Annotated in this window: 53 protein-coding genes (2 of these 53 cut by a window edge); 30 read left to right on the top strand and 23 right to left on the bottom strand. The window is 72.2% G+C overall.

Annotated elements, in window-relative coordinates:
* The 3 genes from AB0C66_RS29545 to AB0C66_RS29535 all read right to left on the bottom strand — a co-directional run.
* Window positions 1–653: the 5' portion of an acyltransferase family protein gene (locus tag AB0C66_RS29545; protein ID WP_362445221.1), read on the bottom strand. Its footprint begins 427 nt before the window's first position; the window shows 653 of its 1,080 coding nt (coding positions 1–653); its start codon is at window positions 651–653; the stop codon falls past the left edge of the window.
* Between the two features lie 76 nt (window positions 654–729).
* Window positions 730–1,425, bottom strand: a complete 696-nt coding sequence (locus AB0C66_RS29540; protein WP_362445218.1) for a DAK2 domain-containing protein — start codon at window positions 1,423–1,425, stop codon at window positions 730–732.
* A 99-nt stretch (window positions 1,426–1,524) separates the two neighbouring features.
* Window positions 1,525–2,523 (bottom strand): dihydroxyacetone kinase subunit DhaK, encoded by a 999-nt coding sequence (locus AB0C66_RS29535; protein ID WP_362445215.1) that lies wholly within the window; start codon window positions 2,521–2,523, stop codon window positions 1,525–1,527.
* Window positions 2,524–2,857: 334 nt separating this feature from the next.
* Here AB0C66_RS29535 and AB0C66_RS29530 point away from each other — a divergent pair, with 334 nt between their 5' ends.
* Entirely contained in the window at window positions 2,858–3,655 is a 798-nt protein-coding gene (locus AB0C66_RS29530; protein ID WP_362445212.1) for an SDR family NAD(P)-dependent oxidoreductase, read from the top strand.
* On the opposite strand, the gene AB0C66_RS29525 is transcribed toward AB0C66_RS29530, so the two are convergent.
* Entirely contained in the window at window positions 3,615–4,973 is a 1,359-nt protein-coding gene (locus AB0C66_RS29525; protein ID WP_362445209.1) for an MFS transporter, read from the bottom strand. The genes AB0C66_RS29530 and AB0C66_RS29525 overlap by 41 nt on opposite strands.
* A gap of 660 nt (window positions 4,974–5,633) precedes the next feature.
* On the opposite strand from AB0C66_RS29525, the gene AB0C66_RS29520 reads away from it, so the two are divergent.
* Window positions 5,634–7,652, top strand: coding sequence for a spermidine synthase (locus AB0C66_RS29520; RefSeq protein ID WP_362445206.1), 2,019 nt, complete (start codon window positions 5,634–5,636; stop codon window positions 7,650–7,652).
* Between the two features lie 99 nt (window positions 7,653–7,751).
* Here the strand turns inward: AB0C66_RS29520 and AB0C66_RS29515 are convergent, their stop codons facing one another.
* Window positions 7,752–8,864, bottom strand: a complete 1,113-nt coding sequence (locus AB0C66_RS29515) for a hypothetical protein (RefSeq protein ID WP_362445203.1) — start codon at window positions 8,862–8,864, stop codon at window positions 7,752–7,754.
* 286 nt (window positions 8,865–9,150) lie between these two features.
* On the opposite strand from AB0C66_RS29515, the gene AB0C66_RS29510 reads away from it, so the two are divergent.
* On the top strand, window positions 9,151–10,656 hold the full coding sequence (locus tag AB0C66_RS29510; protein ID WP_362445200.1) for an FGGY-family carbohydrate kinase: 1,506 nt from the start codon (window positions 9,151–9,153) through the stop codon (window positions 10,654–10,656).
* 50 nt (window positions 10,657–10,706) lie between these two features.
* On the opposite strand, the gene AB0C66_RS29505 is transcribed toward AB0C66_RS29510, so the two are convergent.
* The 3 genes from AB0C66_RS29505 to AB0C66_RS29495 form a co-directional block, all read right to left on the bottom strand.
* Complete coding sequence (locus AB0C66_RS29505; RefSeq protein ID WP_362445197.1) at window positions 10,707–11,705, bottom strand: D-2-hydroxyacid dehydrogenase family protein; 999 nt, start codon at window positions 11,703–11,705, stop codon at window positions 10,707–10,709.
* A gap of 120 nt (window positions 11,706–11,825) precedes the next feature.
* Window positions 11,826–12,704 (bottom strand): alpha/beta hydrolase, encoded by an 879-nt coding sequence (locus tag AB0C66_RS29500; RefSeq protein WP_362445194.1) that lies wholly within the window; start codon window positions 12,702–12,704, stop codon window positions 11,826–11,828.
* A complete protein-coding gene (locus AB0C66_RS29495; protein ID WP_362445192.1) occupies window positions 12,701–13,303 on the bottom strand; it encodes a WHG domain-containing protein in 603 nt (200 codons plus the stop codon). Before AB0C66_RS29495 ends, AB0C66_RS29500 begins: the two co-directional genes overlap by 4 nt.
* Window positions 13,304–13,686: 383 nt before the next feature.
* Here AB0C66_RS29495 and AB0C66_RS29490 point away from each other — a divergent pair, with 383 nt between their 5' ends.
* Entirely contained in the window at window positions 13,687–14,469 is a 783-nt protein-coding gene (locus AB0C66_RS29490; protein WP_362445189.1) for a prephenate dehydrogenase, read from the top strand.
* 269 nt (window positions 14,470–14,738) lie between these two features.
* Here the strand turns inward: AB0C66_RS29490 and AB0C66_RS29485 are convergent, their stop codons facing one another.
* Window positions 14,739–15,875, bottom strand: coding sequence for a galactosyldiacylglycerol synthase (locus AB0C66_RS29485; protein ID WP_362445326.1), 1,137 nt, complete (start codon window positions 15,873–15,875; stop codon window positions 14,739–14,741).
* Between the two features lie 132 nt (window positions 15,876–16,007).
* Between AB0C66_RS29485 and AB0C66_RS29480 the strand changes: the two genes are divergently transcribed.
* From AB0C66_RS29480 to AB0C66_RS29470, 3 genes are read left to right on the top strand one after another with little or no spacing between them, the layout of a single operon-like run.
* Window positions 16,008–16,826, top strand: coding sequence for an SDR family NAD(P)-dependent oxidoreductase (locus AB0C66_RS29480; RefSeq protein WP_362445186.1), 819 nt, complete (start codon window positions 16,008–16,010; stop codon window positions 16,824–16,826).
* A gap of 6 nt (window positions 16,827–16,832) precedes the next feature.
* Window positions 16,833–17,804, top strand: coding sequence for a DMT family transporter (locus AB0C66_RS29475; protein WP_362445183.1), 972 nt, complete (start codon window positions 16,833–16,835; stop codon window positions 17,802–17,804).
* A 23-nt stretch (window positions 17,805–17,827) separates the two neighbouring features.
* Window positions 17,828–18,541 carry a polysaccharide deacetylase family protein gene (locus AB0C66_RS29470; protein ID WP_362445323.1) on the top strand — a complete coding sequence of 238 codons (714 nt, stop codon included), beginning with the start codon at window positions 17,828–17,830 and terminating at the stop codon, window positions 18,539–18,541.
* Here AB0C66_RS29470 and AB0C66_RS29465 read toward each other — a convergent pair.
* Both AB0C66_RS29465 and AB0C66_RS29460 read right to left on the bottom strand, forming a co-directional pair.
* Window positions 18,531–19,997, bottom strand: a complete 1,467-nt coding sequence (locus tag AB0C66_RS29465) for a class II fumarate hydratase (RefSeq protein ID WP_362445180.1) — start codon at window positions 19,995–19,997, stop codon at window positions 18,531–18,533. The genes AB0C66_RS29470 and AB0C66_RS29465 overlap by 11 nt on opposite strands.
* Before the next feature lie 135 nt (window positions 19,998–20,132).
* Window positions 20,133–21,080: a TauD/TfdA family dioxygenase gene (locus tag AB0C66_RS29460; RefSeq protein ID WP_362445178.1), complete on the bottom strand. Its 948-nt coding sequence runs from the start codon at window positions 21,078–21,080 to the stop codon at window positions 20,133–20,135.
* A gap of 259 nt (window positions 21,081–21,339) precedes the next feature.
* Between AB0C66_RS29460 and AB0C66_RS29455 the strand changes: the two genes are divergently transcribed.
* Window positions 21,340–22,026: a GNAT family N-acetyltransferase gene (locus tag AB0C66_RS29455; RefSeq protein WP_362445175.1), complete on the top strand. Its 687-nt coding sequence runs from the start codon at window positions 21,340–21,342 to the stop codon at window positions 22,024–22,026.
* A 67-nt stretch (window positions 22,027–22,093) separates the two neighbouring features.
* On the opposite strand, the gene AB0C66_RS29450 is transcribed toward AB0C66_RS29455, so the two are convergent.
* Complete coding sequence (locus AB0C66_RS29450; RefSeq protein WP_362445172.1) at window positions 22,094–22,978, bottom strand: LysR substrate-binding domain-containing protein; 885 nt, start codon at window positions 22,976–22,978, stop codon at window positions 22,094–22,096.
* Window positions 22,979–23,066: 88 nt separating this feature from the next.
* On the opposite strand from AB0C66_RS29450, the gene AB0C66_RS29445 reads away from it, so the two are divergent.
* The 6 genes from AB0C66_RS29445 (at window position 23,067) to AB0C66_RS29420 (ending at window position 28,336) form a co-directional block, all read left to right on the top strand.
* Window positions 23,067–23,447 (top strand): nuclear transport factor 2 family protein, encoded by a 381-nt coding sequence (locus AB0C66_RS29445; RefSeq protein WP_362445169.1) that lies wholly within the window; start codon window positions 23,067–23,069, stop codon window positions 23,445–23,447.
* Entirely contained in the window at window positions 23,444–24,664 is a 1,221-nt protein-coding gene (locus AB0C66_RS29440; protein WP_362445166.1) for a flavin-dependent oxidoreductase, read from the top strand. The genes AB0C66_RS29445 and AB0C66_RS29440 overlap by 4 nt, the downstream gene beginning before the upstream one ends.
* A gap of 119 nt (window positions 24,665–24,783) precedes the next feature.
* Window positions 24,784–25,917, top strand: a complete 1,134-nt coding sequence (locus tag AB0C66_RS29435; protein ID WP_362445320.1) for an inorganic phosphate transporter — start codon at window positions 24,784–24,786, stop codon at window positions 25,915–25,917.
* Between the two features lie 30 nt (window positions 25,918–25,947).
* Window positions 25,948–26,202 carry a hypothetical protein gene (locus AB0C66_RS29430; protein WP_362445163.1) on the top strand — a complete coding sequence of 85 codons (255 nt, stop codon included), beginning with the start codon at window positions 25,948–25,950 and terminating at the stop codon, window positions 26,200–26,202.
* Between the two features lie 69 nt (window positions 26,203–26,271).
* Window positions 26,272–27,105, top strand: a complete 834-nt coding sequence (locus AB0C66_RS29425) for a pentapeptide repeat-containing protein (protein WP_362445160.1) — start codon at window positions 26,272–26,274, stop codon at window positions 27,103–27,105.
* Between the two features lie 37 nt (window positions 27,106–27,142).
* Entirely contained in the window at window positions 27,143–28,336 is a 1,194-nt protein-coding gene (locus AB0C66_RS29420; RefSeq protein WP_362445157.1) for a damage-control phosphatase ARMT1 family protein, read from the top strand.
* 51 nt (window positions 28,337–28,387) lie between these two features.
* Here the strand turns inward: AB0C66_RS29420 and AB0C66_RS29415 are convergent, their stop codons facing one another.
* Entirely contained in the window at window positions 28,388–29,215 is an 828-nt protein-coding gene (locus AB0C66_RS29415; protein WP_362445155.1) for a hypothetical protein, read from the bottom strand.
* A gap of 525 nt (window positions 29,216–29,740) precedes the next feature.
* Between AB0C66_RS29415 and AB0C66_RS29410 the strand changes: the two genes are divergently transcribed.
* The 3 genes from AB0C66_RS29410 to AB0C66_RS29400 all read left to right on the top strand — a co-directional run bounded on the left by AB0C66_RS29410 (window position 29,741) and on the right by AB0C66_RS29400 (window position 32,284).
* The gene (locus AB0C66_RS29410) at window positions 29,741–30,331 is read left to right on the top strand and encodes a GNAT family protein (RefSeq protein WP_362445152.1); all 591 of its coding nucleotides are present in this window, start codon (window positions 29,741–29,743) and stop codon (window positions 30,329–30,331) included.
* Between the two features lie 133 nt (window positions 30,332–30,464).
* The gene (locus AB0C66_RS29405; protein WP_362445149.1) at window positions 30,465–31,172 is read left to right on the top strand and encodes a pentapeptide repeat-containing protein; all 708 of its coding nucleotides are present in this window, start codon (window positions 30,465–30,467) and stop codon (window positions 31,170–31,172) included.
* 17 nt (window positions 31,173–31,189) lie between these two features.
* Window positions 31,190–32,284, top strand: coding sequence for a diaminopropionate ammonia-lyase (locus AB0C66_RS29400; RefSeq protein WP_362445146.1), 1,095 nt, complete (start codon window positions 31,190–31,192; stop codon window positions 32,282–32,284).
* A gap of 22 nt (window positions 32,285–32,306) precedes the next feature.
* Here the strand turns inward: AB0C66_RS29400 and AB0C66_RS29395 are convergent, their stop codons facing one another.
* Complete coding sequence (locus tag AB0C66_RS29395; protein ID WP_362445317.1) at window positions 32,307–33,068, bottom strand: metalloregulator ArsR/SmtB family transcription factor; 762 nt, start codon at window positions 33,066–33,068, stop codon at window positions 32,307–32,309.
* Between the two features lie 133 nt (window positions 33,069–33,201).
* Here AB0C66_RS29395 and AB0C66_RS29390 point away from each other — a divergent pair, with 133 nt between their 5' ends.
* Window positions 33,202–33,600: a tautomerase family protein gene (locus tag AB0C66_RS29390; protein ID WP_362445143.1), complete on the top strand. Its 399-nt coding sequence runs from the start codon at window positions 33,202–33,204 to the stop codon at window positions 33,598–33,600.
* Here the strand turns inward: AB0C66_RS29390 and AB0C66_RS29385 are convergent.
* The 4 genes from AB0C66_RS29385 to AB0C66_RS29370 all read right to left on the bottom strand — a co-directional run bounded on the left by AB0C66_RS29385 (window position 33,597) and on the right by AB0C66_RS29370 (window position 37,837).
* Window positions 33,597–34,103, bottom strand: coding sequence for a DUF664 domain-containing protein (locus tag AB0C66_RS29385; RefSeq protein ID WP_362445141.1), 507 nt, complete (start codon window positions 34,101–34,103; stop codon window positions 33,597–33,599). The genes AB0C66_RS29390 and AB0C66_RS29385 overlap by 4 nt on opposite strands.
* Before the next feature lie 91 nt (window positions 34,104–34,194).
* The gene (locus AB0C66_RS29380; RefSeq protein WP_362445138.1) at window positions 34,195–35,013 is read right to left on the bottom strand and encodes a maleylpyruvate isomerase family mycothiol-dependent enzyme; all 819 of its coding nucleotides are present in this window, start codon (window positions 35,011–35,013) and stop codon (window positions 34,195–34,197) included.
* Window positions 35,014–35,126: 113 nt separating this feature from the next.
* Window positions 35,127–36,416, bottom strand: coding sequence for a cytochrome P450 (locus tag AB0C66_RS29375; RefSeq protein ID WP_362445135.1), 1,290 nt, complete (start codon window positions 36,414–36,416; stop codon window positions 35,127–35,129).
* A gap of 65 nt (window positions 36,417–36,481) precedes the next feature.
* Window positions 36,482–37,837, bottom strand: coding sequence for a glutamine synthetase family protein (locus tag AB0C66_RS29370; protein WP_362445132.1), 1,356 nt, complete (start codon window positions 37,835–37,837; stop codon window positions 36,482–36,484).
* A gap of 266 nt (window positions 37,838–38,103) precedes the next feature.
* Between AB0C66_RS29370 and AB0C66_RS29365 the strand changes: the two genes are divergently transcribed.
* From AB0C66_RS29365 to AB0C66_RS29320, 10 genes are all read left to right on the top strand, one after another.
* Window positions 38,104–38,301: a ferredoxin gene (locus AB0C66_RS29365; protein WP_362445130.1), complete on the top strand. Its 198-nt coding sequence runs from the start codon at window positions 38,104–38,106 to the stop codon at window positions 38,299–38,301.
* Entirely contained in the window at window positions 38,298–39,563 is a 1,266-nt protein-coding gene (locus AB0C66_RS29360) for an NAD(P)/FAD-dependent oxidoreductase (RefSeq protein ID WP_362445127.1), read from the top strand. The genes AB0C66_RS29365 and AB0C66_RS29360 overlap by 4 nt, the downstream gene beginning before the upstream one ends.
* An 11-nt stretch (window positions 39,564–39,574) precedes the next feature.
* A complete protein-coding gene (locus tag AB0C66_RS29355; RefSeq protein ID WP_362445125.1) occupies window positions 39,575–40,381 on the top strand; it encodes an acetoacetate decarboxylase family protein in 807 nt (268 codons plus the stop codon).
* Window positions 40,382–40,622: 241 nt separating this feature from the next.
* The gene (locus AB0C66_RS29350; protein ID WP_362445122.1) at window positions 40,623–42,098 is read left to right on the top strand and encodes an aldehyde dehydrogenase; all 1,476 of its coding nucleotides are present in this window, start codon (window positions 40,623–40,625) and stop codon (window positions 42,096–42,098) included.
* Window positions 42,091–43,011 carry a 3,4-dihydroxyphenylacetate 2,3-dioxygenase gene (locus tag AB0C66_RS29345; protein WP_362445119.1) on the top strand — a complete coding sequence of 307 codons (921 nt, stop codon included), beginning with the start codon at window positions 42,091–42,093 and terminating at the stop codon, window positions 43,009–43,011. The genes AB0C66_RS29350 and AB0C66_RS29345 overlap by 8 nt, the downstream gene beginning before the upstream one ends.
* On the top strand, window positions 43,004–43,852 hold the full coding sequence (locus AB0C66_RS29340; RefSeq protein ID WP_362445116.1) for a fumarylacetoacetate hydrolase family protein: 849 nt from the start codon (window positions 43,004–43,006) through the stop codon (window positions 43,850–43,852). The genes AB0C66_RS29345 and AB0C66_RS29340 overlap by 8 nt, the downstream gene beginning before the upstream one ends.
* A gap of 57 nt (window positions 43,853–43,909) precedes the next feature.
* The gene (locus AB0C66_RS29335) at window positions 43,910–44,572 is read left to right on the top strand and encodes a TetR family transcriptional regulator (protein WP_362445113.1); all 663 of its coding nucleotides are present in this window, start codon (window positions 43,910–43,912) and stop codon (window positions 44,570–44,572) included.
* A gap of 147 nt (window positions 44,573–44,719) precedes the next feature.
* Window positions 44,720–46,168 carry an APC family permease gene (locus AB0C66_RS29330; RefSeq protein WP_362445111.1) on the top strand — a complete coding sequence of 483 codons (1,449 nt, stop codon included), beginning with the start codon at window positions 44,720–44,722 and terminating at the stop codon, window positions 46,166–46,168.
* A 47-nt stretch (window positions 46,169–46,215) separates the two neighbouring features.
* Window positions 46,216–47,712, top strand: a complete 1,497-nt coding sequence (locus tag AB0C66_RS29325) for an aldehyde dehydrogenase (protein WP_362445108.1) — start codon at window positions 46,216–46,218, stop codon at window positions 47,710–47,712.
* Window positions 47,709–48,437 (top strand): gamma-glutamyl-gamma-aminobutyrate hydrolase family protein, encoded by a 729-nt coding sequence (locus tag AB0C66_RS29320; protein ID WP_362445106.1) that lies wholly within the window; start codon window positions 47,709–47,711, stop codon window positions 48,435–48,437. Before AB0C66_RS29325 ends, AB0C66_RS29320 begins: the two co-directional genes overlap by 4 nt.
* A 7-nt stretch (window positions 48,438–48,444) precedes the next feature.
* On the opposite strand, the gene AB0C66_RS29315 is transcribed toward AB0C66_RS29320, so the two are convergent.
* The 3 genes from AB0C66_RS29315 to AB0C66_RS29305 form a co-directional block, all read right to left on the bottom strand.
* Window positions 48,445–49,017, bottom strand: coding sequence for a MarR family transcriptional regulator (locus tag AB0C66_RS29315; protein WP_362445103.1), 573 nt, complete (start codon window positions 49,015–49,017; stop codon window positions 48,445–48,447).
* A gap of 119 nt (window positions 49,018–49,136) precedes the next feature.
* Window positions 49,137–50,132 (bottom strand): ArsR family transcriptional regulator, encoded by a 996-nt coding sequence (locus AB0C66_RS29310; protein WP_362445100.1) that lies wholly within the window; start codon window positions 50,130–50,132, stop codon window positions 49,137–49,139.
* Window positions 50,133–50,334: 202 nt separating this feature from the next.
* The gene (locus AB0C66_RS29305) at window positions 50,335–52,386 is read right to left on the bottom strand and encodes a phosphocholine-specific phospholipase C (RefSeq protein ID WP_362445098.1); all 2,052 of its coding nucleotides are present in this window, start codon (window positions 52,384–52,386) and stop codon (window positions 50,335–50,337) included.
* Window positions 52,387–52,578: 192 nt separating this feature from the next.
* Between AB0C66_RS29305 and AB0C66_RS29300 the strand changes: the two genes are divergently transcribed.
* Together AB0C66_RS29300 and AB0C66_RS29295 are read left to right on the top strand one after the other, a co-directional pair.
* Window positions 52,579–53,718, top strand: coding sequence for a CapA family protein (locus AB0C66_RS29300; protein WP_362445095.1), 1,140 nt, complete (start codon window positions 52,579–52,581; stop codon window positions 53,716–53,718).
* 20 nt (window positions 53,719–53,738) lie between these two features.
* Window positions 53,739–54,368, top strand: a complete 630-nt coding sequence (locus AB0C66_RS29295; protein ID WP_362445092.1) for a methyltransferase domain-containing protein — start codon at window positions 53,739–53,741, stop codon at window positions 54,366–54,368.
* An 11-nt stretch (window positions 54,369–54,379) separates the two neighbouring features.
* Here AB0C66_RS29295 and AB0C66_RS29290 read toward each other — a convergent pair whose 3' ends face one another.
* Both AB0C66_RS29290 and AB0C66_RS29285 read right to left on the bottom strand, forming a co-directional pair.
* Window positions 54,380–55,387 (bottom strand): lysylphosphatidylglycerol synthase transmembrane domain-containing protein, encoded by a 1,008-nt coding sequence (locus AB0C66_RS29290; RefSeq protein ID WP_362445089.1) that lies wholly within the window; start codon window positions 55,385–55,387, stop codon window positions 54,380–54,382.
* A 74-nt stretch (window positions 55,388–55,461) separates the two neighbouring features.
* On the bottom strand, window positions 55,462–55,637 hold the end of the coding sequence (locus AB0C66_RS29285; RefSeq protein WP_362445087.1) for a glycosyltransferase 87 family protein. 1,066 nt of this gene lie beyond the right edge of the window; the window shows 176 of its 1,242 coding nt (coding positions 1,067–1,242); its start codon lies beyond the right edge, outside the window — the gene reads right to left on this strand; the stop codon is at window positions 55,462–55,464.

Below are 55,637 nucleotides of genomic sequence, written 5' to 3'. Positions count from 1 at the left end.
GCGACGAACGGCAACGACACCAGCCGGGCCCGGCGGGTGCGCAGCCGCGCGAAGTGGCCGGGCCGCAGTGTGAGCCCGACCACGAAGAACGGGAGGAACGCCAGCACCCGTTGCAGCGCCAGATCGCCGCCGGAGTCCGGTGAGATACCGGCGAGCGTGGCCACCGCCAGCGAGATCGGCACCGGATGGCGCAGCGCCAGCCACAGCGGTGTGGTGAGCCGCCAGATGAACAGGGCGGCCAGGAACCACATCACATACCAGGGGTCCAGCAGGCTGAACGGCTCCCCCGGGTTGTCCAGCACCCACCGGGAGAAGAGGGTGTACGCCGCCTCGAAGACGAGGTACGGCACCACCACACTGCTGATGAGCCGTCGCACCCGGCCGGGCGCCAGGTCGAAACCGCGTGAGAAGTAGCCCGAGATCAGCGCGAAGGCGGGCATGTGGAAGGCGTACACCAGGAGATAGACCGCGGTGGCGGCGCGGCTGTCGTAGGTGAGCGGCTCCCATGCGTGGCCACAGACCACCAACACGATCGTGAGGTACTTCGCGTTGTCGAAGTACGGGTCGCGGGTTCTGGATCCGGACGCGTCACCGCCCTTGGGCCGGGTCGCGGCCGGTGGTGGGGTCACTCGGGCGGCTGTGTCCTGTGGCATGTGTTTCCCGGGCACCTTCGATACAGACGGCAACGCGTCCTCTGCGCCTGCCCGGTTGAACCCGGCCCATGCGGATTCAGTGGTCCGGGAGCCGGTCCAGCACGGTCACCTCCTCGTTCGCGGAGGCGAACAGCAGCGCCACGGCCAGGGCGCCGGGGTCGGGGACACCGCGCGAGTGGTTCCCGGTGTAACTGGCACGGCCGCGCCGGGCCCGTAGACCGCTGGTCGAGAGGGCGCCCCGGCGGGCGGCGACCGCGGCCAGATGGAGCGCGACCGCGGGGTCGGCGGTGGGCGGACATTCGGCGAGCGCCTTCGCGGCCGGGACGAGGGCGTCCACCATCGTCTTGTCGCCCACGTCGGCCTCCCCGACGCGCTGGATCGCGGCCACCCCGGCCGCGGTGCCGGTGGCCAGCGCGGCCGTACCGGGCAGTGCGGGGGAGGCCTCGTACAGCGCGTCGGCGAGTTCCTGGAACAGCAGCCCGAACAGCGGGCCGCTGGTGCCGCCGACATCGTCGAGGAAGACCCGCGCGGCGGCGGCCAGGGGCGCCGCCGGACCCTCGCCGGGGGACCGCGGACCGGCCGTCATGGCGTCGAGGACACGGCGTACACCGTCCATGCCGGTGGTCAGGTTGGCACCGAAATCACCGTCGCCCGCCTGCTGGTCGAGGGCGGTGAGCTCGGGTTCGACGGAGCGTACGGAGGCGGCGAAGCGGGTCAGCCACGCCGCGACGCTGTCATGGGTGAGGGCGTTCTGGCCGGGGCCATCGGACATGGGGGGCTCCTCGGGTCGGTCGGGCGGGTCGGTCACGGCACGCTGTGCCGATGTGGCGTCATCGCGTGGACATACGGCTCACACGGGGACGCCTGGAGGTCACCGGGGCCAGGCCGGGGTGCGGGCGGGGGCGTCCCACAGCCGCAGTGTCTCGGCGTCGGAGGCGAGCAGGGTCAGCGAGAAGCCGCGCATATCGAGGGCGCTGACGAAGGTGCCGGTCAGCGAGCGGTCCAGGGCGACGTCCCGGGTGTCCAGGGCCTTGGCGAGGGCGTGGCGGATCCCGTACAGCTCCAGGGAGGTGACCGATCCGAGCCCGTTGACGAGCGCGAGCACCCGGGACCGGGAGCCGTCGGGAAGCGCCGCCAGCAGCTGGTCGGCCATGGTTTCCACCAGCTTGCCGAGGGGCGCGTGCGGAGTGGTGCCCTCGGCGCGTTCACCGTGGATGCCCACCCCGAACTCCAGGACGCCCTCGGGCAGGCCGAAGGCCGGGGCGCCGGAGGCGGGCGCGGTGTGCGCGGCCGCCGCCACGGCCAGACTGCGGGCCCGCAGGGTCAGCTCGGTGCCGAGGGCCGCCAGCTCCTCCAGTCCGCGCCCCTCGTCGGCGGCGGCACCGAGGATCTTCTCCACGAGCAGGGTGGCCCCGGTGCCGCGGCGGCCGACCGCGATGTCGTCGGAGTCGGTGGCGAGGTCGTCGTCGATCAGGACGCGGGCACAGGCGATCCCCTCGTGGTGGAGGCGTTCGGCGGCGATGCCGAAGTTGATGCGGTCGCCGGTGTAGTTCTTGACGATGTGCAGGACGCCGCCGGGCCCGGCCACGGCACGGCTGGCCTCGAAGATCTGCCGGTTGTGCGGCGAGGCGAAGATCCGGCCCGGGCACGAGGCGTCCAGCATCCCCATGCCGAGGAAACCGGAGTGCAGCGGCTCGTGGCCGGACCCGCCCCCCGACACCAGGCCCACCCGGCGGGTGGGCGCGGGGTGGCGGGCCCGGAGGTAGCCGTGGTCGGGGTGGTACGCGACGAGGTCGGCGTGGGCGTCGGCGAAGCCCGCGAGCGCGTCGGGAACGAGGGACTCGGGCGAGTCACGGAAGTACTGGGGCATGAACGCGGCTCCCTGGGCGAGTGGGGCGGACGGGTGGACTCGGTGGTCGTTGCGCCGGACCCGGTGATGTGGTGCCTCAGCCAACGATGGTCGCCGCGACACGGCGGAAGGGTGCTCAGGCGGGACAGCAGCGCGACCCCAACGGCCTACTGGCATACGCCGGTCGTGTGATTTCCGTACTGCCCGGACGGGTCCGCCGGTCCTGGTCCGAAGGGAGCAACGGGGGCGATCCGCGACCGGGATCGGGGTACCGGACCCCTGCGGTGGATGTGGACGCGCGGTGGGTGCGAGCATGCGTACGACAGATGATCGTCCGCACGAGCAGGGAGCCGGAGTGACGGAGACGAGGACCGGGAACGACCGGGAAGCCGAGGGCGCCGATGGCCCGCTGGCGGGGTGCGCCGTGCTGGTGACCGGTGCCTCCAGTGGCATCGGGGCGGCCACCGCCCGGTCGCTGGCCCGGCAGGGCGCCGATCTGGCGCTGGTCGCCCGCCGTACCGACCGGCTCGAGGCACTGGCGTCCGACATCCGGGAGCGGGGCCGTTCCTGTGTGGCCCTCACTGCCGATCTGCGGGACGCGGCCCAGGCCCGCCAGGCCGTCGAGGACGCCGCGGAGCGGTTCGGGCGGCTGGACGTCCTGGTCAACAGCGTGGGATCCGTGGCCACCGGGGACATCGAGGACGGCGACCCGGAGAACTGGGAGCGGATGCTCGACCTCAACGTCAAGGCGGTGCTGCACACTTCGCAGAAGGCGCTGCCGCATCTGCTGCGGGCGGCCGAGGAGGGCCCGCGCCAGGTGGCCGACCTGGTCACCGTGAGCTCGGTGGCCGGCCGGGTGGCGCGGGCCCACAACGCCGTCTACTCGGCCACCAAACACGCGGTGGTCGCGTTCAGCGAGGGACTGCGGCAGGAGGTGACCGCGCGCGGTGTGCGGGTCGGGCTGGTCGAACCCGGTATGACCGCCACCGAGATGACGGCCGACAGCAGCACCGGGACCGCGGCCCGCGGTATGCCGCGGGAGCTGTGGCTCCAGGCCGAGGACATCGCCCGGTCGATCACCTTCATGGTCACCCAGCCCCCGCACGCCGCCATCAACGAGATCCTGGTCCGCCCGACGGCCCAGTCGCACTGATCAGCGGGGCCGGTGCCGGGGCGGTGACCTCCGCCTCGGCACCTCCGGCGGACGCCGCCGGATCGTCGCCGGGCAGCCGCAGGAAGAGGGCGAGCACCGCGCTGACGACATAGAGACCCGCGAAGATCCACATGACCCCGGCCACGCCGAGCGGCCCGATCGCCAGCCCCACGATGGCCGGTCCGATGAAGGTGCTCAGCCCCGCCCCGAGGTTGAGCACGGACATCGCTGCACCCTTGTGCTCCGGGGCGAGCGAGGGCATCAGCGCGGACAGCGGTACGTATCCGGCGAGCGTCGCGCCGTAGACCACACCGACGGCCACGGCCACCCACACCTCGGCACCCGCGGCCAGCGGCACGTAGTACAGCAGCAGGGTGCTGGCGGCACAGCCGAGGCCACCGCAGTACGCCACGGTCCGCCGCCAGCCGAGCCGGTCACCGATCACCCCGAACAGCAGGTTCCAGACGATATTGCTCATGAACATCGCGCTGAGGACGGTGAGCCAGGAGCTCATCGACAGCCCGACGGTGTCGGTGAAGAACAGCGGGAGGAAGACCAGGAAACCGAACTCGGGCGCGGTGTTGATGGCCCGCACCACACCACCGATGCCGATCTTCGGCTGCTGCCAGATGATGGTGACGCTCTTGAGGAGAGTGGCGACCGGACGGCCCTCGGCCACCCGCAGATCGCCATGGGGCTCACGGACACACACCAGGGCCACCAGCCCTCCGGCCACGACCAGCACGAGCGACAGCCAGAGCGTGGTGTACTCGCCGACCACGGGGATGGTGGCCTTGGCGAACAGCGAGCCCAGGGTGGGCAGCCCACCGGTGAAGGCGAACCAGAACCAGCCGACCGCCGTCCCCAGACGGCGCTGCGGGGTGGCGGTGGTGATCCAGACCAGGAAGCCGAAGGCGAAGAGCGGATAGCCGAAGCCGCGGAGCATATACGTGGCCACCATCACGGGGTAGTGGAACGTCATCACCCCGAAGACGAGGAACAGCACCTCGCACACGGCCCAGACGCCCAGCCCCGCCCACATCACCCGGCGTGGTCCCCACAGCTCGGACAGGGCCCCGGAGGACCACGCGGCCACGGCGGCGGTGATGCCGTAGGCGGACAGCAGCACGGCGACCTGCTGGGTGGACAGACCGCCGCGGACGAGGAACGGCGACAGATAGCCGGACTCCACCCCGTCGCCGATCATGAACAGCAGCAGGCCCAGAAAGCCCCAGGCCAGCGGGCGGGGTATGCCGATGCGGTCGAGGAACGTCGCCGACGATGGCCCGGTGTGGGTGGGGGACGGTGCGGAACCCACGGTGCCTCCTTGCGTAGGACGTCCGACGGCCGCGTTGGCCGTCCGGACGGTCCGGGGTGGCTCCCCGGACCGCCTCCCAGAGTCGACACCGCGCTTCTAAATATCAAGAGCAATGTTAGAAATAACGAAAATACTGTTACGGCGCCGTGATCTCCTCTGACGTGGCGCGGATGCCATGGAACGGCTCGCCCGCCGGACCACTGGGATGGTGTTGTCCCTCTGCCTCGTTCACGAGACATCGCCGCATGTGTGACAAGTAACGTGCCTGGTGTTAACTTCCGGAGTGGCCGACTTCTCCGGTGGTGGCCGTTGCGCTCATCAGGTGACGGATGACGTCCCGGGGATCACACGAACGCCGTAGGTCGGCGGGTGGTTCCGCGGGTGTCCGCACTGTGCGGCGGCCCGCTCGACCGGTGCCGCACGTCAGGTGTCCCCGCGCCGTGTTCAACGCGTTGACCTGCGTAAACATTCGACATGGCGGATGGCGGCGGCCGTCTGACGGGGTGTCGGAGGTGTGGTGGGCATACGCCCCGGTGGCGTAATTCCGACGGTCCGCCGGGGCGCCGTCCGGCCCACGGCGCGGCCCGTGCGGGTGCTCGACCTGCCCCGTCTCGGATGACAGCGTGTGCCGACATGGAGCACAGCCCTGGACCGCAAAACGTGCGCGCGAGGCTGCTGCTGGCCAGCGCCACCATGCTCTTCGTCGAGCTGGCGCTGATCCGGTGGACCGGCGCCAATATCGTCCATCTGAGCTATTTCTCGAACTTCATCCTCTTGGGCTCGTTCCTCGGGATCGGCCTGGGATTCCTTCTCCCCGCCGACCGTGGGCAGTGGCTCACCCGCTGGGCGCCCATTCCCCTGGCCGTCCTCGTCGTCCTGGTGCGGGAGTTCCCCGTCCAGGTGCGGCAGAGCAGTGGTGAGGTCATCTACTTCACGGCCGTGAAAACCACCGGACTGCCCCAGTGGGTGACGCTGCCCGTCCTGTTCGGACTGACCGCGCTCATCATGATGGCGATCGGGAAGATGACCGCGGATCAGTTCCGCCGTCTGCCGTCGCTGGAGGCGTACCGCTTCGACCTGTTGGGTTCCCTCACCGGATCGGTGTCCTTCGCGCTGCTGTCCTGGCTGCGCGCCCCGTCGGTGGCCTGGGGAGTGATCGCCGCGGTGGCGCTGCTCGTCCTGGGCGGCCGCCGCAACACCATCCGGTACACGATCCCGCTCGGGGTGATGGTGGCGGTTCTCGCCCTGGAGTCCGTGGCGAGCGGCATCTCCTGGTCCCCGTACTACAAGATCGAGACCAAACGTTCGACCTCGACCGCCCGCGACTACAACATCTCCGCCAACGGTGTGCCGCACCAGAGCATCGCGCCGCTGAAGGCGCTGACCAAAGCGGGTTCACCGTACGACCAGCCCTACCGCGAGACCCCGCGCAACTCCCACCGCAACGTCCTGGTCATCGGGGCGGGCAACGGCAACGACGTGGCCCTCGCCCTCGCCCACGGCGCCAAGCGGGTGGACGCCGTGGAGATCGACCCCCGGTTGCAGGAGATCGGTGCCTCGCTGCACCCGGCCCGCCCGTACGACAACCCCCGGGTGCACGTCCACATCAACGACGGCCGGGCCTTCCTGGAGCAGACGAAGACCCGCTACGACCTGATCGTGCTCGCGCTGCCGGACTCCCTGACCCTGGTGTCGGGGGCCAGCAACCTGCGCCTGGAGAGCTACCTGTTCACCCGTCAGGCGTTTGAGGCGGCACACGGCCACCTCGCCCCCGGCGGTGCGTTCGCGATGTACAACTACTACCGGCAGAACTGGCTCATCGACCGGTTCGGAGCGAGCCTGACCTCCGTCTTCGGCCACGCGCCCTGCATCACCCACTACGGCAACAAGCGGGCCGCGATCATGGTGGCGGGCGTCACCGCACGCGACCAGTCCTGCTCCAACTCGACGTGGCAGGCCTCCGGCAAGGTGCCCAGCGCCGCCACCGACGACCACCCGTTCCCCTATCTGCTGCACCGCACCATCCCCAGCCTCTACATCGGTGTGCTGGGCGCGATCCTGCTGGTGACCCTGGTGTCGGTGCGGATGACCGGTGTCCGCATCCGGCGCACCGCCGCCTACACCGACATGTTCCTGCTCGGGACCGCGTTCATGCTCCTCGAGACCAAGAACGTCATCGGTTTCGCGCTCTACTTCGGCACCACCTGGCTGGTCAACGCCATGGTGTTCGCGGGGGTGCTGGTCGCCGTCCTCTGCGCGGTGGAGGTACGGCGCAGGATGCGCAAGCTCAACCAACTCGCCCTGCAACTGCTGCTCTTCGCCAGCCTTGCCATCGCCTGGCTGGTCCCGACCGATCTGGTGCTCGGGCTGCCGTTCGCGGGGCGTCTGGCCGCCGCGATCGCCCTGGCCTTCGCGCCCATCTTCTGCGCCAACCTCATCTTCTCCGACCGGCTGGCCGCGGCCGCGGATCCCACGGCGGCCTTCGGGGCCAATCTGCTGGGCGCCCTCACCGGTGGCGCCCTGGAGTATCTGGCCCTCGTCACGGGCTACCAGGCCCTGCTGCTGGTGGTGGCCGTGCTCTACGCGGCAGCCTGCGTCACCATGCGATTCACCCGGCCCGGCTCCGATGAGACCCCGGCCCGGGAACCGCTCACGGTGCAGGCGGCGCCCCGCACCTGACCTCCGCCACCGATTCCGCTGTCCACCCACCCGCCCCCGACCCCGGAACGCTTCCGGGGCGGGGGCAGTCCACTTGGGGCCATGGGCTCGCCCCGGGGCTCACTCGTACATGATGTAGTCCGGACGCGGCCGGAGGGCCAGCACCTCCTTGGGGGTCATCAACCGGCTGCCCTCGGTGTCCTCGTCGTAGAAGAGCTTGAACCCGGTGCGCACCCCCTCCGGCTGGTCCTCGACCAGCTTGCGCCAGGTACTGCGCTTCATCCCCGGCGATCCGATCCCGTCCGCGCTCTTGATCATTACCACTCCGGGCTGCGGGCGGAGCTCCGACTGGCCGTGGACCACGGAGACGGCCACCTGGTGGTAGACGAGCGGTTTCTGCGGCAGATCGTGGTCGGCCACCAGCTTCGACAGATAGCGCGCCACCTCGGTCAGCTCCTTGCCGCTGGTGTGGCCGTAGGTGTCGCCCGGCACCTCCCCGGGACCCATGTCCCACTCCGGATCCAGCGCTATCCCCACATCGGGGTGGACGAGCCAGCGGCGCAGGGCCTTCACCTCGTCCAGGACGGCGGCCCGGCCCGGCTGGATGTTCAGCAGCAACAGGGCGCGGTGGCGCCGGGCGGCCTTGTGGAAACGGCGGATGGTGGCGGCGGGTGTGCGCGAGCGATAGGTGCCGTCGGGGCCCGCACTGCTGTTGGCCACCGTGGCGAGGAGTTCGAGCACGGGCTGTGGTTCCCGCCCCGCGGCGTAGGCCCGTGCGGTCTTCTCGATCTCGGCGGCCCGGTCGTCGAGGTCGCCGGTGCCCAGACGGCCGAGCGCCGCGGCGCCGGGCAGTCCGCAGTAGCCCACCAGCCGGTATCGCGACAGCTCCCGGCCACCGCGGGGGAGTTCGGGGCGACGCTCGGCGGGACGGGTGGCCGGCGTGGTGCGGCCGGGGCCCGACGGAGGGCGGGTGGCGTTTCTGGAACGCCCCGGGGAGGTGGACGGCCGGGTGGACGCCGAACCCTTCGCGGGGGCGTCCGAGCCGACTGTCCCGCCTTGCTCGCCACATCCGGCGAGCAGACCGAGACCGGCCGCCGCCGTCGCCGTGAGCAGTCCACGCCGGGTGGGCGACCCCCGCCCGGGGCGGTCCGCGCCGTCCCCGTGCCGCCGGGCCTCCCGCCGGGATGACGCCTCGTCATCCGGTGCGGTCTTCCCCGATGTGCTGTGAGCCACGTTCCCTCCGTCCGCGGTGCCCGGCCGGGCCGGGGCACCGGTCTGTTCTGCGGGCCGATGGGGCTTGTCCTCGAGCCTCTCCGGTACGGCGGAGGCGAAACGGAATCGATGGCCACCATGTGACGAAGCGCAAGGTTCCCGCCCGGGGCGGGAACGGTCGGCGGAGCCACCTCGCCGCCGCGGCCGGGCGACATCCACCGGCGGAGGACTGACGGCCGGGGGCGGAGCCGGGCACCCTGGTGACCACGAAGACGATCCGGCTCGACGAGAGGCCCCGGGGAACCATATGACCCTGCTGCTCGGCATCGACATCGGCACCTCCGGCTCCAAGGCCGTCCTGGTCAGGACCGACGGCACGCTGCTCGCCCGGGCGTCCCGGGAGCACACCACCGCCACCCCGCGCCCCGGCCGGGCCGAACATGACGCGCGGAGCGTGTGGTGGCGGGAGCTGACCGAGCTCAGCGCCGAACTGCTCGCCGCCGCCCCGGCGGGGGAGCGGATCGGCGCGGTCGGCGTCAGCGGTATCGGCCCCTGTCTGCTGCCCACCGACGCCGACGCCACCCCGCTGCGCCCGGCGATCCTGTACGGCGTGGACACCCGCGCGGGCGCGCAGATCACCGCCCAGCGGGAGCGCTACGGGGACCGGCGGGTGCTCGAGCGCTGCGGCTCACCTCTGACCAGCCAGGCCATCGGCCCCAAACTGGCGTGGCTGCGGGAGCGGGAGCCGGAGGTCTTCGCCCGCACCCGACGCTGGTTCATGGCCAGTTCGTATCTGGTACACCGGCTCACCGGGGAGTATGTGCTCGACCACCACTCCGCCAGCCAGTGCACCCCGCTGTACGACCTGCGGGGCGGCACCTGGATCGAGGAGTGGTGCGAGGAGATCGCGCCCGGCCTCCAGTGGCCGCGTCTGGTCTGGCCGTCGGAGGTGGTCGGCGAGGTGACACCGGAGGCCCGGCGTGCCACCGGCATCCCCGCGGGCACCCCCGTGATCGCGGGAACCATCGACGCCTGGGCCGAGGCCACGGCCGTCGGGGCCACCGCGCCCGGCGATCTGATGCTGATGTACGGCACCACGATGTTCCTGGTGAACGTGGTCGCCGAGGCCGTACCCGACCCCCGTCTGTGGTCCACCCGGGGCGCCTTCCCGGACACCTACTGCCTGGCGGCGGGCATGGCCACCTCCGGCGCCGTCACAGGCTGGCTGCGCGACCTCACCGGCGCGGACTACGACACGCTCGTGGCCGAGGCCACGGCCGTCGCCCCCGGCGCCGAAGGGCTGCTGATGCTCCCGTACTTCGCGGGCGAGCGCACACCGCTCTTCGACCCCGACGCCCGCGGGCTCGTCCTCGGGCTGACCCTGCGCCACGGCCGGGGACACCTCTACCGCGCGGCGCTGGAGGCCACCGCCTTCGGGGTGCGGCACAATCTGTCCGCCATGGAGGCGGCGGGCGGGGACATCCGCCGGGTGACCGCCGTGGGCGGCGGCGCCCGGGCGCTGTGGACCCGTATCGTCTCGGATGTGACCGGACGGGCCCAGGACGTCCCCCGGTACACGACGGGCGCGGCCTACGGCGACGCGTTCCTCGCGGCGGTCGGGACGGGCCGTGCGGTGGCCGCGGACATCTCCGGGTGGAATCCGGTCGCACACACGGTGGAACCCGATCCGGCGACGGCCGGGACGTACGGCGAGCTCTACCGCCTCTACCGCGAGCTGTACCCGGCCACCCGGGACGCGGCGCACGCCCTGGCGGCGCGTCAGCACGCCACCGCGGACGGTACGGCGCCGTGACGCCCTGGTGCACCGCCGTCGGTGCCACCGCCTGCCGTGCGCGAGATGGCCTACCCGTCGACCGACGGCGGCGAAACCGTCTCACCCGGGGCGGCGAGCACCCGGACCGGATCGTCCGCGAGGAAGGCCCGGATGTCCTCGACCGCCTCCGTGAAGAACCGCTCGTAGTTGTTCCGCGTGACATAGCCCAGATGCGGTGTGGCCAGCAGATTCGGCAGCGAACGGTACGGGTGGTCCGGTGCCAGCGGCTCTTCCTCGAACACATCGACCCCCGCGCCCGCGATCCATCCGCCGCGCAGCGCGTCGGCGAGCGCCCGCTGATCCACGATCGCCGCGCGCGAGGTGTTGACGAGGAACGCGCCGGGCCGCATCCGCCGCAGCTCCGCCTCGCCCACCAGCCCCCGGCTGCGCTCGCCGAGCACCAGATGCACCGAGAGGAAGTCGCTGGTCCGAACCAACTCCTCCAGGGACGAGGCGAGCCGCACCCCCTCGGCCTCCGCGCGCTCCGCCGTCAGATGCCTGCTCCAGGCGGCCACCTCCATGCCGAACGCCTGGCCGATCCGGGCGACTTTGGTGCCGATCTTGCCCAGGCCCAGCAGCCCGAGACGGCTGCCGTGCAGATCGGTGCCGACCGTGCTCTGCCACGGTCCGCCGTCGCGCAGCGCGGTGTTCTCGGGCACCACCCGGCGGGCGAGACCGAGGATCAGCGCCCAGGTCAGCTCGACGGCCGGGTCCGAACTGCTCGCCGTACCACAGACGGTGACCCCGTACCGGGCGGCCGCCGCCAGATCCACCGAGGCGTTGCGCATCCCCGTGGTGACGAGCAGCCTCAGCCGTGGCAGCCGGGCGAACACCTCGGCGGGGAACGGGGTGCGCTCCCGCATGATGACCACGATCTCGCACTCCCCGACCGCCTCGACCAGTGCGTCCTGATCGGCGAGAGGATGCCGGTGCACCACCACGTCCACCGCGTCGCGCAGCTCCGACCAGTCGGCCATCGACAGCGCCACCTCCTGGTAGTCGTCGAGTACCGCGCAGCGCCGCTTCATCGTTGTCCTTCCGCCGGATACGGATGGCTGGTAGGGGTGGCCGGACCGGATGGATCGTTTCTACCACCCCGCCGGATCTACCACCCCGCCCGGACCGTCGTGGCACGTGGCCGAAGGTCCTCACCCCAGCGTCGTGGCCAGCACCTCGGCGAACTCCACCGGATGCTCGGCGATCCCCACATGGCCACCGGGGAACTCCACCACCTCACCGCCGAACCGCTCCGCGAGCAGCGCGGCCGGACGCCGGAGGAGCTGACCGCGCGACTCCCGGCCCGCGGCCGGCACCAGGCGGTCCGCCACCCTCTCCAGCGCCGCCACATCAGGGAGATGGGCGGTGAACCGGCGCAGGATGTGCTCCAGGAAGTAGGGCGTATTGGCGTGCATCCGGCTGACCATGGGGGCCAGATGCGGCGGCAGGACGTCGTCCACCGGCGGGCTCTGCGGGCGGTCCGCCGCCCGCCGCTCGCTCTCCCGCTCCCCGCCGCCGGTTCCCGCGCTCATCGTGGCCATCGCCGCCGCGACGCCCTCACGGCGGTACGCCGCGTGCACCTCGGCGAAGAGGGCCCGGTGGCGCTCGGCGTCGGGCAGCAGCTCCACCAGCGGTGGTTCATGGGCCACCACCCGCCGCAGCCGCTCCGGGTGGCGGGCCAGCAGGTCCAGGGCGGCGATGGCACCGGAGCTGGTGCCGAACACACAGACCGGTGCGCCGTCCGGCGCCACCCGCTCGAGCAACTGGTGGGCGTCCTCGCCGTGCCGCTCCACCCGCTGGTCCTCCGGCGGGCCGTCGAGCGGGCTGCGGGACATCCCGCGCGGATCGTAGGAGACCACCGTCCAGCGGTCGGTGAAGACCGGCGCCACCGCGTCGAAGAGGGCCGCGTCGGCGGATCCGCCCGGTATCAGCAGCAGCACCGGGCCGCTGCCGCGCACCTCGTAGTGGAGGGTCGCGCCGGGCACCCGGAGGGTGCCGGTGGTGGGTCGGCCGATGGGGTGTGTGCTCATGAGGTGCGTCGCTTTCCGCTCGTTCGGGACCCGGAGGAGGGCCAGTGCTCCAGTGCGATGTGCAGGGCCTCGACGCTCCGCTCCCATGACGCCCCGAGGTCGCGGGGGTGTCCGAAGCCGCCGTTGGTCTCGAGGGTGACAAAACCGTGGAAGGTGCTGCGCAGCAGCCGTACCGCGTCGGTCAGATCGGGCTCCGAGAGCCCGTAGCCACGCAGCATCGCGTAGGTGAGATCGACCTTGCGCCGGGTGCCCGCCGATGCGGCGGCCAGTGCCGGGTCGATCTGGGTCTGGGTGGCGGCGTACCGGCCGGGGCGTTCCAGTGCGTAGGTGCGGTAGGCGTCGGCGAACGCCACCAGGGCGTCCTTGCCCGAACGGCCCGCCACCGCCGTCCCGAAGTGGTCCGCGATCTCCTCCGCGGCCAGCAGCGCGATCCGCGCCCGCAACTCCGACACGTTCTTGATGTGCGAGTACAGGCTCGCGTCCTTGACCCCGAAACTCCGCGCCAGCGCGGACATGGTGACGCCGTCCAGTCCGACGATGTCCGCCAGATCCGCTGCCGCCCGCACCACGCGCTCGGTCGTCAGACCGGCACGAACCATGTGCCACCTCCGTGTTGTTCAGCAACCTAGAAGCCCTAGGGAAAAAGCTAGAGTACACAGGAAGTGTGTCCGCGCACATCGATTAATCCGCCGGTGAGGTGGGTGCCGAGGGCTCCGCGGAAGGCCGCGCCCGCCACCGCAACCCGCGCAACCATCAGGTGTTCTGACGTCTCGTCATCGTGTTTGCGGCGCCACTCGTCCGGATGACATCCGGGGTGCGCACATGGTGTCCGGGGGCCGTTTCTTCACCGGAAGTTGGCCTCTCACGAGGGGTTCGGACGGCTCCAGTTGTTTTGCGTCGTTGCACACCGGGCACCGCACACTCCTGATAGCAGGCATAATCGCAGCTGCGATGGGCGCAGAGGCCCAGAAAGGGGACAATGATGGCGCACGCGTTGAGCGCGGACAGCAGTGTCGGATCCACTATCGAGGCACTGGAGGCGGAGCTCCCCGAGCTCCAGAAGCAACAGCAGGCCCTTAAGGATGATTTGGACGCCGTCACACAGCGGCTGGAGGCGGTCAGCACCGCGCTGAGCAGCCTTCAGCTGCTCTCCACCGGAGCGGTGTCCCCCAAGGAGGCGGCGACCGCGGTGGCCGTGGCGGCTTCGGTTGCCGAGCCCGCCACCGACACGGCCACCGTGGCCGAGGGCACCGATGAGGAGGCCGGTGCCGAGGCCGCCACCCGTACGCCCGCTGCCACGCGCAAGGCTGCCATCGGCCGTCAGCGCAGCAGGGGCAAGGCCAAGCCGGCCACCGGACGGGCCACCAAGACCGCGGCCAAGAAGACCGCCGTCGCCAAGAAGACCGCCAAGAAGGCCGCGGCCACGGGCCCGAAGTCCGCCAAGGCCACCACGGTGAAGGCCACCAAGGCGCCCAAGACCGCCACCAAGGCCACCAAGGCCACCAAGGCCGTGGCGAAGGCCACCGACAAGGCCAAGGAGTCGGGCACCGGTTCCGAGCGCGCCACCGGGCTCGCGGAGAACGTGCTCGCCGCCCTGCGCAAGGCCGGTCGCCCGATGCGCGCTTCCGAGGTCAACGACGCGCTGGGGCGCGAGGAGACGCGCACCAACGTCAACTCGGTGCGCAACACCCTCGAGCGGCTGCGCTCGACGGACCGGGCCCAGCGCTCCGGCCGTGGCCTGTACGAGGCCGCGGCCACGAGCTGACGGCCCGGTTCACGCCCGGCCGGCAGCGGCGTACCGCACAAGCCACCTCCCTCACCCGGGCCGCGCCGAAACCCCACCGCCACCCACGGGCAGCGGTGTTGGCGACGGCGGGGCCGGGCACTGGGGGGCGGGCCGACGCGGTACGTGGTGTCGACGTCCGGCGCGGAGTGGCCCGGGGGAGGGTGGATCCGTCCCGCTTCGGCGGTCCGGAACCCGTCGAATACACGGTCCATCCTCTCCCGTCCGTCTCGCCGTGTCCGGCGCCCCGTTCAGCGTGGCGCCGCCGGGCTCCGCACCGTCTCGGCGAGCCGGGCGGCGGCGTCGTCCGCGAACAGCTCACGGCCCGCGGCGATCCGGCGCTCACGCGTCCCGGACGGCACGGTGAGCACGTCCAGCAGCCGCAGCAGGTCCCATGAGTCCGCCGCGTGGTCGGACAGGCCCAGCGCGGCCATCCTGCGGACACCTTCCCGGCCGTGCCCCGGGATCGGGCGGTAGCTCACCACCGGCACACCTGTCGCCAGCGCCTCCAGCGCGGTCTGCCCGGCGGCATTGTCCACCAGGGCCCGTGCGGCCGCCAGCAGACCGGGCATATCCGGCTCCCAGCCGAGTGCCAGCACCTCCGGCCACCGGGCCAGTCCACGGCGCAGCCGCTCGTCCCGGCCGCACAGCACCACCGGCAGATAGCCGCCGCCGTACAACAGCCGCGCCGTTTCCGCCACTCGTGTCCCGGCGCCCCACGCGCCCACCGACAACAGCACCGGTGGCCTTCCGGGCGCCTCGTCGGCGAACCGCCGCCGCCAGCCATCGGCGCCCGGCGCGGGCGCGAAGAACCGCGCCGCCACCACCGGACCGGTGGCCGTGGCCGGGCGTTCCAGCGTCCGCCGTACGGTCTCCGCGGCCTCGGCCGACACACACAGATACCGGTCGTTGCCCGGATGCAGCCACTGCCGGTGCACCGAGAAGTCGGTGACCACCACCACGCTCGGCACGGTGAGCGCACCGCGCGCCCGCAGCCGCCCGGTGAGCTGCGCGGCGAGATGGAACACCGGGACCACCACGTCCGGCCGCAGCCGTGCCACGGTGTCCAGCAGACCGCCTTCGGCGAGTGCGGCCAGTGGAGCTGTGCCGGGCCGCCGCCCCGGCCCGGGGCGGAAGAACGCCCGGTAGATGCCCGCGTACACCAGCGGGGCGCGGCGGATCGTCGTCCGGTAGAAGGACCGCAGCCCCGCCCCCACCCCGGCGGGCAGCAGATCCAGCACATCGACCCGGTCCGCCCGGTGGCCCATGGCCTCCAGTTTGCGCACCAGCTCGGCCGCCACCGCGTCGTGCCCGGCGCCCATCCCGGCGCTCACCACCAGCAGACGCCCGGTGGCGGGGGCGTCTGAGCGATCGGACGTGGGGCGCATGGACACCCTCCGATGGTGCGAGGCGCGCCGGGACATGGCTCACTGGAGGTATCCGCTCCGCGTGCCGTCAAACCGCGTACCCCACGGCCGGTGCCCGACCACCGCCGGTCCGCAGCGAGACAGGGAGTCGCCATGATCCGCCCCCTCCCGGACGCACACCTCCACCACGGCACCGGCCGGGCCACGGGGCGCGCCACCAGAACCGGGACCAGGATCGCCCTGGTGACCGGTGCCTCCTCGGGCATCGGCGCCGCCATCGCCGACCGGTTCGCCGCCGAGGAGGACTGGCGGCTGCTGGTCAGCGGCCGCCACCGGGAGCGGCTGGCCCGGGTGGCCGGGCGGACCTCGGCCATCGCCCTGCCCGCCGATCTGGCCGCCCCGGAGGGCGGCGACGTCCTGGTGCGCGACGCCCTCGGCGCCGCCGGCCGGATCGATCTGCTGGTGGCGGGGGCGGGTGTGGGCTGGGCCGGATCGTTCGCCACCATGCCACCGGCCGCCATCGACCGGGTGGTCGGAGTCGACCTGCTGGCCGCCGTACGGCTCGTCCGCGCCGCACTGCCGCAGATGCTCGACCGGCGGCACGGGCATATCGTGCTGATCGGATCGGTCGCGGGCAGCGTGGGTGTCCGGGGAGAGGCGGTGTACTCGGCCGCCAAGGCCGCCCTCGGTGTTTTCGCCGAGTCCCTGCGCTACGAACTGCGCCGGGCCGGGGTACGGGTCACCCATGTGGTCCCCGGTGTGGTGGACACCCCGTTCTTCGCCCGCCGGGGCACCCCGTACACCCGGGCACGCCCCCGGCCGCTGCCGCCCGAACGGGTCGCCGACGCCGTCTGGGACGCCGTCGCACGGGGCCGCGACGAGGTGTACGTACCCGCCTGGCTGCGGCTGCCCGCGCTGGTCCACGGTGTGGCGCCGGGGCTTTACCACCGGCTGGCCTCCCGCTTCGGGTGACGCCCCATGAACGTCCTGACCGTCCTACTGGCCCTGCTGTCCGCGCTGGGCAACGGAGCGGCGTCGGTGCTCCAGCGGCGGGCCGCGATGGATCAGGAGCGGGAACAGCCCGGCGGAGCGGGCCTCGGCCACTCCGTACGGCGGCTCGGCCGGCTGCTGTGCCGCCCGTACTGGCTGGCCGGGGGAGCGGCGATGGTGGTGTCGGCGGTGGCTCAGGTGGGTGCGCTGGCCGTGGGACGGCTCTCCGTCGTCCAGCCCCTGCTCGTCAGCGAGCTGCTGTTCACCCTGGTGGTGGGCAGCCTGGTGTTCCGGCAGCGGCCGGACGGCCGCACCTGGCTCGCGTTCGTGATGCTCGCCGCCGGTCTCGCGCTCTTCCTCGTCGCCGCCGACCCCTCGCATGGACAGACCACCGCGCAGAACGGGCGGTGGCTCCCGGTGGGAGTGGCCGTGGTGCTCGCCGTTACCGTCCTCGGCATGGTGGCCCGGGCGCTGCACGGAGCGGCCCGCGCCGCCGTCCTCGGCTGTGCCACCGCCGCGTGCTTCGCCTGTACCGCCGCCCTGATCAAGGAGTTCACCGGTCGGTTCGCCGACGGGGTGGCCGCGGTGTTCACCGGCTGGCCGCTCTACGCCGTGTGCGCGGTCGGGCTGCTGAGCTTCCTGCTGCTGCAAAGCACCTTGCGCGCGGGCACCCTGGCGGCGTCACAGCCCGCCCTCACCCTCGGCGACGCGCTGGTGAGCATCGCGCTGGGCTGGGTGCTGTTCGGCGAACGCGTCGAACTGGGGCTGCGCCTCCTGCCGGAGGCCATCGGTATCGCCCTGATGGCCGTGGGGATCGTCGGTCTGACCCGCTCGCCCGCCATGGCGGGCGGCTGGGACACCGACACCCCCGCGGCCGGTGAGTCGCCCGCCGCCGCCACCGCCACGGCGGAGGTCCCCGGACGGCGCGACGGCCCCGCGGACCGGGGGAGGGCCCCGTGACCGCCCGCCAGCGGTCCGGGGCGATGGCGCGGAACACCGCGCTGCTGGTGGCCGCCGCCCACCTGGTCCCGGCCGGCACCTGGCTGGCCGGGCCGCGGCGCGCGCTGTTCCCCACGCTCGCGGGCTCCGGCCGCCCCGACCATGTGGCCCTCACCTTCGACGACGGCCCCGATCCCCGCTCCACCCCGCGTTTCCTCGATGTCCTCGACGAACTCGCCGTGCGGGCCACCTTCTTCGTCCTGGGCGACGGTGTGGTGCGCTATCCGCGGACCACCCTCGACATCGCCCGGCGAGGCCATGAACTGGCCGTCCACGGCTGGACCCACAGCCGCCCCTGGCTGCCCACGGTGGCCCGGGACGTCCGTGAGGTCGCCCAGGCCGCGCGCGCCGTACGGATGGCCACCGGTTCGGAGCCGCAGTGGTACCGGCCGCCCTATGGCATCCTCACCGGCGGCCGCTGGCTCGCGGCGCTCCGCGCGGGGCTGCGGCCCGTGCTGTGGTCGGCCTGGGGGCGCGACTGGTCCGCGGACGCCACCCCGCGCTCCGTACTCGCCACCGTACGGCGCGACTTGTGCGGCGGCGCCACCGTGCTGCTGCACGACTCCGACCGGGCGGCCGCGGCGGGTTGCTGGCGCGTCACACTCGCCGCGCTGCCCGCGCTGGTGGCCGAGTGCCGGGCCGCCGGTCTGGAGGTGGGTCCGCTGGCCGACCATGGACCGCCCGGGTTCATTCGGTGAGCCGGGCCATCTTCCGGGGGTCGACGATGCGGTCGAAGTCCTCGGCGCCGATGTGGCCGCTGGCGAGGGCGGCCTCGCGCAGGGTGGTCCCCTCGTCGGCGGCCATCTGCGCGATCTGGCTCGCCTTGTCGTAACCGAGCTCCGGGCAGAGCGCGGTGACCAGCATCAGCGAACGCGCCACCTGGTCGTCGATCCGCTCGCGGTTCAGCTCGGCGCCCTCGACGCAGTGGATCCTCAGCTGCTCGCAGGCGTCGGCGAGGATCCGGGCGGAGTGCAGCACGTTGTTGACGACCAGCGGCCGCATCGTGTTGAGCTCGAAGTTGCCCTGACCGCCCGCCAGCGCCACACTGCCGTCCTCCGCCAGCACCTGGGCGCACACCATCATCATCGCCTCGCACTGGGTGGGATTCACCTTGCCGGGCATGATGGAGCTGCCGGGTTCGTTGGGCGGCAGGATCAGCTCCCCGATACCGCAGCGGGGCCCGGACGCCAGCCAGCGGATGTCATTGGCGATCTTCATCAGGGGTACGGCGAGGGCCCGCAGTCCCGCCGACGCGGCCACCATCGCGTCCAGACTGCCCTGTGCCGCGAAGGAGTTGACCGCCACCCGGAACGGATGTCCGCTCGCCTGGGCGATTTCCTGGGCCACCGCCGCTCCGAAACCCTCGGGCGCGTTGAGCCCGGTGCCCACCGCGGTGCCGCCGATGGCCAGCTGGTAGAGGCCCGGCAGGGTGGCGCGCAGCCCCTCGATCGCGTCGGACAGCTGGGCCGCGTAGCCGGACCACTCCTGCCCCACCGAGAGCGGGACCGCGTCCTGGAGATGGGTGCGGCCGGTCTTCACCACGTCGTACCAGGCCCGGGACTTGGCGGCGATGGCCTCCTGGAGCAGGCTCACCCGCGGCAGTACATGGTCGTGCAGGGCACGCACCGTGGCGATGTGCATGGCGGAGGGAAAGGTGTCGTTGGACGACTGGCCCATGTTGACATGGTCGTTGGGGTGCACCGGGTCCTTCGACCCCAGCACCCCGCCGACCAGCTGGATCGCGCGGTTGGCGATGACCTCGTTGACGTTCATATTGACCTGGGTGCCGGAACCGCTCTGCCACACATGCAGCGGGAAGTGCTCGTCCAGCGCCCCCGAGACGACCTCGTCGGCGACATGCGCGATCAGATCGGCCTGCCAGCCCGCAAGCCGTTCCTCACGGCCGTTGACCAGCGCGGCCGCCTTCTTGACGGAGCCGTAGGCGTGGTACACGGCCATCGGCATCCGGTCGTCGCCGATCGAGAAATGGATCAGCGCACGCTGGGTCTGCGCACCCCAGTACCGGTCGGCGGGCACATCGATCGTCCCCAGCGCGTCCGATTCGCGACGGCGGCCGGTGGCGTCGATACGTGTGGGCAGATCCCACACCTGCGGGACCGCCTCCGCGCCCGGGCGCCCGGGGCGCTTGGTCATCGCGGCAGCCCACCCATACGCATACACCCCGCATCACAGAGGTCCGCCTCCCCCTGCCAGTGTGGCCCCGCACCGGCCGGGTCGCATCCGGCCCGCCCGGCGGGGAAGGGCGGAGCGGGCCGGACACCGCACCGGTCAGAACGGGCGGTCGCCCTCGATGGCCACCCGCTCGGCCACCCTGCGGTGCGGGGCGTAGTCACCCACCGCGTAGTGCTGGGTGGCGCGGTTGTCCCAGAACGCCACATCGCCCGGCTGCCAGCGGAAGCGCACCTGCAACTCCGGGATGTGCGCCTGTCGGCACAGCAGACTCAGCAGCCGGTCGCTCTCCGCCCGCTCCAGCCCGGTGATCCGGGTGGTGAAGGAGGTGTTGACGAAGAGCATCCGCCGCCCGGTCTCCGGATGGGTGCGCACCACCGGGTGTTCCACGGGCGGGAACATCTCCTGGAACGGGGCGAGCCGCTCGGGGCCGTAGAAGCGCGCGAAGCCGGGGATGAAGTCATGGACGGCCGTGGCACCCTCGATCCGCTCTCTCACCTCCGACGGCAGGTTGTCGTACGCGGCGGCCATGTCCGCCCACATGGTGTCCCCGCCGAACGGCGGGATCTCGCGCAGCTGGAGCACGGCGCCGAGCGCGGGCCGCTCGCGGAAGGTGACATCGGTGTGCCATACGTTCTCGAAGGTCACGGCGGCGCCGTCGCCCTTGTCGAAGCGGACGACCTCGTCACTGGAACCGGCGGCGAGGAGCGGGTTGGTCTCCAGCGGTCCCCAGTGGCGGGCGAACGCGCGCTGCCGCGCCGAGGTGAGGTGCTGGGCGCGGAAGAAGAGCACCTTCCACTCCAGCAGCGCCCGGTTCAACTCCTCGCGCAGCGCGGGGTCCAGGGGCCGGGACAGATCCACGCCCTGGATCTCGGCACCGATGGTGGCCGCCAGCGGCACCACCCCGAACCGCTGGTACGGACGCTCCTGCCAGCCGTCGGGCAGTCGGCGCAGGGTGCGCGGCCCCTCGTATATCCCGTCCGAGGGGATCCGCGCCTCGCGCAGGGCGGCTGAGGGCGTGCTGGAGGTGGTGGTGGCGATGGGCATACGGGGGCTCCTGACCGGCGTGGCCGAGGCGGTGCGGGACGGGTGGAACGCGCGGGGCCAAGCGGCGCGCGCGGCGGACTGCGACGGACTCCGGCTATCGGCCGGAGCGCTCACACCCGGTGCGGTCCGGGGTGCGTCGATGTCCCGTGGTGGTGAGCCGGCGCCTGGTCATGGCGGCAATTCTGGGATTCCTGTGCCGGACTGTCAATGCTGTGTAAGATGTGCACAGCACGATTACCCATTACATCAGGGGGATGGCATGGCGATGTATCAGATGACGGACGAGCGTGTGGACACGGCCGAGTTGGCGCGCGCGTGGGCCGAGGGCTGGGTCATCTCGCGACTGGCCTCACCACCGGAGCAGACCCCGTACGGCCTCGTCTTCGATGTGGGGACGCAGTCGCGCCAGGTGACCCGCCATGTCCTGCCCGCGGCGGACGAGGCGCAGGTGCGTGAGCTCACCAGCACCATCACGGCGCCAGGCACCTGGCTCAAGACGCTGTTGCCGAGGGAGGTCCTCGCCCCCTGGATGGCGCCGGGCTGGGAGTTCGACGATCCGGGTTTCCTGATGTCGACGCCGCTGGAGCCGGTGCTCGCACCGGTGCCCGACGGCTACCGGCTGCGTGCCTGGACCCGGGGCGCGCTCACCCGGGTGCTGGTGGTCACCGCGGACGGCACCTTCGCCGCGCGTGGCCAGGTGGCGGTTCCGCCGGACGCGGACACCGCCGTGGTCGACCAGGTCGAGACCGCCGCCGACCAGCGCCGCAAGGGTCTGGGCAGCCTCGTCATGCGCACCCTGGCCAATGAGGCCTTCGCTGCGGGTGCGCGGACCGCGGTGCTCGGGGCCACTCCCGAGGGCCGGGCGCTGTACGAGTCCCTGGGGTGGCGCACCGACGCCCCGCTGACCGGACTGATCCGCGACCCCTCGGCGGCGCCGAAGGTCTGAGTCCGGGCGCCTCGCCCCGGAAGCCCCTCACGGCCCCTCACATCGGAAGAGCTGACACCGGGGTGGATCACGCCCCGGCCACCGCCTCGCGGGCGCGGGCGACCAGGGCGCGTCCGGCCGGACCGCTCGGGCCGCCCGCCCGCCAGGCGAAGGCCAGCCGCCCGCGGAGTGCGGGCGGGTCGATGGCGACCGTCCGCAGCCGGTCCGCCCGTGCCTCGGCGAACGCGCGGGGCAGGATGGCCGCGCCGAGGCCCCGCTCGGCGAGCTGGGCCAGCACGCCGGGATCGCTGGCCTCGAAGGCGATACGCGGGGTGAAACCGGCGGCGGCGCACGCCTCGTCCAGCCGGGTGCGCAGCCCGGTGCCGTACGGCAGGCTGATCAGCGGGCGGCCGCGCAGGGTGTCCAGCGAGATCACCGAGTGGACGGCCAGTTCGTGGTCATGGCTCACGGCGGCCACGATCGGCTGGTCCGTGATCACCTCCAGCTCCAGACCGGCCGGGGGTGTGGCGCCCACACTGACGATCGCCGCGTCGAGCCGTCCGGTGCGCAGCCCGTCGACGAGCTCGTCGGAGGTGGCCTCGGTCAGGGTGATCTCGACCGCCGGATGGGCGTCGTGGAACTCCGCCAGCAGCCCCGGCAGATCGACGCTGTGCGAGGTCACGGTGCCCACCGCCACATGGCCCCGCAGCAGCCCGGTCAGCTCGTCCACGGCGAGCCGGGCGCCCTCCACGGCCGCGAGCGCGGCCCGGGCGTACGGCAGGACCGCCGCGCCCACTTCGGTGAGCCGCACCGAGCGGCCGGAGCGGTCCAGCAGCTCCTGGCCGAGCTCCCGCTCCAGCCGCCGGATCTGGGCGCTGACTCCGGGCTGGGCCACATGCACCCGCTCCGCGGCGCGGGTGAAGTTGCGCTCCTCGGCCACCGCCACGAAGTAGGCGAGCTGTCGCAGTTCCATAACGAATGATTCTAGCAACCAGACCAAGTATCTCTTGGACTTCTGATTGTGACCGGACCAGGCTGGAGACGGACGAAAGGAGCCGATCATGACCGCGACATCTGAGCACGCCACCACTCCCGAGGACCTGGCCCGGCTGTTCGTGGAGCGGGCCAACGCCGGTGACGCCGCGGGGCTTGCCGAGCTCTACGCACCGGACGCGGTGCTGGCCTATCCGCCTGGGTCCTCGACCGTCGGCCGGGACGCCATCCGCGCGGTGTGCGAGCGGATGCTCGAGCACACCACCGAGCCCTTCCAGCTGGAGGAGGCACTGCCGACCGTCCGCTACGGGGACCTCGCCCTCACCTCGACCCGCCCCGCCGACAACACCGGCGGCCGGGTGCAGGTGGCCCGGCGCCAGCCGGACGGCACCTGGCTGCGGATCATGGACCGTCCCGAGCTCCGCTCCCCGCACCGGGGCGGGGAATGACCGTCCTGGTCGCCGGGGCCGGGATCGGCGGGCTGACCGCCGCCCTGAGCCTGCACGCCGCGGGCATCGATGCCGCCGTCGTCGAGAGCGCCCGGGAGATCCGGCCCCTGGGCGTCGGGATCAATCTGCTGCCCCACGCCGTGCGCGAGCTGACCGAACTCGGCCTCGGCGGGGAACTGGCCGCCATCGGTGTGGCCACCGCCGAGAACGTGTACGCCGACCGGTACGGACGCCGGATCTTCGCCGAGCCCCGCGGAGTGGCCCAGGGCTACCGCTGGCCGCAGTACTCGGTCCACCGCGGGGAACTGCAACTGCTGCTCCTCGCGGCGGTCCGCGAGCGGCTGGGCTCGGGCGCGGTCCGTACCGGGGCGCGGGTGGCGGACTTCGCGCAGGACGTCCCGGAAACTCCCGTACGGGGCGCCGGGCCGGGGCCGGTACGCGTGCGGGTCCTCGACCGTGCGACGGGGACGGTCGAGGAGATCACGGCCGAGGCCCTGATAGGCGCCGACGGGCTGCACTCGGCCGTGCGCGCCCGCCTGTGCCCGGACGGCGGACCGCTGCTGTGGTCGGGCATCCGGATGTGGCGCGGTACGACGGTGGCCGGACCGTTTCTGACCGGCCGCTCCATGGTGATCGTGCGTGACGGCGACGCGGAACTGGTCGCGTACCCCATCGGCCGCGGCCGCATCAACTGGGTCTGCCAGCTCCGGGTGTCCGAACCCGGGCCGCTGGTGGGGGACGCGGCCTGGAACCGCGCGGGCCGGGTGGCCGATGTGCTGCCCCGTTTCGCGGACTGGCGGCTGGGCTGGCTGGACGTACCGGGCCTGCTGAACGGGTGCGAGGAGATCCTCGAGTGCCCGATGGTCGACCGGGAGCCGCTGCCGTCCTGGGGGCAGGGCCGGGTGACCCTGCTCGGCGACGCCGCCCACCCCACGTATCCGGTGGGTGCCAACGGCGCGTCCCAGGCCGTGGTGGACGCCCGGGTGCTGGCCCGTGAACTGGCCGCCGCGGACGCGGCACCGCGGGGGCTGGCCCGCTACGAGGCCGCGCGCCGGGAGCCGACCGCCGCGGTGGTGCGCGCCAACCGGGCCATGAGCCGGCAGGGCGGGCGGACCCCGGGCGACCTCGCCCGGGTCACCGACGCCTATCGGCACGCCACGGGTGGCGGTGTGCGGGAGCTCAACACCCGCCCCTCGCTGAGCCCGACGCGTCCCTGAAGGCGGTGTGGAAGGAGCGCCCCGCGCCGCGTTGGCGGCGCTCCTTCGGCGCGCTTAGCGTGGAGTCAGACAGTGGTCTTCGCAGGGACGGTCCGGCGCGCGAGTGTGGGAGGTCCATGGTGGAATCTGTCACCTTCCTCCTGTGCGCCGTGATTCTCACCGCGCTGGCTTTCGACTTCACCAACGGCTTCCATGACACGGCCAATTCGATGGCCACCTCCATCGCCACCGGGGCGCTGTCCCCGCGCGTCGCGGTGGCGGTGGCCGGGGTGCTCAACCTCGCGGGCGCGTTCCTCTCCACCGAGGTGGCCAAGACGATTTCCAACGGCATCGTCGACGACGCCGAGGTCTCCCCGGTGATGATCTTCGCGGGACTGATCGGGGCCATTCTGTGGAACCTCATCACCTGGTTCGCCGGACTGCCCTCCAGTTCCTCGCACGCCCTCTTCGGAGGGCTCATCGGCGCGGTGTGGGTGGGGTCGGGCGGCTCCGCGGTGCGGTTCGACGCCATCACCGAGAAGATCGTGATCCCGGCGCTCGCCTCCCCGGTGGTGGCCTGCGGGGTGGCGCTGCTGGCGACGTACCTCGCCTACAGGCTCACCCGGCGGGTGTCCGGCCGCGCGGTGCGGAAGGGCTTCCGCGCCGGACAGGTGGGCTCGGCGTCCCTGGTGGCCCTCGCCCACGGCACCAATGACGCGCAGAAGACGATGGGGGTCATCACCCTCGCCCTCATCTCCGGCGGGGTGCTCGACCATGGCGCGGGACCGCCCTGGTGGGTGGTGCTCAGCGCCGGGCTCGCGATCTCGCTGGGAACCTATGCCGGTGGCTGGCGGATCATCCGGACCATGGGCAGGGGGCTGACCGACATCCAGGCGCCCCAGGGCTTCGCGGCCGAGACCAGCGCGACCGCGGTCATCCTCTCCTCCTCGCACCTGGGCTTCGCGCTGTCCACCACCCAGGTCTGCACCGGCAGCATCCTCGGTGCCGGGCTCGGCCGCAGACTGGCCCATGTGCGATGGGGCGTGGCCGGGCGGATCGCCGTGTCCTGGCTGCTCACCCTGCCCGCGGCGGCGGCCGTGGGAGGCACCGCCGCCTGGATCGCCGGCCGGGGCGACGTGGGGGTGGTCCTGGTGGCGGGCGTGGCCCTCGCGGCGGCCGCGGGCTTCTACGCGCTCGCGCGCCGTCGGCCGGTCAACCCGGACAACGTCAATGAGCTGCCCGCCCCCGACGCCGCGGTGCGCTCGGCGGCGTGACACCAGCCGGGAGACCGGGGAGGAGCCGGGATGGACATCGAGTGGAGCAGTCTCGTCGGGGTCCTCGTGGCCAGCTTCGGGGTCACCGTGGTGGTGGTCGTCATGTTCTCGCTGGGCATCGCCGCGTGGAGCCGCGCCGATACGTACGCCGAGCGCACCGGCGCCACCCGCCGTGCTCTCCCGCACCGCGGCCCCGGCACCGTGTCCGCCGCCATCTCCGTGGTGTGCTTCGCCGCCTGCCTGGCGGTCGCCGCTTATGGAATCGACTTGATCATTCCCGGCTGAGAGAATGAGCCCTTGTGCCCGGTGCGCCCTGAGCCCGCGGCGCACAGGGGGAACGGGAGATCACACACGGTGTCACACCAGTCCGGAGCACCCTCCGGTGAGGCGGACCGCCTCGAACTGCGGGCCGATTGCGGCAGCTGTTTCGCACTCTGCTGCGTGGCGCTGCCCTTCGCCGCCTCGGCGGACTTCGCGTTCGACAAGGACGCGGGGCGGCCCTGCCGCAATCTGCGCGCGGACTTCGGCTGCGGTATCCACGCCCGGCTGCGGGACGAGGGCCTCTCCGGCTGCACGGTCTTCGACTGCTTCGGCGCCGGGCAGAAGGTCTCCCGGCTGACCTTCGCCGGACGGGATTGGCGCCGCCATCCGGACACCGCCGCGGATATGTTCGCGGTGTTCCCCGTGATGCGGGTGCTCCACGAACTCCTGTGGTACCTGGCGGAATCCCTGACGCTCCCGGCCGCGCGGCCCCTCCACGGCGAGCTGCGCGCGGCGCTGGACGAGACCGAACACCTCACCCGCGGCGGCGCCGACGAGCTGCGGGCCCTGGACGTGGCGGCACACCGGGAGAAGGTCAACGGACTGCTGCTGCGCACCAGTGAGCGGGTACGGGCCACGGTCCCCGGAAAGAAGAAGAACCGCCGGGGAGCCGACCTCATCGGGGCCCGGCTCCGCGGTGCCGATCTGCGCGGCGCCAATCTCCGCGGCGCCCTGCTCATCGCGGCCGATCTCACCGGGGCCGATCTGAGCGCGGCCGATCTGATCGGCGCGGACCTCCGGGACGCCGATCTCGGCGGAGCCGACCTCACCGGAGCCCTCTTCCTCACCCAGGCCCAGCTCAACGCGGCCCGGGGCGACGCCACCACCCGGGTGCCCGGCGCGCTCAGCCACCCCGCGCACTGGTAGGGCCCGCTCCAGGGCGCGGTGTGGAATCCTGACGGGCATGTCCGACGCATCCGACGCGCCCGTGATCCTGAGCGATGAGCCCGGATCGTTCGCCCGGAGCGTGCTCGCCGAGCGCCATCCGGCACTTGTCGAGAAGGTGCGCGACGCCTTCCCGTACGGCCCCGAACAGCACCGCGCGCTCGACACCCTGCTCCGGAGTTGCGCCGAGGGCGTCATCACACCGCTGCCCGCCACCGCGTACGACCACGGCCGGTGGCAGGAGTGGGGACGGGGACACTTCGGCCGGTCCTGGTTCGCTGTGCCCTTCCTCTGGGCGGAGAGCTACTTCTACCGTCAACTCCTCGAGGCTGTCGGCTACTTCGGCCCCGGGCCATGGCAGGGGATCGACCCCTTCCGCCCCTTCAAACACGCCGAACTGCACACCCCCGAAGCCACCGAGGAACTGGCCGCGCTCGACGACGTACTGAGCGCACCCGTCGAGAGGCAGGCGAACGCCCTGCTGCACGGCTCGCTGTGGGGCAACCGCGCGGACCTCGGCTTCCGGCTCTCCACCACCGGTGACCCGGCGGACACGGCCGACGCGCCCCTCGTCGCGGACGACAGCGACACCCTGTGGTCCCTGCTGCCCGGCGGCGCCCCGGCCACCGTGTACCTGGTGGCGGACAACGCCGGCCGAGAGCTGCTGCCCGACCTGGTGCTCCTGGACCATCTGCTGCGCCACGGCCGCGCCGACCGGGCCGTACTGGCGGTGAAGCCGTATCCGTACTACGTCTCCGACGCCACCACCGCCGATGTCATCGACTGCCTCCGTCGGCTGACCGGGGCCCGGGGAGCCGCCGCCGATGTCGGCGCACGGCTGTGGGCGGCCCTGGGCAGCGGTCGGCTCACCATCCGGGCCCATGACTTCTTCCGGGCGCCACTGCCCTACGCCGAGATGCCCGGCAGTCTGCGGAGCGAGTTCGCCTCGGCCACCGTCACCGTCATGAAGGGCGACCTCAACTACCGCCGTCTGGTGGGCGACCGGCTGTGGCCCCCGACCACCCACTTCACCACGTGCACCGCGTACTTCCCCGGGCCGGTGGCCGCGCTGCGCACCCTGAAGTCCGATGTGATCGTGGGCCTCGGCGAACGGACCGTGACCGCGCTCGACACCGCGCACCCGGACGGCTGGCGCACCACCGGCACCCATGCGCTGATCCAGGTCGACCCCGGTCCGCCGCGTCGGCGGTGAGACACCGCCGACGCGGGGCCGGGGCTTCGGGAGCCGGCGGACGTGGCCAGGTCAGCCGAGAAGGATGCCCAGCGCGTAGGCGGTGAGGGTGGCCGGATCGGGTACGTGGTGGTCCTTGGAGGCGGCGGTGAAACTCGGAGTCTGGGCGGTGGCCGGTTCCAGCTTCCACAGCAGATTGCCCGAGCCGTTCCAGTGCACCTCGGCGCCGCCGCCGGTCAGCGCGTAACCGGGCGTCAGCGAGGCCACCGCGGCCGGATGCGGCGACCGTCCGGCGTCGGCCCGGGTGAAGGTGTTGAACACCGTCCCGACCCGCAGCCGCCGCCGCAGCGCGATGGCGTACGCCCGGATGTTGGCGGGGTCGGAGACCAGATGGTCCTTCGACCGCACCTTCCAGGAGGTCTCGGTGGCGGGGAAGGACGCGGTGGCGAGATTGCCCCCGCCGTGCCAGTCCACCCGGAAACCGCCGCCGACCAGGACGTAGTCGTTCGACGACGGCAGCCCTGCCTCGGCCTCCGGATGCGGTGCCACACCGCTGTCCGCACGGGAGACATACACCGACCGCAGCAGCTCGTCCCGGCTCATCCCCGCGATCTTCAGCCCGATGACATAGGAGACCAGCTCATACGCCTGCGCGTCGACGTGGTCCTTCGCGCCGACGGTCCACCCCGACAGATCGTCATTGGGGTACGACGCGGTCAGCAGCGCGCCATGGGGATACTCCACCGCCGTGGCGCCACCTCCGATCGCCACCATGTCCCCGTCGCCGACGAGTACGGTCTCATCGATCCAGTGCTGCTGCGGCGGATTACCCCGGTGCGAGAACACCGATACGGTCACCCGGCCCGAGGCATCATGGAAGGTGTTCAGCCGCGTCCCCACCGAACTCAGCACCCGTCCGGTGCCCTGAGGGCTTCTGGAACCGGCGAATGCCGCCCCGGCTCCCATGCCACCGACCGCGGTGGCCCCCGCCACGGCTGTGGCCGCCCTGAGTATGGCCCTCCGGCTTCGCATCACGTGATCAACCCACCTTCTCCGTAAGAGCCCTGACGTGGTGTCAGGGCGGTGCAGAAAGCTAGCCGTGCCCCGCAAGACGCGGATATTCCCCGAAATGACGGATTGACAAGGCGCCATGTCGACGAGAGATCTCCCGGCCACCGCCCGCACCGGCCCCCACCTGGAGCAAAGCCCCCGGCCGAGGGTGCCGCCCCGGGCTCCCGCCACACTGGAGGGCCGCTCGAGCCCGGACGCGCACCTCGCAGGTCGTCCGATTCGGGCCCCGTCAGGGCGGGTCCGTCGGCCAATCCCGACGCGGGGGCGGAAGCCGGGAAGGGCTCCCGGGCGCACGAGCCCCGGGCTGCGCGAAATGCCGTGGCGCACCGCCCGCCCCTCCCGCAGAATCCAGGCATGACCGCATCGCCCGCCGGCCCCCCGGCCGACTTCGCCGCCAAACCCGTCCTCGTCGGCGAGAAGGTGCTGCTCCGCCCGTTCACCGAGGACGACGCACCGGACATGGCCGCGATCCTCGGGGATGAGGAGGTCCGCAGGTTCACCGGCGGGTCGAACGCCCCCGTCTTCGAGGAGCAGCGGTTGCGGGAGTGGTACGGAAGCCGGAACGCCCAGCCGGACCGGCTGGACCTCGCGGTCGAGGACCGGGCGAGCGGCACCCTGGTGGGCGAGGTCGTGCTCTACGAATGGGACGAGTCCCACCGCGGCTGCGCCTTCCGTACGCTGCTCGGCCCGCGGGGGCGTGACCGGGGCCTCGGCACCGAGGCCGCCCGGCTGATCGTCGGGTACGGCTTCGAACGGCTCGGACTGCACCGCGTCTCGCTGGGCGTCTACGCCTTCAACCCCCGGGCCCGCCGGGCGTACGAGAAGGTCGGCTTCGTCGCCGAGGGAGTGGAACGCGAAGTGCTGTGGCACGACGGCGCGTGGGCCGACGCCGTGACGATGTCCCTGCTGGACCGGGAGTGGGCGGCGCACCGCGGCCATCCGTGACCCCCGGGGCCCGGGCCCCGGGACGCGCGGGTCCCGGGGCGGGCCCTCGCCCGGCGGCGCGGTCCGTGCCGCCATGATGGACGCCGCACCCGCGCGAAGCTCCGCGCACCCCTCTCCCGAGGAGTGAGATCCCATGGCACCCTCTCGTCAGCTCGTCGATCTGCCCTACGCACGCCATCTGCGCGCGTTCGACGGGCCCCTCGCCGAAGGGGGTGACTACGACGCCGTCCAACTGGACGGCGTGGACTTCGACGGGGCGGACTGCCGCGACGCCCGGTTCCTGGAGTGCGCGTTCTCCGCCGTGACCTTCACCGGGGGGCGGCTGCGCGGGACCCGGTTCAACGACGTCTGGCTGGACGGGGTGCGCTGGGTCGGCACCGATCTGGCGGCGACGGACTGGCTGGACGCCGAGCTCATCGGGTGCGTGCTCGCCGGTCTGGAGACGTTCGGCGCGAAGCTGCACCGGGTCACCTTCCACCGCTGCAAGTTCGAGTCGGTCAACCTCCGTACCGCGACCCTGCGGGAGGTCACCTTCACCGACTGTCTGCTGCGGGACGTCGACTTCGGCGAAGCCACGCTGACGCGGGTGGAGTTCCCGGGCTCGGCGCTGGAGGGCGTCCGGTTCGCGGGGGCGCGGATGGAGGCGACCGATCTGCGGGACGCCACCCGGCTGGAGATCGCCGACGGCCATGACGCACTGCGCGGGTCCGTCATCACCGGTGCGCAGCTGCTGGAACTCGCCCCGATGTTCGCCGATGTGCTCGGGGTCAGGGTCGAGGACACCGGCAGCGGCAGCGGCACGGCGCGCCGTACCTCCGGCGGACGTGGCGGGCGAGGCTGATGGCCGACGAGGCGCCCATGATGCCTTCCGCCACCTGGTTCGTCCGGCCGACCGCCCGCGCCTGGCGGTGTGCGCCCGCTCCCGACGGCGTACGCCGCTTCCACGCGGAGCTGCCGGACTACGCATCCACCCCGCTGACCGAACTGCCCTCGCTGGCCGCCGAGTGGGGTGTCGGCCGGGTGTTCGTCAAGGACGAGTCCGCCCGCCTCGGGCTGTCCGCGTTCAAGGCGCTCGGCGCGTCCTGGGCGGTCCACCGGATCCTGGCGGAGCGGGCCTCCGAAGCCCCCGTACGGCTGGTGACCGCCACCGACGGCAACCACGGCCGGGCCGTGGCCCGGATGGCGCGGCTGAACGGACGGCCCGCCCATGTCTTCGTGCCCCGCGGAGTGCACCCCGATGCGGTGGCCGCCATCGAGGCCGAGGGCGCGCGGGTCACCCGGGTGGACGGGCCGTACGACGCGGCGGTGCGGTGCGCGGCCGAGGCCGCGGACAAGCCCCCGGCCGTACTGGTCCAGGACACCGCCTGGCCCGGCTACGAGGAGATCCCGGGCTGGATCGTGGAGGGCTACACCACCCTGTTCCACGAGGTCGATGGGCAACTGCGCGCCGCGGGGCTCGAATCGCCCGATCTGCTCGCCGTTCCGGTGGGTGTGGGCTCGCTCGCCCAGGCCGCCGTCACCCACTACCGGAGCCGCCCCACCGGGCCCGCGCCCGCCCTGCTGGCCGTGGAGCCGGTGGCCGCGGCCTGTGTGCTGACGAGTCTGGTGCGCGGGGGGCCGGTCGCCGTGGAGACCGGCCGCACCACTATGGCGGGGCTGAACTGCGGCACCCCCTCCAGTCTTGCCTGGCCGTCGCTGCGCGACGGACTGGACGCGGCCGTCGCCGTCACCGATGCCGACAGCGCCCGTGCCTCCCGTGACCTGGGCGCCCTCGGTGTCTCCTCGGGCCCCTGCGGCGCCGCTTCGCTGGCCGGTGTGCGGGCCGCCCTCACCGGGCAGGGCGCCGGGGGCCGCCGTACCGCGCTCGGGCTCGGACCGGCGGCCACCCTCGTCCTGCTCAGCACCGAGGGGACGGCGGCCAATCCCGCCGCCGCCCCGGGCACCTCGCCCTGACGGCACCGCGCGGGGCGGCCGGTCAGCTGCTCATCAGCCAGGGCTGCCGCGGCAGTGGACTTCCCGTCTCCAGCAGCGACTTCAGGTTGGACAGCACCGCCGCCCAGCCACCGGCCGCCGCCTCCCGCTCGGCCTCGTCGGCCAGGTTCTCGTGGGTCACGGTCAGCCGGACGATCTCGTTGTACGGCTCGATGGCGAAGGTGACCCGCGAGGGCCCTGCGGCCGGTTCCTCGCCGGGCGCGGCCCAGGTGGTCACCAGCCGCGTCGGCGGCACGCTCTCCTCGACCGTGCCGACCACATCGGCGATGCCCGAACCGTCCGTCCGCCGATGCTCCCAGGAGGAACCGGCCCGCCAGTCGGACACATTGCTGTGGCCCCAGTAAGCGGCCGTCAGATCGGCGTCGGTGAGGGCCTGCCACACCTTCTCCGGTGTGGACTCGATGTAGATGACGTACACGAACGTCGGCTTGTCGGCCATGGATTCCTCCGCTTGTTGTTTCACCGCGCTCAGCGCGCGCAGCCGCGGGCGCTCGAACCGGTCGATCCACCGCTCCTGGACCTCATGGAGGGGGACGGGGTTGAGGTAGTGGAGTTTTTCGCGCCCTCGCCGGACCGTCGTGACCAGACGGGCGGCCTCGAGCACGGCCAGGTGCTGGGTGGCGGACTGTCGGGCCATCTCCAGACTGCGGCACAGCTCGCCCAGCGTCTGCCCGTTGTGCTCGCGCAGCCGGTCCAGCAGAAAGCGCCGGGTCTGATCGGCCAGTGCCTTGAAGACCTTGTCCATCTCTGAGCTCACGCCTCACATTAGGCAGGCAATTACCTGCATGTCAATGACCGCGCGGCCGAGCCGACTGTACCTACTAGTATGTACAGTCGATCCGACGCAATCGGCAGAATCGACGAAGGAGAGTCCCGCCATGCCCCTGGTCCGTATCGACGCGTTGAGGGCCGACAGCGAGCGGCTGGACGCACTCGGCCGCGCCGTACACGAGGCGCTCATGGAGACGATCGGCTTTCCGCCCGACGACCGGTTCCAGATCCTGACCGGCCACGACGGCGTCAGCGGCACACTGCGCTACGACGACTACCTCGGTGTGCGCCGTGACGACGACATCGTGTTCGTCGCCATCACGATGCGCTCCGGGCGCCCGCCCGAGCGGAAGCGGGCGCTGTACCGGCGGATCGCCGAGCTGGCGGAGGAGTACGCGGGGACCGAGCCGCGCAATGTGTTCATCACGGTCACCGAGAACGAGTCGATCGACTGGTCCTTCGGCCACGGGATCGCGCAGTACGCGCCCCAGGCGGACACCCCCTAACGCCGGTGCAGCGCCCCGCGGACGAAGGCGGCCTGTCCGGCGTGTTGCAGATCGTCGGCGATGACGCTCATCAGCCGGACGCCGAGGGTCACCGCCGGGGTCCACGCCTCGTCCACGATCCGGTCGAGGTCGGCGTCCCGGAGTCCGCGTACGTACGCGAGCGTGTTCTCGTGCACGGCGTCGTAGTACGTGGTGAGCAGCTCGGCGTCGGTACGGACCGCCGCCACGTCCTTGCCGCGGTGGCCGAAACCGGTGGCCGCCGGGGGGAACGGCAGGCCGAACCGGTCGTACCAGCCGTCGGAGGTCCAGAGCTGCTCGGTGCCCGCGGCGTCGGCGACATGGTCGTCCTGAATGCGCGTCAGATGCCATACCAGCCAGGCGATGGAGTTGGCCCCGGCGTCGAGCCGTACGGCCAGCTCCTCCTCGCCGAGGCCGTCCACGGCCTCGTGTACGGCCTCGGACACCCGGTCGAAGGCGTCGGCCAGCAGATCTGCGCTCCTCATACGGGCTCCCTCGTCGCTCCTCGGATGATCGGCCGCCCGGCCGTCCGGGCCGTGCACCATCGTCGCACCCCGGGGCGGCGGACCCGCGGGCTCAGACCGGTGGCACGAGGGTGAAATACCGGTCCAGCACCGCGCGGTCGCCGGTCACCGAGGTGAGCCGGTCCGCGGGCAGCCGCTGCCACAGGAACAGCGTCAGGTCCGAGGCGGTACCGGTCAGCTCGACATCGCAGGGCTCGTCCGGGCCGCCGGAGGCGGTGTGTTCGGTGAGCCGGACGTCGTCGCCGTCGAAACGGACCGACCAGACCTCCGGGCCGTCGGTACGGCGGAACCGGAAGTGTTCGCCCGAGCCGGGCGGTGCCTGTTTCCACCCGCGCCGCGCCGGTGCCATCACCTCGAAGGTGTGGGGGATCGCGAAGACCGCGAGCTCGGTGGCGATCGGGCGCGGCGGTACGGAAGCGGTGCGTTCGGCGTCCCAGCGGTGCAGGGCCGCCTCGATGGTCTGGATCCGCAGCCAGAATCCGGCGGTCTGCTCCGTGGACCAGGTCCACACCCGCTCGTCCGGATCGACGCTCCGGAACAGGGCGTCCAGGGCGGCGGCCCCGTCGGCGAACCAGTCGAGCAGGGTCTCCGGGACCGGTCCGAGATGCGGTCCGCCCTCGGGCGCGGGCCAGCCCTCGCGGTCCTCCGGCGGCTGGAACAGGGAGAGGTCCGTGGTGTCCGGCGGCTCCGAGAGCCGCTCCCGCACGGTGTGGGAGACATAGCGGTGGACCGCGCCCAGGTGGAACACCAGGTCGGACATCGACCAGCCGGGACAGGACGGGACCAGCGGCGCGTCGCCGCCGTCGGCGGTCCGGCGGGCGGCGGCCTCGAACGCCGTGATCTCACGGTGGAATCGCGCGGTGAAGTCCATGCCGTCAACTCTTCCCGCCCGCGTCCCGCAGCGGCCCCCGCGTTCGCTGGTGGCGGATCTTCTCGCCCGAGAGCCGAGAACCGTCCTCCGCCGGACCGTGCCCGGACGCACCGTCAGACGGTGACCACCTCGACGGGCAGCTGCTTGATGCCGTTCACGAAGTTGGAGCGCACCCGGGGCACCTCGCCGGTCAGCCGGATGTCGGCGATACGCGGGATCAGCTCCTCGAACATGATGCGCATCTCGGTACGGGCCAGCAGATTGCCCAGACACAGATGGGGGCTGCCCTTGCCGAAGGTGACGTGGTCGTTGGTGCTCCGGGTGACGTCGAACGCGTAGGGGTCGGGGAAGACGGCCTCGTCGCGGTTGCCCGAGGCGTACCACATGACGACCTTGTCGCCCTCCTTGATGTGTTTGCCGCCCAGTTCCACATCGCGGGTCGCGGTGCGGCGGAAGTGGTAGACGGGGGAGGCCCAGCGCAGGAACTCCTCGACGGCGCCCGGGATCAACGACGGATCGCGGCGCAGCAGTTCGAGCTGTCCGGGGTTCTGGATCAGCGCGAGCATGGAGTGGGTGATGGCGTGGCGGGTCGTCTCGTTGCCGGCGACCACCAGCAGCAGGAAGTAGTTGTCGAAGTCCTGCGCGGAGAGCGGCACGCCGTCCCGCGGGGTCTCGTTGACCAGCCGGGACACCAGGTCGGTGCCCTCGCCACCGCGTCGCTTCCGGGCCAGTTCCCGGCCGTAGGCGAACACCTCCAGGGAGGCGGGGGAGCGGAACGGCAGATCGCGGTAGTTCTCGCTCTCCGCGCTGTCGAGCAGCACATCGGCGTAGTCGGGGTCGGTGTTGCCGATGATGCGGTTGCCCCAGTCGATGAGCTGCTGGGTGTCGTCCTCGGGGACGTCGAGGAGACGGGCGAGCACATTGATGGGGAAGTCCGCGGACACCTCCTGGACGAAGTCGAAGCGGCCCTTGGCGAGCGCCGTGTCGAGGGTCTTGGCGGTGAGTCCGCGCAGGAAGTCGGTGTAGGTGTTGATGACCCCGGCGCCGAACTGGCGCTGGAGCAGCCTGCGCAGCGCCTGATGGCGCAGACCGTCCAGTTCGAGGATGGAGGCACGGCGGGCGATCTGGTCCTCGTCCACCTCCTCCAGGTTGACGAACTTGGTGGAGGTGAACGTCGCGGGGTCGCGGTCGACCCGGACGATGTCCTCGTGCCGGGTCACGGCCCAGAACCCGTGGTGGGGCGCGGTCTCGGGCTGCCAGTGGACGGGGTCCTGGTGGCGCAGGGTGTGGAACATCCGCCAGGGAGTGACCCCGTCGCGGAAGCTGTCGAGGTCGGTCAGGTCCACCTCGTCGAGCGGGAGGGGTTCGGGCACCCCGGTGCGGGCGGTGGCGGGGGAGGTCAACGCTGGCTCCTTCGAAGGCGGGGTCGTGACGGCCGGGCCGGTCGTGTCCGGGCTTGTCACGGCTGTCAGAGGTGGTAGGCGTACTCGGTGAACTCCCAGTCGGTGACATGGCGTTCGAAGCGCCGGACCTCGTCGCGCTTGTAGGAGAGGAAGGACGAGGTGAAGTCCTTGCCGAGGACACCGGACAGGGCCTCGTCCGCCTCCAGGGCGTCCAGTGCGGCCGCCAGGGTCTGTGGCAGCAGCTGGGACTTCTCGGGGTCGTAGCCGTATCCCTCGAGCGGTGCGGGCGGCTCCGTACCCTCCTGGACACCGAGCAGCGCGGCCGCGCACACGGACGCGATGGCGAGGTAGGGGTTGGCGCCCGCGTCGCCGAGCCGCAGTTCGAGACGGGTGCCCGCACCGCGCTCGGGCGGTATGCGGACCATGGCGCTGCGGTTGTCCAGGCCCCAGTCGATGAGCCAGGGGGCGAGGGTGTCGGGGCCGAAGCGCTTGTAGGAGTTGACGGTCGGGTTGTGCAGCGCGGCCAGCGCGGGGGCGTGGGCGAGGATGCCCGCGACGGCGTGACGCGCGGTGTCGGAGAGTCCGAAGGGGGCGGTGGGGTCCGCGAAGGCGTTGCGGCCCCCGGAGGTCTCGCACGACAGGTGGAGATGGAAGCCGGAGCCGCCCGCGTCATTGCTGGGCTTGGCCATGAAGGTGGCCAACTTGCCTTCCTTGCGGGCCAGTTCCTTGACGGCCGATTTGAAGCGGAAGGCGCGGTCGGCGGCGTCCAGGGCGGTGGAGTGGGCCAGGTTGATCTCGTACTGGCCGCCGTCGAACTCATGGTTGCCGGTGATCACACCGATGCCGAGGTCGCGCAGCATCCGCAGGGTGCGCAGCAGATGGTTGTCCGGGTCGGCGCGCAGCCCGGCGGTGTACACGGCGCCGGGGACCTCCGAGTGGCGGCGCCAGCCCGAGGGTGCGGCCGGATCCGGTTCGAGCAGGAAGTACTCCAGCTCGGGGCCGACGACCGGGTGCAGCCCGGCCTCCGCACAGCGGGTGAGGACGGAGCGCAGCAGATCGCGCGGTGACTCGGGGGCCGGTGTGCCGGTGGCCGGATCGGCGGTGTCACCGAGACACCAGGCGACCCCGGGCTCCCAGGGCAGGGCGGCCAGGGTGGCCGGATCGGGGGTGACGACCACATCCGGCAGCCCCGCGTCGAGGCCACCGGAGACCGGGACCACATCCCCCTGGGGGCTGGTGTGGTAGACGGCGCGGCAGAACGCGAGGCCGTGTTCACAGGCGGAGGGAAGGTGTTCCAGCAGGACATCGCGGGACCGGTCGATCCCGATGAGGTCGGGGAAGGACACCCGGACCACATCGATGCCCTCGGCGGCGAGCCGGTCCATGTGGTGGCGGACGTGCGCGGGGTCGTGGGCAGTCACCGATGCCTCCTCGGGCGGTTCGGATGCCTCAGGGCATTCATTTGACACCAAACGTTATGGACGGAGGTCTCGCCCCGCAAGGGGGCCGGGCCACATATTTATCCATCTGGATAGGCATTGACCAGGGTCCGATGGCCTGCCTATCTTGTTTGAAGCCAAACGAGTCAAGGGGTGTTCTCGCATCCCTTGTGGCCGGGGCCCGGCCACCGTGCCGGGCCCCTTTTCCCCGCACCCCCGGACGCCCTCACCTCCAGGAGGAACCGGCCATGAAGGTCGTCGTCGACATGAACAAATGCCAGGACCACGGCCAGTGCGTCTTCGCTGCCCCCGACGTCTTCCAGCTCGACGACGCGGGACATCTGGTGTTCGTGAGCGAGCCGGACGAGACGCTGCGCGCCGATGTCGAGGACGCGGCCGACGTCTGTCCGCTCCAGGCCATCCGGGTCGAGGACACCACCCCGTGACCGGGCACATCGCCATCGCCGGTGCCTCCATGGGCGGACTGCGCGCCGCCGAACAACTGCGCGCCGCGGGCTGGACCGGTGAGATCACGGTGCTCGGCGACGAGCCCCATATGCCCTACAACCGGCCGCCGCTCTCCAAGGAGGCGCTGGCCGGGGAGGCGTCCTTCGCCTCTCTCGCCTTCACCCCGCGGGCGAGCACCGCCGATGTGACGTGGCGGCTGAACACCACCGTGACCGGCGCCCGGCTCACGGAGCGGGCCATCGAGCTGGACGGCGGTGAGCGGCTCGGCTACGACGGACTGGTGGTCGCCACCGGTACGCGCCCCCGGCGGCTGCGCTGCGCGGGCCCCTCCGGACCCGGCAGCGGCCGCCACACCGTCCGTACCCTCGACGACGCCCACGGCCTGCGGGCGGAGCTGACCCGGCCCGGGGCGCGGGTGGTGGTGATCGGCGCCGGATTCATCGGCTGCGAGGTGGCGGCCACCGCGATCGGACTCGGTGTCACCGAGGTGACCGTGGTCGACCCCGAACCCCTGCCGATGCTCCGCCCGCTGGGCACGCCACTCGCCCGTGAACTGCTCCGCCGCCATGAGCTGCGCGGGGTGCGCTTCGCGCTCGGCCGGGGCGTCACCGCTTTCGGAGGCGGCGAGCGGATCAGCGGTGTGGTGCTGGCGGACGGCTCGGTGCTGGCCGCCGACGTGGTGGTCGAGGCGGTCGGTTCGACCCCCGCCACCGCATGGCTGGAGGGCAATGGACTCGACCTGTCCGACGGGGTGCTGACCGACGCCCTGCTGCGTGTGAGGGCATATGGGGAGGCCGTACCGGAGGTGGTCGCGGTGGGCGACGCGGCCCGCTTCCCCAACGCCCGCTACGCCTCCCACGACGCGGTGGCGCGCCGGGTCGAGCACTGGTCCATCCCCGGTGACACCGCGAAACGGGCCGCCAAGAGCCTGGTGGCGGCGCTCACCGGGGCGGACCCCGACCCCGCGCCGTTCGCGCCGCTGCCCACTTTCTGGAGCGATCAGCACGACTTCCGGCTCCAGTCCTTCGGCGCCCCGGGGCTCGGCACCGCCGACATCCGGATCCTCGACGGCGAGCTGACGGGCGATGTGGTGGTCGGCTACCACACCGCGGACGGAGAGCTGACCGGTGTGGTGGCCCTCGGTGGCCGGAGCGCCGTCGCCCGGGCCGCCCGCTACCGCGCCCAGCTGCTCCGGCGGCCCGCCCCCACCGACCCCACCCCCACTCCCGCCACTGTCTGAGGAGCGACACCATGTCCGGCCTCCGCGGCTACTTCCACCCCAAGACGGCGACCGGGGCGTCGTCCCTCATCCCCTCGCCGCCCTGGCACTACTCCGGCGATCTGCTCACCGTCGAGTACCGCACCGACCCCGCGCGGGTGCGCGAACTGCTGCCCGAGCCCCTGGAGCTCGCCGAGGAGGACCCCGGCGCGGTTGCGCTGATCTGGGCCGACTGGCAGTCCTGCTCCGCCACCGGGGAAGAGCTGCTGGACCCGGTGCGCGCCCAGTACAAGGAGGTGTTCGCGGTGGTCCGCTGCGCCTACCACGGCCAGACGTACTCGCGCTGCGTCTACATCTGGGTCGACAAGGACTTCGCCATCGCCCGCGGCCTGCACCAGGGCTATCCCAAGAAACTGGGCTCGGTGCACCTGACCCGCCCGCATCCCTACGGTCCGGCGCCCCGGATCGCCCCCGGCGCCCGCTTCGGCGCCACCCTCGCGGCCGCGGACCGCAGACTGGCCCAGGCGGTGCTGACCCTGCGCGAACCCTCGGAGACCGGTGGCTTCGTCAATGGCCACCCGATGGCCCACCACCGCTGGCTGCCCTCCATCGAGAAGGGCGGGGGGCTGGCCCTGGACGAGCTGATCGCCTCCGGCGCGGCCGAGTTCGAGGCCGGGCAGCCATGGACGGGCGACGCCGATCTCGAGCTGTTCGAGGCGCCCACCGAGGAGCTGGCACGGCTGGAGATCCGCGAACCGATCGCCGCGTACTACCGGCAGGTCGGCGTCGTCTGGGACGGCGGCCGTCTGCTGGAGTCCGGTACCTCGGGCGCGTCCTGAGCGCTCCGCGGGAAGTGCCGGGAGGTGCCGTCGTTCGGCCCACGGCTGCGTTGTGGCTGATCGCGCAGTTCCCCACGCCCCTTCGGGGCGCAACCGATCCGCACCGGACTTCCGTGAGGCCGCTGAGGCCCTGTCCCAGCCCCCTGTTGCCGGGGCCACCGCCCCCACCGCGCCGCACCCCGCCCCCACCCGCCGCCGGCCTGAGCCGGGCGACCCGACCCCTCGTCACACGGAGCGCAGGATGACCCACCGGACCACCGTCGCCGGAATCCCCGTCGACACCCGGCACTGGATCGGCGGCCAGCGCGTCGCCTCCCCGGACACCTTCACCGATGTCTCACCGATCGACGGCACCCCGCTCGCCGAGATCGCCCGTGGCGGCGCCACCGAGGCCGAGGCCGCCGTGGCCGCCGCCCGCGACGCCTTCCCCGGGTGGGCCGCGACCCCGCACGCCGAGCGGGCCCGGCTGCTGTACGCCATCGCCGACGGCGTCGAGAAGCGGCTCGAGGAGCTCGCGGCCGTCGAAACCGCCGACAACGGCGCGCTGCTGCGCTCCCACCGCCGCGGTGTGATGCCCCGGGTCGCCCACAACTTCCGCTTCTTCGCCGACTGGCTGCTGCGGCTGGACCGGGAACACGAGGACTTCCCCACCCGCGGCCACACCAACCACATCACCTGGGACCCGGCCGGACCCTGCGCCCTCATCACCCCGTGGAACGCCCCGCTGATGCTGGCCACCTGGAAGGTCGCCCCGGCCCTCGCCGCCGGGAACACCGTGGTCCTCAAGCCCGCCGAGTGGTCCCCGCTGACCGCGTCGCTGCTCGCCGACATCACCGCCGAGGCCGGTCTCCCGCCCGGTGTCCTCAACGTCCTCCAGGGCTACGGCGCCGAGGCGGGCGACGCCCTGGTCGGGCACCCCGGGGTGCGCCGGATCAGCTTCACCGGGTCGGTGCCCACCGCCGGGCATATCGCCCGGGCCGCCGCCACCCACCTCACCCCGCTCAGCCTGGAACTCGGCGGCAAGTCACCGCTGTTGGTCTTCGCCGACGCCGATCTCGACCTGGCCGTGGACCTGGCGGTGGAGCAGTACGACAACGCCGGACAGGTGTGTCTGGCCGCCACCCGGCTGCTCGTCGAGTCCTCCGTGGCCGAGGAGTTCACCCGGCGCTTCACCGCGAAGGCCGCCGCGCTGGTCCAGGGCGACCCGCGGGACGAGGCCACCGATATCGGCCCCAACATCCACGCCCGCCAGCTGAAGAAGATCGACGGCTTTGTGCGCCGCGCCCTCGACGCGGGGGCCCGCGCGGTGGTCGGCGGCGGGCCCCACACCGGACTCGGTGGCCTCTACTACCGGCCGACGCTGCTCACCGATGTCGGTCAGGACTCCGAGATCGTCCAGGAGGAGGTGTTCGGACCGGTGCTCACCCTCCAGACCTTCGACACCGAGGAGGAGGCCGTCACCCTCGCCAATGACACCCGGTTCGGCCTCGCCGCCACCGTGGCCACCGGTGACCACGAACGCGCCGAACGGGTGGCCGGCCGCCTCGTCGCGGGCACCGTCTGGGTCAACTGCTTCTTCGTCCGCGACCTCCGGGCCCCGTTCGGCGGCTCCCGCAGCTCCGGTGTCGGCCGCGAGGGCGGTACCTGGAGCTTCGACTTCTACTGCGACCTGAAGAACACCGTCACCGCCCCGAAGGGATGGCAGAGCCATGGGTGAGATCGCCGGGGCGGGACTGCTCGCTCATGTGCCGACCATCGTGCTCCCGAAGGAGGAGCGGCTGCGGCTCAACGAGGGCCGGGAGATCAGCCTCGTCACCGGGCTCGAACAGCTCCGCCGCGAGGTCTTCGAGCGTGACGACTACGACACCGTGGTGGTGCTGGACTCCCACTGGGCCACCACCGTGGAGTTCGTGGTCACCGCCCAGCAGCGCCGCGCGGGGCTGTTCACCTCCGAGGAACTGCCGCGCGGTATGTGCCGGATGCCCTACGACTTCCCCGGCGACCCCGAACTCGCCCACCAGGTGGCCCGGTTCGCCGAGAAACACGGCACCTGGATCACCGCCATCGACGACGCCTATCTGCCGGTCTACTACGCCACCATCAACCTCTGGACGTTCCTGGGCGCGGGCCTTCCCGACAAGCGCTGGGTGTCCATCGGTGTCTGCCAGACCGGCGATATGGAGGACCATCTGCGCCTCGGCCGGGCCCTGGCCGACGGTATCGCCGCCACCCCCGGCCGCCGGGTGCTGCTGATCGCCTCCGGTGCGCTCTCGCACACCTTCTGGCCGCTGCGCGAACTGCGCGACCACGAGTCGAGCGACCCCGCGCATATCTTCACCCCCGAGGCCCGCGCCGCCGACGAACAGCGCATCGCCTGGTTCACGGAGGGCCGCCACGACGAGGTGCTGCGCACCATGCCGGAGTTCCTGGCCCATAGGCCCGAGGCCCGCTTCTCCCACTACCTGATGATGGCCGGAGCCCTCGGCGGGGCGGAGTGCACCGCCACCGCCCGCCAGTACGGCGCCTACGAGAACTCCATCGGCACCGGCCAGGCCCACCTCTGGTTCGACCGTCCCGCCGTCGGCTGGACCGCGCCCCGCACCGTGACACAGGAGTCCGCCCATGGCTGAGTACCGCCGCATCCTCCTCGACGGCGCCGCCGTCCAGGCCGTCCGCGACGGTGACGAACTGGTCGCCGGGGACGGACGGCGGGTGAAGGCCGAGGAGGCCCGCCATCTGCCGCCCGTGGTGCCCACCAAGGTGATCGCCGTCCATCTCAACCACCGCAGCCGGGTGACGGAGTTCCAGGTCGCGCTGGCCTCGGCCCCCACCTACTTCCACAAGCCCACCTCGGCGCTCAACGCCCACCGGGGCGCCGTGGTACGTCCCGAGGGCTGCAAATGGCTCAACTACGAGGGCGAGGTGGCCATCGTCATCGGCCGGACCTGCCGCAATGTGTCCCCGGCCGAGGCGGGCGAGTACATCGCCGGATACACCGTGGCCAACGACTACGGACTGCATGACTTCCGGGACACCGACGCCGGGTCCATGCTGCGGGTCAAGGGCTCGGACACGCTCTGCCCGCTCGGCCCGGGGCTGGTCACCGACTGGGACTTCCACGGCAAGTACCTGCGCACGTATGTCAACGGGCATGTGGTGCAGGACGGTTCGACCGACGAGATGGAGTGGGATATGCACTATCTCGTGGCCGATATCGCCCGCACCATCACCCTCCACCCCGGCGATGTGCTGCTCTCCGGTACCCCGGCGGGCTCCCGTCCGGTGCGGCCCGGTGATCTGGTCGAGGTCGAGGTGGAGGGACTGGGCAGGCTCAGCAACCACATCGTGGCCGGGCCCACCCCGATCCGTACCGACGTCGGAGCCCAGCCCACGGAGTCGGAGGAGGTGCTGTCCACCGCCCTCGGCGGCGACTGGGAGTACCGCGGCATCCGCCCGCCCCGGCGTGGCTGAACCGTCCCGGGGCGCCACCCGGGCGGTTCCGGCCGGGTGGCGGGTAGGGTCGCCGTCATGACCGAATCCGCCGGGGCGGCCGGGAGCGGCGAGGTGGCCGGGGCCGGTGGCGGCAAGCCCCGCAGACGGGTGTCGTACGGGGCGGGACGCGAAGCGCTGCTGGCCGCCGCCGTGAGGGTGGTGGCCCGGCGCGGTCTGCGCCATCTCACCTACCGCGCGGTGGCGGAGGAGGCCGGGGTCACCCACGGACTGGTCGTCCACCACTTCGGTTCGCGTGACGCGCTGATCGAACAGGCGCTGGCCCACTCCGTACGCACCAGCCTCAGCGTCAGCGCGGTCGAACCCGGAACCGGCCGGGCCACCGACTTCGCCACCGGTCTGTCGGCGATGGTGACCGGTGACCCGGACGCCCAGGCGTTCCAGTACGAGCTGCTGCTCGAGTCACGCCGCAGGCCCGAGCTGCTGCCCCAGCTCCGCGTGCTGTACGAGGAGTACTTCGACGCGGCCCAGCGCGAGCTGTCCCGGATGCTGCCCGAGGGCGCGAACCGGGCGCTGGCCCGGCTGGTGTTCGCGGCGCTGGACGGACTGGTGCTGCACCAGCTGGTGCTGGGCGGTGCGGAGCACACCGACGCGGCCCTGGAGGAGCTGCGCGCGCTGCTGCGGGCCCTGACGGCGGACACCGCGCCCGGCGCGCACACCGATGCCGCGGACGACGTCTGACCGACGTCCGACCGTTGTCCGACCGATGTCCGCCGGGGGAGATCCGGTGGTCCGGCCCCTTGCCAAACGTGTCCGAGCGGCCCACCATAAGGCAACTCGTTTGGCTCAAAACGAAAATTCGCTCCCCTCCCCGGACAGGTGATCCGCGTGGACAGTCAAACGGTCGCCCAACGCGAGACCGTGCAGGACGCCCCCCGTACCGCCCAGCTCAAGCCCAACGCCCTCGGCGTCCTGGGCATCCTCTTCTTCGTCCTCTCCGCGCAGGCCCCGCTCACCGGGATCGCCGGGGCCGTGCCCATCGCCATCGCGCTGGGCAGCGGCCCGGGCGCGCCGGCCGCGTACGCCGTGGCGGGCGCCGTGATCCTGCTGTTCTCGGTCGGCTTCGTCGCCATGGGGCGCCATGTCGTGGACGCGGGCGCCTTCTACACCTACATCGGCAAGGGCCTCGGCCGGACCGCGGGCAGTGGCAGCGCGGCGGTCGCGCTGTTCGCGTACTGCACCGTGCAGGCCGCCATGTACGGGCTCTACGGCGCCACCATGAGCGTGCTGATGGCCCACCACACCGGAGTGGACCAGCCGTGGTGGCTGTGGGCGCTGCTCACCATGGCCGTCGTCCAGGCACTCGGCGCGGTCGGGATCGAGATGGGCGCCAAGGTGCTCGCCGTGTTCGTGCTGGCGGAGTTCAGCATCCTGCTCGTCTTCGGGGTGGTCACCTTCGTCCAGGGCGGCGGCCCCGAGGGTCTCGCGTTCACCAAGTCGTTCTCCCCGGAGGCGGTCCTCCAGGGCGCGCCGGGGGTGGCGCTGATGTTCGCCGTGGCGTCCATGTTCGGTTTCGAAGCCACCGCCATCTACGGCGAGGAGGCCCGTGAACCGCGCACCACCGTGCCGCGCGCCACGTATCTCTCGGTCGCCGTCGTCACCGGTTTCTTCGCCTTCACCTCATGGATGCTGGTCTCCTCCTACGGACCCTCGAAGGCCACCGGCGCCGCCGGGAAGGCACTGGAGGGCGGCGACTCCACGGTGTTCGTCTTCGCGCCCGTCGCCGACCTGTTCGGCACCTGGGCCGGTGATGTGCTGCCCATCCTGCTCGCCACCTCCCTCTTCGCGGGCATCCTCGCCTTCCACAACTCCGCCAACCGCTATCTGTTCTCGCTCGGCCGCGAGGGCCTGCTGCCCGCGCGGCTCAGCGCGCTCAACCGCCGTCACGCGCCCTGGGCGGCCGGTGCCGTACAGACCGTGATCGCCCTCGCCCTGGTGGTGCCGTTCGCGCTGACCGGCAAGGACCCGGTGCTGACCCTGTTCTCCTGGTTCAGCGGAGTGGGGGTGCTCGGCATCATGCTGCTCTACTTCCTGACATCGGTCTCCGTGATCGTCTTCTTCCGCCGGGAACGACGGGACACCCGGCCCTGGAACACCCTCGTCGCGCCCGCCCTGGGGGCCCTCGGCATCGCCGGTGCCATCTGGCTGATCCTCGCCAACTTCACCACCCTCATCGGCGGTGACACCGCCACCGCCGTCTGGCTCGTGCTCACCGTCCCGGCGGTGCTGGCGCTGGGCGCCGCGGCGGCCCGCCTCATCCGCCGTCACACCGTCTGAGACGTATCCGGCGCACCGCCCGGGGCGCCGTCCAACGAGAGGACACCATGCCGGACCTCACCCATGAGGAGTGGCAGCGCCGCGGCGCGGCGCTGCCCGCCGCACTGCCCGTGCACCACCACATCGACGGTGCGGCCGAGCCCGGGGCGGGAGCCGCGTTCCCGGTGGTCTCGCCCCGCGACGGCGCGGTGCTGGCGAAGGTGGCCGACGCCGGGCCCGCGGAGGTGGACCTCGCGGTGGCCGCCGCCCGCCGGGCGTTCGACACCGGCCCCTGGCCGCGTCTCTCCCCGGCCGAGCGCGGCCGGGCGCTGGGGCGGCTGGCCGGGCTGCTGGAGGAGCGGCGGGAGACCCTCGCCCTCACCATCAGCCTGGAGATGGGCAAACCCATCGGCGACGCCCATGACATCGAACTGCGTGCCGCCATCAGCACCTTCCGCTGGTACGGGGAGCTCGCCGACAAGCTGGCCGACGCCTCCCCGCACACCGCGACCGACGCGCTCGCCCTCGTCACCCGGGAGCCGACGGGCGTGGTCGGCGCCGTCGTGCCCTGGAACTTCCCGCTGACCCTGGCCGCCTGGAAGGTGGCTCCGGCGCTGGCCGCGGGCTGTACGGTCGTCCTCAAACCGTCCGAGCGATCACCGCTGTCCGGGCTGCTGCTGGGCCAACTGGCCACCGAGGCGGGGCTGCCGCCCGGCGTGCTTAACGTGGTCACCGGCGACGGCCCCACCGCCAGCCGCGCCCTCGGGCTCCACCCGGACGTGGACGTCGTGGCCTTCACCGGATCCACCGCGGTCGGCCGCCACTTCCTGCGCTACGCCGCCGACTCCAACCTCAAACGCGTCTGGCTGGAGCTGGGCGGCAAATCCCCGAACATCATCCTCCCCGACGCCCCCGATCTGGAGCTCGCCGCCGCCACCGCCGCCTGGGGAATCTTCTTCAACCAGGGGGAGATGTGCACCGCGCCCTCCCGGCTGCTGGTGCACTCCGCCGTCGCCGAGCGGGTCACCGAGGCCGTCGTGGAACGCGCCCGCGCCCTGCGCGTCGGCGATCCGCTCGACCCCGCCACCGAGATGGGCGCCCTGGCCGGTGACGGCCATCTGCGGCGGGTCCTGGACCACATCGGTACCGGAGCGGCGGAGGGCGCCCGGCTGCTCACCGGTGGCAGCGCCACTCTCACCGACAGCGGCGGCAGCTATCTGCGACCCACCGTCTTCGACCGGGTGGACCCCGGCTCCCGGCTGGCCCGTGAGGAGGTCTTCGGCCCGGTGCTGTCCGTCCTCGCCTTCGACGACCTCGAGGAGGCGGTCCGGCTCGCCAACGCCACCGACTACGGGCTCGCCGCCGGTCTGTGGACCTCCGACCTCACCACCGCCCACCGGGTCTCCCGCGCCCTGAGGGCCGGGACCGTATGGGTCAACTGCTATGAGGAGGGCGACCTGACCGTGCCCTTCGGCGGGATGAAGCAGTCCGGCAACGGGCGCGACAAATCCGTGCACGCGATGGAGAAGTACACCGAACTCAAGACCACCTGGATCCGGCTGTGACCGGCCCCCGCCCGCTGATCGCCGTCCCGGCCCGCTTCTCCGCCACCACCTCGGCCCTGCGTTTCGCCGCCGAGGTGAACGCCCGCGCGCTCGTCGAGGCGGTCTGGCGGGCCGGGGGCGAACCCGCCACCATCCACCCCCACGCGCCCGCCGGCACCGCCGACCCCACCGAAGTGGCCGCCCGGCTGCAGCGGTTCGACGGGGTACTGCTGCCCGGCGGCGGGGATCTGGACCCCCGCCGCTACGGCGGCGGTCCGGCCCACACCAGCGTCTACGACGTGGACGGCGAACAGGACGGCTTCGACCTCGAACTGGCCCGCCGGGCACTGGAGTCCGGACTACCGCTGCTCGCCGTCTGTCGCGGCCTCCAGGTGGTCAACACCGTGCTCGGCGGCACCCTCGAACAGGACATGGGCGGCCAGGACCGCGACCACCGCCATCTGACGCATCCGGTGGCCCTGCGCCCCCGGTCGCTCGTGGCGCGCGCCACCGGCGCGGAGAAGGTGGAGGTCTCCTGCTACCACCACCAGCGCATCGACCGGCTCGGCACCGGGCTCCGGACCACCGCCACCGCGGCCGACGGCACCGTGGAGGCATATGAACTGCCCACCGCCCGCGGCTGGTTCACCGCCGTCCAGTGGCATCCGGAGGACACCGCCCACCGGGACCCCGCCCAGCAGGGGCTGTTCGACGCGCTGGTGCGCGCCGCCCGCGGCCGCGGCTGAGCCGGGTCTACGCCTTCGGACGGCGCCCGCTGCGGCGCGGGGCCGGTTCGGCACCGTCCAGGAGGGCGAGCCTGCGCTCCTCACCCCGCGTCTCGACCTGGAGCACCACCCGGCGCAGCGCCTCGGCGGTGCGCAGACACTCCTCGTCGGACAACTGCCCGGCGACGAACGCCTCCTCCTCGTTGAACGCCGGGAAGACACGCCGCATCAGCGCCTCGCCCTCCTCGGTGAGGCTCAGCAGCACCAGCCGGCCGTCGCTGGGGTGGCCGGAGCGACAGATCAGCCCGCGCGACTCCAGGGTGCGGGCGACGCCGGTGAGTGTGCCCTTGGAGATGCCCGCCTCCTCCGCCACGTTCCGGGTCTCCGACTCGCCCCAGATCCATACCACCCACAGCACCACGAAGGCGGTCCAGGTCAGATCGCAGCCGCGCAGCACCGAGTTCTCCAGGTGCTGTCGCACCGCCGACGCGGCCCGGTAGATGTTGGACACCATGGCCATCTGCTCACGGCGGATCGGAATGCCTCCGAGCTGCGCCGCGACCAGCTTCTCGGTGTCGGTAATGGATCGGTGGCCGGACACGGGCGGGCTCCTCACATCGGTGCGAACGGTGACACGACGGCGGACCGGCGGTTCCATCGTTCGAGGTCAAATGTACCGTGCCGGCGATCGGCGGTGGCGCGGGCGGCCGGGCGGCCCGCTCACCGCCCCGGCTCGGCCAGTGTCAGCGGCACGGAGCCGCGGTACAGCAGCTGGCTGCCGAGCGGGGTGAGCGAGTGCACCACCGTATTGGACACCCGTGTGCTGGTGAGCAGTCCGGCGTTGCGCAGCACCGTGGCGTGCTGGCTGGCCGACGAGATGAGGATGCCGACGCGCTGGGCGAGTTCACCGGTGGTGCAACGGCCCTCGGCCGCCTCCAGTACGGCGGCCCGCGTCGGCCCCAGCAGCTTGGCCAGCGAGGAGCGGCCCTGGGCCGCGGGACCCTCCTCGAGCAGCCGGTGCTGTACGGGGTAGACCAGTACCGGTGTCCGGTCGTGGTGCAGCAGGGTGATGCTGGTGCGCCAGCAGAAGAACGACGGGATGAGCAGCAGCCCGCGGCCGTCGAGCCGCAGATCGCGGTCGACGGGGTAGTCGGCCTCCAGCACCGGCCGCCGCCACCGCAGACACGGGGGCAGCGCGGACAGCAGCGCCTCGGTGCCCCCGCCGAGCATCGGCGTGGACACCCGCAGTCGCTCATGGTCGACCTGGGCCCGGATGCGCTCCCAGTAGGGGGCGATCGCGGCCTCGTGATAGCCCCGGACGGCACGTCCCAGCAGCGTCACCGCGTCCGGTTCGCCGTCGGCCAGCGAACGGGTCCACGGGGGCAGCCGCCGCCCTCCGGCGAGCAGCGAGAGATCGCGCCGCAGCCGGGCCCGTGGGGTGCTCAGCACCGCGTCAAGACCCTCGTCCAGGTCGTACAGCGGGTCCGCCGGGGTGAGAAAGTCCGGAAAATAGCCCCTCGTTGGCACCAGGGCCGTCAAGAGCCCCGTCGAACGCGGCAGTTTGGGGCCGACCGACCGCCGCCAGCGCGCCGGCACCAGCCCCTGGTTCTGCTGGCGGAGACTGTGCAGGCTCAGCATGGTCTCCCACATCGGGACCGGCCCCGCGGCCACGCGGGTGAGTCCCAGGTCCTGACCGGTGAAATGTATGCGTAGCACAGCGCCCCCCGTGTCTCCGCCGCCTGCTTCCTTTACCTCCGTATCACGTTCGGGCGCGGGCCGTACCGGGGCACGGCGACGATGCGGTGTGTTTCAGTCTGGAATGAACCACCGCTGTACGCATACGCGTCCGCCCGGCGGAAGCCGCCGGGCGGACGCACGCGGAGGTGCGCCGGGCGCGTGGTGCGCCCGGCGCCGGGAGTCAGTCCGCGGAGAGCGCGGGGTCGCTGGCCCCCGTGCGCCCCGTCTCGACATGGCCGGACAGCCGCCGCAGATAGCCGCTGTCCTCATCGGAGGCCACCGACACGTCGTACCACTGGTGGTTGCGGCGGGTCTGCACGGTGTGGGTGGTCCGTCCGCCCGGGCGGAGCCGGTAGGTGGCCTTCTTCTGGTGGCCGTAGCCATCGGTGACGGTCAGCCGCACGGTCTTGTCGCCCTGGTTGACCAGGGTCAGTGCGACCTCGCCGGTCGTCCGGTGGTGGCGGGCGGTCACCTCGGGGCCGCGGCCGTCGATGCGCCCGCTGAAGTGGCGGACGAAGCCGCCCGGCCCGTGCACCTGGACGTCGTAGGTGTCCTTGTCCGCGGTGGCCGGCCAGCTGCCGGACAGGTGCTTGCCCGCCTCGACGGTGTAGCCCCACGGCCCGTCCGGGTGGCTCGCGGAGGTGACGTGGAAGTGCGCGCCCGCCCTGCCGCGGTTGGTGAAGTCCAGCCGCAGCTTTCCGTCGGCCACGGTGGCCTCGGCGGACAAGTCGTACGGCAGCGGCCTGGAGGGGCGCAGACCCGCCTCCTGTCGGGGCAGCGAGCCATTGGCCGGTGGCTTGGGCACATAGTCCGGGTGGCGCTCGTTGTCCGGCGGCAGATAGCCGTCGGTGTCCGGGAGGGACGGCACCTTGGCGTCGCTGTGCTTGAAGTCGAACGCCGCCGTCAGGTCACCGCACACCGCGCGCCGCCAGGGAGAGATGTTCGGCTCCTCGACACCGAAGCGCTGCTCCATCAGCCGGATGACCGAGGTGTGGTCCAGCGTCTGGGAGCACACGAAGCCACCGGTGCTCCACGGCGACACCACCAGCATCGGCACCCGCTGGCCCAGTCCGTAGGGGCCCGCGGGCTGCGACGCCGAGCCCGGGAACAGTTCCTCGGTGGTGTCCACGGTCGAGGCACCGCGGCCCTCCGCGGGCGCGTACGCCGGAACCACGTGGTCGAAGAAGCCGTCGTTCTCGTCGTAGGTGATGAGCAGCGCGGTACGGCTCCAGACCTCGGGGTCGGAGGTCAGCGCGTCCAGCACCTGGGAGATGTACCAGGCGCCGTAGTTGGCGGGCCAGTTGGGGTGCTCGGAGTACGCCTCGGGCGCCGCGATCCAGGAGATCTTGGGCAGCTCGCCGTTCTGGACGTCGGCCCGCAGGTTGTCGAAGAGGCCGTCGCCGTTCTTGACGTCGGTGCCGGTGCGGGCCTTGTCGTACAGCGGGTCGCCGGGCTTGGCGTTGCGGTACTGGTTGAAGAAGAGCAGCGAGTTGTCGCCGTAGTTGCCGCGGTAGGCGTCGTCGATCCACCCCCAGCCGCCGTCGGCGTCCAGCCCGTCGCCGATGTCCTGGTAGATCTTCCAGGAGACCCCGGCCTTCTCCAGGCGCTCGGGGTAGGTGGTCCAGCTGTAGCCGAGCTCGGCGTTGTCGAGTACCGGCCCGCCGCCCTTGCCGTCGTTGCCGGTGTAACCGGTGTACAGGTAGTAGCGGTTGGGGTCGGTGGAGCCGAGGAACGAGCAGTGGTACGCGTCGCAGATGGTGAACGCGTCGGCCAGCGCGTAGTGGAACGGTATGTCCTCACGCGTGAGGTACGCCATGGTGGTGGCGGACTTCACGGGCACCCACTTGTCGTAGGCACCCTTGTTGAACGCGGCGTGGCCGTCGGGCCAGCCGTGCGGGAGGTCCTGGAGGAACTGGAGTCCGAGGTCGTTCACCTCGGGCCGGAACGGCAGGACCTCCTTGCTGCCGTCGGACTGGTGCCACACGGGCTTGCCGCTGGGCAGCCGCACCGGATGCGGATCGCCGAACCCGCGCACCCCGCGCAGGGTTCCGAAGTAGTGATCGAAGGAACGATTCTCCTGCATCAGCACCACGATGTGCTCGATATCGCGCAGACTGCCGGTACGGCGGTTCGCCGGAATCGAGGCGGCGCGGGCGATGCTGGTGGACAGCAGGGACATGGCCGTGCTGGTACCGGCCAGTTGCATAAATCTGCGACGGTCGATGGAGGTCATGGCGGTCCAGTCTCCCTGTGTCGTACGAGGTGGAGCAAGCAACCGGGGCAGTCTGTTCCGCTCGACCCGTCCGGCACAACGGTTCTGAGGAGAAACGGCGGGAAAGGCTCCGTAAACCTTGGTCATCGCGCCGTTGGCCCGGGGCCCACCGGGCGACGGGCGTCCCGGTGGCCGACGCAGTACGTTGAAACCATGGACGGCGACACATTGACGCTCTTCCTGTGCGGCGATGTGATGCTCGCCCGCGGTGTCGATCAGATCCTGCCGCACCCCGGCGACCCGGAGCTGCGGGAGCCGTACATCCGCGACTCCCGCGCCTATGTCGGGCTGGCCGAGGAGCGGAACGGCCCGATTCCCCGCCCGGTCGACTTCACCTGGCCGTGGGGCGACGCGCTGGCGGTGCTGGACGAGGCCGCGCCCGACGCCCGGGTGGTCAACCTGGAGACCAGCGTCACGGCAGGTGGCGAGGACGCCCCGGGCAAGGAGCTCCATTACCGGATGAACCCCGCCAACCTCCCCTGCCTGGCCGCGGTCCGGCCCGATGTCTGTGTGCTGGCCAACAACCATGTCCTGGACCGAGGCCCGCACGGTCTGGAGGACACCCTCGATGCCCTGGCCGGGGCCGGACTCCGGGTGGCCGGGGCCGGGCGGGACCTCACCGCCGCCCGGCGCCCCGCCGTCGTCCCGGTGGGGGAGGACCGGCGGATCCTGGTCTTCGCCTTCGGGACACCCTCCAGCGGTGTCCCGTACCGCTGGGCCGCGACCGACGACCGGCCCGGGATCGACTTCATGCCCGAGCTGACCGACGCGGGTGCCGCCACGCTCACGGGCCGGGTGCGCCGGCTCAAACGGCCCGGCGACATCGCCGTCGCCTCGGTCCACTGGGGCGGCAACTGGGGCTACGACATCCCGGCGGACCAGATCCGCTTCGCCCACGCGCTGATCGACGGCGGCGTCGACCTCGTCCACGGCCACTCCTCCCACCACCCCCGCCCGGCCGAGGTGTACCGCGGCAAGCTGATCCTCCACGGCTGCGGGGACCTCATCGACGACTACGAGGGCATCACCGGCTATGAGCGGTACCGCGACGATCTGCGGCTGCTCCACCTCGTACGGGTGGCCGCGGACGGCGGCCACCTCGTCGAGCTGCGCATGGTGCCCCTCCAGTCACGGCGGATGCGGCTGCGTTACGCCACGCACCGGGACGCGGAATGGCTCGGCGCCACCCTCGACCGGGTCGGCGCCCGGTTCGGTACCCGCGTCGAGGTCACCCATGACGCGCCGTACGACGTGCTGACGCTTCGGCGCGACTGGGCGAGGGAACACGGCTAGCCGAGGAAAGGAAACGACAGATGTCCCCCGGCAACCACTCCGCGAGGCGCCCGGAGCCGGCGCACCGCCTCATCGACGCGGCCTTCGGCCGTCCGCGCGGCCCCGCGGGCACCGTAGGCGGTGCCCTGATGGCGCGTCTGAACGCCACCGAGGAGCGCTGGGCCGTGGACCGGGCGGCGCTGCGCCCCGGTGAACGTGTGCTGGTCGTCGGGCCCGGACCGGGCGTCGCACTGGCACGGGCGGTGGCCGCCGTCGAGCCCGGCGGCCGGGTCGTCGCCGTCGATCCCTCGGCCACCATGCGCCGGTCGGCGATCCGGCGGTGTGCGGCCCAGATCGCGGCGGGCACCCTCGAGGTGCGCGACGGCGCCGCGGAGCGGACCGGCTGTCCGGACGCCGGGGTGGACGCCGTACTGTCCGTCAACAACGTCATGCTCTGGGACCGCCCGGCCGGATTCCGTGAACTGCTGCGGGTGCTGCGCCCCGGTGGACGGATGGTGCTCATCGTCCACCGCCATGTCCTCGGGATTCCGCCCGAGCGGCTGGTGACCGAGGCGACCGGGGCCGGATTCGGCGGTGTCGAACTCACCTTGCGCGAACGCCGTGTCCTCGGCCCCGCCGTACAGATGCTGCTGCACCACCCCGGCCACTGAGCCACCGGGCGTCAGATCACCTTGGCGCGCACCAGGGCGGCCAGCGCCAGCGCCCCCGGCACCAGCGGCAGCCACACCGTGATGAAGCGGTAGGTCAGCACGGCGGATGTGGCGGACTCGGCCGGGGCGCCCGCCGAGACCAGCGCGATGACCAGAGCGGCGTCCACCGATCCGATACCGCCGGGGGAGGGGATCAGGGCGGCCACCGCCGTGGCGGCCAGATAGGCGAGCATCACATGCGGCGGCCGCACCTCCAGCTCCAGCGCGAGCGCCACGGCCACCAGCCCGGCCGCCTGGAGCAGCGGAAACGCGAGGGAACCGCCCCACAGGGCCAGCGCCCGGGCCGGTCGCCTGTGCAGCGACCGCGCGTCGGACAGCGCGGTGCGCAGGAACGTGCCGACGAGCCTGCGCACCGGGCGGATCAGCAGCGCCCCCACCAGCAGCACGATCACCCCGGCCGCCACCGCCGCCATCACGGCCGCGCCGGACCGGTCGGGCAGCACCTGGCCCAGCCGCAGCGCCTCGGGAAAGGCCAGGAACAGCACGGCCAGCAGACCGATCCGGGTCACCCCCTCGGCGAGGAAGTACAGCGCGAGCGCGGCCGAGGAGCGGGCGGCCGGAATGCCGCAGCCGGTCATGAAGCGGATGTTGACCGCGCTCGCGCCGATCCCCGACGGCAGCAGGTGGTTGGCCGCGCCCGCCGCGAACTGGGTGACGAACAGCCGCCGGGCCGGGAGCGGTTCATGCACCGCGCCCTGCCGGGCGAACGACACCGCCACCCAGGTGAGCCCGGTCATCGTCACCGCCACCAGCAGCCACCAGGGATTCGCGGTCAGCATCTGACGGGCGCCGGAGCCGATCAGCGACCGGTGCTGGAGCACCCACACGGCCACGGCGGCCAGCGGCAGCAGACACAGGATCCGGCGCACCGGGACCCTGCGGTACACGGGACGGCGCGGCCGCCGCGCCACGGGCTGGGGCAGCGGCTGGGGCAGTACCTGCGTCATCGATTGCGACATGGGCCGCGACCTCGCTTTCGGCTTCGGTCCGGAGATCTCTGTTGCTGGGATACGGGCCGCGCCCGGTTCCGTGCTCATCGCTCCGTCTGCCCCGTCATCCGCCCGGCAGTACCCCCGGCCGGTGCCGGGTCGCTCTCCGGCGGTGCTCCGCGCAGCGGAAGGGCGATCAGGAGCCCCACGCAGATCCATACATAGGCGTTCGCGCCGAGGAAGCCGCCCACCCCCGTGGAGTCGAACCGCCACAGCCACA

It is taken from the genome of Streptomyces sp. NPDC048636 (assembly GCF_040650655.1).
GTDB lineage: Bacteria > Actinomycetota > Actinomycetes > Streptomycetales > Streptomycetaceae > Streptomyces.
This window is presented reverse-complemented; position numbering and strand designations above follow the sequence as displayed.

What these genes read in the sequence shown, in the direction of transcription:
- AB0C66_RS29540 (WP_362445218.1), bottom strand. Translation starts at nt 1,425, where the DNA reads ATGTCCGATGGCCCCGGCCAGAACGCCCTCACCCATGACAGCGTCGCG.
- AB0C66_RS29535 (WP_362445215.1), bottom strand. Translation starts at nt 2,523, where the DNA reads ATGCCCCAGTACTTCCGTGACTCGCCCGAGTCCCTCGTTCCCGACGCG.
- AB0C66_RS29510 (WP_362445200.1), top strand. Translation starts at nt 9,151, where the DNA reads ATGACCCTGCTGCTCGGCATCGACATCGGCACCTCCGGCTCCAAGGCC.
- AB0C66_RS29505 (WP_362445197.1), bottom strand. Translation starts at nt 11,705, where the DNA reads ATGAAGCGGCGCTGCGCGGTACTCGACGACTACCAGGAGGTGGCGCTG.
- AB0C66_RS29500 (WP_362445194.1), bottom strand. Translation starts at nt 12,704, where the DNA reads ATGAGCACACACCCCATCGGCCGACCCACCACCGGCACCCTCCGGGTG.
- AB0C66_RS29495 (WP_362445192.1), bottom strand. Translation starts at nt 13,303, where the DNA reads ATGGTTCGTGCCGGTCTGACGACCGAGCGCGTGGTGCGGGCGGCAGCG.
- AB0C66_RS29490 (WP_362445189.1), top strand. Translation starts at nt 13,687, where the DNA reads ATGGCGCACGCGTTGAGCGCGGACAGCAGTGTCGGATCCACTATCGAG.
- AB0C66_RS29485 (WP_362445326.1), bottom strand. Translation starts at nt 15,875, where the DNA reads ATGCGCCCCACGTCCGATCGCTCAGACGCCCCCGCCACCGGGCGTCTG.
- AB0C66_RS29480 (WP_362445186.1), top strand. Translation starts at nt 16,008, where the DNA reads ATGATCCGCCCCCTCCCGGACGCACACCTCCACCACGGCACCGGCCGG.
- AB0C66_RS29475 (WP_362445183.1), top strand. Translation starts at nt 16,833, where the DNA reads ATGAACGTCCTGACCGTCCTACTGGCCCTGCTGTCCGCGCTGGGCAAC.
- AB0C66_RS29470 (WP_362445323.1), top strand. Translation starts at nt 17,828, where the DNA reads ATGGCGCGGAACACCGCGCTGCTGGTGGCCGCCGCCCACCTGGTCCCG.
- AB0C66_RS29465 (WP_362445180.1), bottom strand. Translation starts at nt 19,997, where the DNA reads ATGACCAAGCGCCCCGGGCGCCCGGGCGCGGAGGCGGTCCCGCAGGTG.
- AB0C66_RS29460 (WP_362445178.1), bottom strand. Translation starts at nt 21,080, where the DNA reads ATGCCCATCGCCACCACCACCTCCAGCACGCCCTCAGCCGCCCTGCGC.
- AB0C66_RS29455 (WP_362445175.1), top strand. Translation starts at nt 21,340, where the DNA reads ATGGCGATGTATCAGATGACGGACGAGCGTGTGGACACGGCCGAGTTG.
- AB0C66_RS29450 (WP_362445172.1), bottom strand. Translation starts at nt 22,978, where the DNA reads ATGGAACTGCGACAGCTCGCCTACTTCGTGGCGGTGGCCGAGGAGCGC.
- AB0C66_RS29445 (WP_362445169.1), top strand. Translation starts at nt 23,067, where the DNA reads ATGACCGCGACATCTGAGCACGCCACCACTCCCGAGGACCTGGCCCGG.
- AB0C66_RS29440 (WP_362445166.1), top strand. Translation starts at nt 23,444, where the DNA reads ATGACCGTCCTGGTCGCCGGGGCCGGGATCGGCGGGCTGACCGCCGCC.
- AB0C66_RS29430 (WP_362445163.1), top strand. Translation starts at nt 25,948, where the DNA reads ATGGACATCGAGTGGAGCAGTCTCGTCGGGGTCCTCGTGGCCAGCTTC.
- AB0C66_RS29420 (WP_362445157.1), top strand. Translation starts at nt 27,143, where the DNA reads ATGTCCGACGCATCCGACGCGCCCGTGATCCTGAGCGATGAGCCCGGA.
- AB0C66_RS29410 (WP_362445152.1), top strand. Translation starts at nt 29,741, where the DNA reads ATGACCGCATCGCCCGCCGGCCCCCCGGCCGACTTCGCCGCCAAACCC.
- AB0C66_RS29405 (WP_362445149.1), top strand. Translation starts at nt 30,465, where the DNA reads ATGGCACCCTCTCGTCAGCTCGTCGATCTGCCCTACGCACGCCATCTG.
- AB0C66_RS29400 (WP_362445146.1), top strand. Translation starts at nt 31,190, where the DNA reads ATGATGCCTTCCGCCACCTGGTTCGTCCGGCCGACCGCCCGCGCCTGG.
- AB0C66_RS29395 (WP_362445317.1), bottom strand. Translation starts at nt 33,068, where the DNA reads ATGGACAAGGTCTTCAAGGCACTGGCCGATCAGACCCGGCGCTTTCTG.
- AB0C66_RS29390 (WP_362445143.1), top strand. Translation starts at nt 33,202, where the DNA reads ATGCCCCTGGTCCGTATCGACGCGTTGAGGGCCGACAGCGAGCGGCTG.
- AB0C66_RS29385 (WP_362445141.1), bottom strand. Translation starts at nt 34,103, where the DNA reads ATGAGGAGCGCAGATCTGCTGGCCGACGCCTTCGACCGGGTGTCCGAG.
- AB0C66_RS29380 (WP_362445138.1), bottom strand. Translation starts at nt 35,013, where the DNA reads ATGGACTTCACCGCGCGATTCCACCGTGAGATCACGGCGTTCGAGGCC.
- AB0C66_RS29365 (WP_362445130.1), top strand. Translation starts at nt 38,104, where the DNA reads ATGAAGGTCGTCGTCGACATGAACAAATGCCAGGACCACGGCCAGTGC.
- AB0C66_RS29355 (WP_362445125.1), top strand. Translation starts at nt 39,575, where the DNA reads ATGTCCGGCCTCCGCGGCTACTTCCACCCCAAGACGGCGACCGGGGCG.
- AB0C66_RS29350 (WP_362445122.1), top strand. Translation starts at nt 40,623, where the DNA reads ATGACCCACCGGACCACCGTCGCCGGAATCCCCGTCGACACCCGGCAC.
- AB0C66_RS29345 (WP_362445119.1), top strand. Translation starts at nt 42,091, where the DNA reads ATGGGTGAGATCGCCGGGGCGGGACTGCTCGCTCATGTGCCGACCATC.
- AB0C66_RS29340 (WP_362445116.1), top strand. Translation starts at nt 43,004, where the DNA reads ATGGCTGAGTACCGCCGCATCCTCCTCGACGGCGCCGCCGTCCAGGCC.
- AB0C66_RS29335 (WP_362445113.1), top strand. Translation starts at nt 43,910, where the DNA reads ATGACCGAATCCGCCGGGGCGGCCGGGAGCGGCGAGGTGGCCGGGGCC.
- AB0C66_RS29325 (WP_362445108.1), top strand. Translation starts at nt 46,216, where the DNA reads ATGCCGGACCTCACCCATGAGGAGTGGCAGCGCCGCGGCGCGGCGCTG.
- AB0C66_RS29305 (WP_362445098.1), bottom strand. Translation starts at nt 52,386, where the DNA reads ATGACCTCCATCGACCGTCGCAGATTTATGCAACTGGCCGGTACCAGC.
- AB0C66_RS29300 (WP_362445095.1), top strand. Translation starts at nt 52,579, where the DNA reads ATGGACGGCGACACATTGACGCTCTTCCTGTGCGGCGATGTGATGCTC.
- AB0C66_RS29295 (WP_362445092.1), top strand. Translation starts at nt 53,739, where the DNA reads ATGTCCCCCGGCAACCACTCCGCGAGGCGCCCGGAGCCGGCGCACCGC.
- AB0C66_RS29290 (WP_362445089.1), bottom strand. Translation starts at nt 55,387, where the DNA reads ATGTCGCAATCGATGACGCAGGTACTGCCCCAGCCGCTGCCCCAGCCC.